Origin of the sequence: Tangfeifania diversioriginum (genome assembly GCF_900141875.1) — a bacterium.
Lineage (GTDB): Bacteria > Bacteroidota > Bacteroidia > Bacteroidales > Prolixibacteraceae > Tangfeifania > Tangfeifania diversioriginum.
The window spans coordinates 57,672-115,342 of sequence record NZ_FQZE01000007.1 but is presented as its reverse complement, the minus strand read 5'-3'; the positions used below and the strand labels follow the sequence as shown (position 1 = coordinate 115,342).

45 protein-coding genes and 2 tRNA genes (2 of these 47 cut by a window edge) are annotated in these 57,671 nt (G+C 42.7%); 24 read left to right on the top strand and 23 right to left on the bottom strand.

The window, feature by feature from the left end; genetic code table 11:
• The 3 genes from BUC07_RS06360 to BUC07_RS06350 form a co-directional block, all read right to left on the bottom strand.
• Nucleotides 1-1,002 carry the 5' portion of a T9SS type A sorting domain-containing protein gene (locus tag BUC07_RS06360; protein ID WP_083578133.1) on the bottom strand. The gene continues 300 nt to the left of window position 1, outside the view, so only the first 1,002 of its 1,302 coding nucleotides appear in the window; its start codon is at nt 1,000-1,002; its stop codon lies beyond the left edge, outside the window.
• Between the two features lie 16 nt (nt 1,003-1,018).
• Nucleotides 1,019-2,056 carry a right-handed parallel beta-helix repeat-containing protein gene (locus BUC07_RS06355; RefSeq protein WP_073167374.1) on the bottom strand — a complete coding sequence of 346 codons (1,038 nt, stop codon included), beginning with the start codon at nt 2,054-2,056 and terminating at the stop codon, nt 1,019-1,021.
• Between the two features lie 847 nt (nt 2,057-2,903).
• Nucleotides 2,904-4,307 carry an NfeD family protein gene (locus BUC07_RS06350; protein ID WP_073167371.1) on the bottom strand — a complete coding sequence of 468 codons (1,404 nt, stop codon included), beginning with the start codon at nt 4,305-4,307 and terminating at the stop codon, nt 2,904-2,906.
• A gap of 164 nt (nt 4,308-4,471) precedes the next feature.
• Between BUC07_RS06350 and purB the strand changes: the two genes are divergently transcribed.
• Both purB and BUC07_RS06340 read left to right on the top strand, forming a co-directional pair.
• A complete protein-coding gene (gene purB, locus BUC07_RS06345) occupies nt 4,472-5,818 on the top strand; it encodes an adenylosuccinate lyase (protein ID WP_073167369.1) in 1,347 nt (448 codons plus the stop codon).
• 9 nt (nt 5,819-5,827) lie between these two features.
• On the top strand, nt 5,828-7,648 hold the full coding sequence (locus BUC07_RS06340; protein ID WP_073167366.1) for an ABC transporter ATP-binding protein: 1,821 nt from the start codon (nt 5,828-5,830) through the stop codon (nt 7,646-7,648).
• Between the two features lie 51 nt (nt 7,649-7,699).
• Here BUC07_RS06340 and BUC07_RS06335 read toward each other — a convergent pair.
• Nucleotides 7,700-7,772, bottom strand: a tRNA-Trp gene (locus BUC07_RS06335).
• A 220-nt stretch (nt 7,773-7,992) separates the two neighbouring features.
• A tRNA-Ser gene (locus BUC07_RS06330) sits at nt 7,993-8,077 on the bottom strand.
• Nucleotides 8,078-8,347: 270 nt separating this feature from the next.
• Between BUC07_RS06330 and BUC07_RS06325 the strand changes: the two genes are divergently transcribed.
• Together BUC07_RS06325 and BUC07_RS06320 are read left to right on the top strand one after the other, a co-directional pair.
• On the top strand, nt 8,348-8,620 hold the full coding sequence (locus BUC07_RS06325; protein WP_073167363.1) for an HU family DNA-binding protein: 273 nt from the start codon (nt 8,348-8,350) through the stop codon (nt 8,618-8,620).
• A 73-nt stretch (nt 8,621-8,693) separates the two neighbouring features.
• Complete coding sequence (locus BUC07_RS06320) at nt 8,694-9,380, top strand: TrmH family RNA methyltransferase (RefSeq protein ID WP_073167359.1); 687 nt, start codon at nt 8,694-8,696, stop codon at nt 9,378-9,380.
• Here BUC07_RS06320 and BUC07_RS06315 read toward each other — a convergent pair whose 3' ends face one another.
• The 4 genes from BUC07_RS06315 to BUC07_RS06300 form a co-directional block, all read right to left on the bottom strand.
• On the bottom strand, nt 9,381-10,016 hold the full coding sequence (locus BUC07_RS06315) for a cysteine hydrolase family protein (RefSeq protein ID WP_073167356.1): 636 nt from the start codon (nt 10,014-10,016) through the stop codon (nt 9,381-9,383).
• A 133-nt stretch (nt 10,017-10,149) separates the two neighbouring features.
• A complete protein-coding gene (locus tag BUC07_RS06310; protein WP_073167542.1) occupies nt 10,150-12,099 on the bottom strand; it encodes a protein-disulfide reductase DsbD family protein in 1,950 nt (649 codons plus the stop codon).
• Nucleotides 12,100-12,248: 149 nt separating this feature from the next.
• Nucleotides 12,249-13,799: an Rne/Rng family ribonuclease gene (locus BUC07_RS06305; protein ID WP_073167353.1), complete on the bottom strand. Its 1,551-nt coding sequence runs from the start codon at nt 13,797-13,799 to the stop codon at nt 12,249-12,251.
• Nucleotides 13,800-14,004: 205 nt separating this feature from the next.
• Complete coding sequence (locus BUC07_RS06300) at nt 14,005-14,292, bottom strand: HU family DNA-binding protein (protein ID WP_073167349.1); 288 nt, start codon at nt 14,290-14,292, stop codon at nt 14,005-14,007.
• Between the two features lie 136 nt (nt 14,293-14,428).
• Here BUC07_RS06300 and mutY point away from each other — a divergent pair, with 136 nt between their 5' ends.
• The 6 genes from mutY (at nt 14,429) to pgl (ending at nt 19,644) form a co-directional block, all read left to right on the top strand.
• Complete coding sequence (gene mutY / locus BUC07_RS06295; RefSeq protein WP_073167345.1) at nt 14,429-15,481, top strand: A/G-specific adenine glycosylase; 1,053 nt, start codon at nt 14,429-14,431, stop codon at nt 15,479-15,481.
• Between the two features lie 73 nt (nt 15,482-15,554).
• Nucleotides 15,555-16,013, top strand: coding sequence for a single-stranded DNA-binding protein (locus BUC07_RS06290; protein WP_073167341.1), 459 nt, complete (start codon nt 15,555-15,557; stop codon nt 16,011-16,013).
• 127 nt (nt 16,014-16,140) lie between these two features.
• Nucleotides 16,141-16,728 (top strand): gliding motility lipoprotein GldD, encoded by a 588-nt coding sequence (gene gldD / locus BUC07_RS06285; RefSeq protein ID WP_073167338.1) that lies wholly within the window; start codon nt 16,141-16,143, stop codon nt 16,726-16,728.
• Entirely contained in the window at nt 16,728-17,375 is a 648-nt protein-coding gene (locus tag BUC07_RS06280; protein WP_073167334.1) for a 4'-phosphopantetheinyl transferase family protein, read from the top strand. The genes gldD and BUC07_RS06280 overlap by 1 nt, the downstream gene beginning before the upstream one ends.
• The gene (gene zwf / locus BUC07_RS06275) at nt 17,372-18,871 is read left to right on the top strand and encodes a glucose-6-phosphate dehydrogenase (protein ID WP_073167331.1); all 1,500 of its coding nucleotides are present in this window, start codon (nt 17,372-17,374) and stop codon (nt 18,869-18,871) included. The genes BUC07_RS06280 and zwf overlap by 4 nt, the downstream gene beginning before the upstream one ends.
• A gap of 41 nt (nt 18,872-18,912) precedes the next feature.
• Complete coding sequence (gene pgl / locus BUC07_RS06270; protein ID WP_073167327.1) at nt 18,913-19,644, top strand: 6-phosphogluconolactonase; 732 nt, start codon at nt 18,913-18,915, stop codon at nt 19,642-19,644.
• A gap of 8 nt (nt 19,645-19,652) precedes the next feature.
• Here pgl and BUC07_RS06265 read toward each other — a convergent pair whose 3' ends face one another.
• The 10 genes from BUC07_RS06265 to BUC07_RS06220 all read right to left on the bottom strand — a co-directional run bounded on the left by BUC07_RS06265 (nt 19,653) and on the right by BUC07_RS06220 (nt 35,171).
• Nucleotides 19,653-20,660, bottom strand: a complete 1,008-nt coding sequence (locus BUC07_RS06265) for an alpha/beta hydrolase (protein ID WP_073167324.1) — start codon at nt 20,658-20,660, stop codon at nt 19,653-19,655.
• A gap of 145 nt (nt 20,661-20,805) precedes the next feature.
• The gene (locus BUC07_RS06260) at nt 20,806-21,303 is read right to left on the bottom strand and encodes a hypothetical protein (RefSeq protein ID WP_073167320.1); all 498 of its coding nucleotides are present in this window, start codon (nt 21,301-21,303) and stop codon (nt 20,806-20,808) included.
• A 33-nt stretch (nt 21,304-21,336) separates the two neighbouring features.
• The gene (gene dinB / locus BUC07_RS06255) at nt 21,337-22,407 is read right to left on the bottom strand and encodes a DNA polymerase IV (RefSeq protein ID WP_073167316.1); all 1,071 of its coding nucleotides are present in this window, start codon (nt 22,405-22,407) and stop codon (nt 21,337-21,339) included.
• A gap of 35 nt (nt 22,408-22,442) precedes the next feature.
• Nucleotides 22,443-23,711 carry an endo-1,4-beta-xylanase gene (locus tag BUC07_RS06250; RefSeq protein WP_073167314.1) on the bottom strand — a complete coding sequence of 423 codons (1,269 nt, stop codon included), beginning with the start codon at nt 23,709-23,711 and terminating at the stop codon, nt 22,443-22,445.
• A gap of 6 nt (nt 23,712-23,717) precedes the next feature.
• Entirely contained in the window at nt 23,718-24,764 is a 1,047-nt protein-coding gene (locus BUC07_RS06245) for a nucleoside hydrolase (protein WP_083578131.1), read from the bottom strand.
• A gap of 159 nt (nt 24,765-24,923) precedes the next feature.
• Nucleotides 24,924-26,495 carry an ADP-ribosylglycohydrolase family protein gene (locus BUC07_RS06240; RefSeq protein WP_073167311.1) on the bottom strand — a complete coding sequence of 524 codons (1,572 nt, stop codon included), beginning with the start codon at nt 26,493-26,495 and terminating at the stop codon, nt 24,924-24,926.
• Nucleotides 26,496-26,522: 27 nt separating this feature from the next.
• Nucleotides 26,523-27,440 (bottom strand): ribokinase, encoded by a 918-nt coding sequence (gene rbsK / locus BUC07_RS06235; RefSeq protein ID WP_073167308.1) that lies wholly within the window; start codon nt 27,438-27,440, stop codon nt 26,523-26,525.
• Between the two features lie 6 nt (nt 27,441-27,446).
• Nucleotides 27,447-28,445, bottom strand: coding sequence for a GRP family sugar transporter (locus BUC07_RS06230; protein ID WP_073167306.1), 999 nt, complete (start codon nt 28,443-28,445; stop codon nt 27,447-27,449).
• Nucleotides 28,439-29,881 (bottom strand): glycoside hydrolase family 140 protein, encoded by a 1,443-nt coding sequence (locus BUC07_RS06225; protein WP_217652654.1) that lies wholly within the window; start codon nt 29,879-29,881, stop codon nt 28,439-28,441. The genes BUC07_RS06230 and BUC07_RS06225 overlap by 7 nt, the downstream gene beginning before the upstream one ends.
• 154 nt (nt 29,882-30,035) lie before the next feature.
• Nucleotides 30,036-35,171 (bottom strand): tetratricopeptide repeat protein, encoded by a 5,136-nt coding sequence (locus tag BUC07_RS06220; RefSeq protein ID WP_073167303.1) that lies wholly within the window; start codon nt 35,169-35,171, stop codon nt 30,036-30,038.
• 162 nt (nt 35,172-35,333) lie between these two features.
• On the opposite strand from BUC07_RS06220, the gene nhaC reads away from it, so the two are divergent.
• Both nhaC and recG read left to right on the top strand, forming a co-directional pair.
• Entirely contained in the window at nt 35,334-36,800 is a 1,467-nt protein-coding gene (gene nhaC / locus BUC07_RS06215) for a Na+/H+ antiporter NhaC (protein WP_073167300.1), read from the top strand.
• Between the two features lie 26 nt (nt 36,801-36,826).
• Nucleotides 36,827-38,926, top strand: coding sequence for an ATP-dependent DNA helicase RecG (recG, locus tag BUC07_RS06210; RefSeq protein ID WP_073167297.1), 2,100 nt, complete (start codon nt 36,827-36,829; stop codon nt 38,924-38,926).
• On the opposite strand, the gene dat is transcribed toward recG, so the two are convergent.
• Nucleotides 38,923-39,765, bottom strand: coding sequence for a D-amino-acid transaminase (dat, locus tag BUC07_RS06205; RefSeq protein WP_073167295.1), 843 nt, complete (start codon nt 39,763-39,765; stop codon nt 38,923-38,925). The genes recG and dat overlap by 4 nt on opposite strands.
• Nucleotides 39,762-40,604: a deoxyribonuclease IV gene (gene nfo, locus BUC07_RS06200; protein ID WP_073167292.1), complete on the bottom strand. Its 843-nt coding sequence runs from the start codon at nt 40,602-40,604 to the stop codon at nt 39,762-39,764. Before nfo ends, dat begins: the two co-directional genes overlap by 4 nt.
• A 115-nt stretch (nt 40,605-40,719) precedes the next feature.
• On the opposite strand from nfo, the gene BUC07_RS06195 reads away from it, so the two are divergent.
• Nucleotides 40,720-41,235: a DUF4251 domain-containing protein gene (locus tag BUC07_RS06195; RefSeq protein ID WP_139279492.1), complete on the top strand. Its 516-nt coding sequence runs from the start codon at nt 40,720-40,722 to the stop codon at nt 41,233-41,235.
• A 20-nt stretch (nt 41,236-41,255) separates the two neighbouring features.
• On the opposite strand, the gene sfsA is transcribed toward BUC07_RS06195, so the two are convergent.
• A complete protein-coding gene (gene sfsA / locus BUC07_RS06190) occupies nt 41,256-41,948 on the bottom strand; it encodes a DNA/RNA nuclease SfsA (protein ID WP_073167286.1) in 693 nt (230 codons plus the stop codon).
• Nucleotides 41,949-41,954: 6 nt separating this feature from the next.
• Entirely contained in the window at nt 41,955-42,992 is a 1,038-nt protein-coding gene (tsaD, locus tag BUC07_RS06185) for a tRNA (adenosine(37)-N6)-threonylcarbamoyltransferase complex transferase subunit TsaD (RefSeq protein ID WP_073167283.1), read from the bottom strand.
• Between the two features lie 187 nt (nt 42,993-43,179).
• On the opposite strand from tsaD, the gene BUC07_RS06180 reads away from it, so the two are divergent.
• From BUC07_RS06180 to gnd, 11 genes are all read left to right on the top strand, one after another.
• Nucleotides 43,180-47,547, top strand: a complete 4,368-nt coding sequence (locus tag BUC07_RS06180; RefSeq protein ID WP_139279491.1) for a translocation/assembly module TamB domain-containing protein — start codon at nt 43,180-43,182, stop codon at nt 47,545-47,547.
• A gap of 247 nt (nt 47,548-47,794) precedes the next feature.
• Nucleotides 47,795-48,613, top strand: coding sequence for a 2-oxo acid dehydrogenase subunit E2 (locus tag BUC07_RS06175; protein ID WP_073167276.1), 819 nt, complete (start codon nt 47,795-47,797; stop codon nt 48,611-48,613).
• A 169-nt stretch (nt 48,614-48,782) separates the two neighbouring features.
• A complete protein-coding gene (locus BUC07_RS06170; protein ID WP_317039645.1) occupies nt 48,783-49,850 on the top strand; it encodes a substrate-binding domain-containing protein in 1,068 nt (355 codons plus the stop codon).
• A gap of 6 nt (nt 49,851-49,856) precedes the next feature.
• Nucleotides 49,857-50,711: an SDR family oxidoreductase gene (locus tag BUC07_RS06165; protein ID WP_073167270.1), complete on the top strand. Its 855-nt coding sequence runs from the start codon at nt 49,857-49,859 to the stop codon at nt 50,709-50,711.
• A 120-nt stretch (nt 50,712-50,831) separates the two neighbouring features.
• Nucleotides 50,832-52,232 (top strand): Gfo/Idh/MocA family oxidoreductase, encoded by a 1,401-nt coding sequence (locus BUC07_RS06160; protein ID WP_073167268.1) that lies wholly within the window; start codon nt 50,832-50,834, stop codon nt 52,230-52,232.
• Between the two features lie 89 nt (nt 52,233-52,321).
• Nucleotides 52,322-53,404 carry a PfkB family carbohydrate kinase gene (locus BUC07_RS06155; RefSeq protein ID WP_073167533.1) on the top strand — a complete coding sequence of 361 codons (1,083 nt, stop codon included), beginning with the start codon at nt 52,322-52,324 and terminating at the stop codon, nt 53,402-53,404.
• A gap of 80 nt (nt 53,405-53,484) precedes the next feature.
• A complete protein-coding gene (locus BUC07_RS06150) occupies nt 53,485-54,771 on the top strand; it encodes a nickel-dependent putative hexonate epimerase (RefSeq protein WP_073167264.1) in 1,287 nt (428 codons plus the stop codon).
• A 79-nt stretch (nt 54,772-54,850) separates the two neighbouring features.
• Nucleotides 54,851-55,858 (top strand): Gfo/Idh/MocA family protein, encoded by a 1,008-nt coding sequence (locus tag BUC07_RS06145; RefSeq protein WP_073167261.1) that lies wholly within the window; start codon nt 54,851-54,853, stop codon nt 55,856-55,858.
• Nucleotides 55,859-55,882: 24 nt separating this feature from the next.
• On the top strand, nt 55,883-56,299 hold the full coding sequence (locus BUC07_RS06140; RefSeq protein WP_073167258.1) for a GxxExxY protein: 417 nt from the start codon (nt 55,883-55,885) through the stop codon (nt 56,297-56,299).
• A gap of 133 nt (nt 56,300-56,432) precedes the next feature.
• Complete coding sequence (pdxB, locus tag BUC07_RS06135) at nt 56,433-57,563, top strand: 4-phosphoerythronate dehydrogenase PdxB (RefSeq protein WP_073167255.1); 1,131 nt, start codon at nt 56,433-56,435, stop codon at nt 57,561-57,563.
• A gap of 83 nt (nt 57,564-57,646) precedes the next feature.
• A protein-coding gene (gnd, locus tag BUC07_RS06130) for a decarboxylating NADP(+)-dependent phosphogluconate dehydrogenase (RefSeq protein ID WP_073167252.1) crosses the window boundary here: on the top strand, nt 57,647-57,671 show its 5' end (the start). The gene runs 1,430 nt beyond the window's last position; 25 of the gene's 1,455 nt are visible here — the first part of the coding sequence; it begins with the start codon at nt 57,647-57,649; the stop codon falls past the right edge of the window.

The following is a 57,671-nucleotide window of genomic DNA, read 5'->3' as shown; positions in this document are numbered from 1 at the left end:
CGATTCGAGTGCCAAGTCATTTGTTTTCAGCCAGAATATGTAGTTTCCGTTTTGCCCGGCAGAAGGGGTAAGCGATAAAATACCCGGGGTGTTCCACGATGAAAAATCAAAAATATCCGGATTATCCATTGCTGAAATCATGTAGGCCAGGCTGTCGCCAAATGCCAAATCGGCATCCTGAAACAGGGAGTCCATTGAAATTTCCAGATTTTGATTTACTGACATCGACAACTCCAGGTTTTCTTTTAACGATTCAGGGGCATTGTTCTGCCGCAGGTTTATATCTTCAAGAAAAACCGAATAGCCCCGCACTCCTTTATTGTTTTCTGCATAAAACTCAATGGAATAATTTTCATCGAGGTTCAACCCGGTTACGGAAGCCATAATTGTTGAATCCACATTTTTACGCGCCGGATCAACAGAAGCGTTCATCCAGATACTTTCAAATTCATCGTTATAAAAGCGATAAAAAATATTTTCAATTTTCGCAGTATCCGATTCGCTGATTACAAACGATTTTGCAACCGGCAGCGACCAGACTCCCAGTTTATTTTTCGCACGCATGTAAATGTTGTGAATTCCAGGTTCGAGATTAGAGATATCAAACTTAAAGGTACTGTCCAACAGGTTAGTACCGTTTTGCAGCGCAATCAGGTTTCCATCGCCTTCTTTTACAGCTTCGTCAATAGAATACTCTACGGCTACAATACCATCTGTAACCGGCTCTTCAGGAATGTAAAACGAGCGCTCGGCAGCAAACGACCAGGCTCCATCTTCGTTCATTGCCCTGAAATGGATGGTATGATTTCCGGATTCCAGTCCTGAAATATCAATATTGAATGCATCATCCAACTCCATTAAATTTCCCGGAATTTCGAGTGTGGTTCCTTTTCCTTCCGCCACAAAACCGTCGATGCTGTATTCGAGCCGGGTAATGTTTTGTGCGGAGACCATAGTGGTAAATGTCCAGAATAAGGACAGGAGAAAAATATATTTATTCATAGTCAAATCCTCCCGCTTATTGTTTAATTTTTATCTGAACAGACATTTCATCCCCGGATACAAACCCACCCGTTGAAAGCTCGTAAATGTTGGGTAGGTTGGGCAGTCCCGATAAGCGATACGGATCCGGGCCGCCAAACGGACCGATGTCGGTTCCGTCTGTTCCTGCACCTTTGGCCGGGCTGTTTTCAGAGAGCTGGTATTGTGCATCAGTATCAGGAACATCACTTCCGGAAATAAACAACGTGCTTTGTGGAGCTGAGAAGTTGTCATTTTCATTTCCAAATGCACCGGTTAAGGAAACATTGTGATGGACGGAAACATCGGGAAGTGGTTGAATCGTAAAATCATCTTCATCTTCATTAAGATAAATGTTGTTGGATATTTCCAGGTTTGAATCTGAACCAAAATAAAGATTATTATCCATAAATAAATTGTGGATAATTACCCCATCAGAACCTCCCGGCACCCGCATTGTTCCTACAACCAAGTTGTTAGAGAAAACCAAGTTGGTGCATATTCCGTTGTCATAGCTACCTGTTCCACTTTGGAGGCCGGCTCTCCAGATATAACATTTTTTTATTTGAATATTATTGTATACCGTCCCGTCATCATCTTCAATATCAATTCGGGGAATAAAACAACTTTCAATGGTAATATTATCAATTCCATCATCAAGGAAAATTCCTTCGTATGAACCACCTGAAGGACATACAATACCTACAATCTTTGAATTGTTGCTACCTGATGCAAGAATAATTCCACCAAAATTTGCAGGCCTCTTATTAATTTGTGTTTCCATTTTTTGATCCAGATAATAGCCAGGACCAATAAGCGTTAAAGGTTTGTCTATCGTCACATCACCATAGTTAATGTTGCTACCCGTTACATAAATCGTATCTCCGTCTGAAACCGCGGCATACGCATCTGACCAGTTAATAAACACGTTTTCACTAATGATGGGAGACTCGAGGTTGTTGTTCAGGTAAACAATTTTTGCGTGCAATGTGGTAATTACAAATGTTGCTGCGAGAAAAGTAAATAGTTTTTTCATTTTGTTTGAATTTAAATTTGAATGTTTTAATTGTATTTGATTGAATCAGATTAATCCGGTTTTATCAGAAGAAAACTCATGGTACTATTTGAAAATTGGAGCATCCCCAAATCCGGAGGCTCCGGCTTAAGGGCAAAATTTGCCAGGTACGCCATTCGTGTCAAGATTTGTTTAGGTTGTGTGTACGTAATCAGAACCATTTAATTCACATTGTTATTTTCAATAAATATTTTGTGTTCTATATGGTATTCAATTTTCGGCTTTATTAGTTTGCCGAAAGTGAATCAATTTTTTAATTCCGCTACCCGGGGTCTGAAAGTAAGGTAGTAATTAAATAAGAAAAGAATATCTCATTCGTTTGTGTTTATCAGTCCAGGAGAATCCATATTCTCAATTGTTGCCTGATTCCACTTTTTGACACTGTTAAAACATGTCTGCATTCTTATAAGCGAATAATTCATTCGTGAAAACCTCAATAGAATCAACTGCACAATCCCCTTATAATGAACATTTTATTCAAATATATGAAATGAAAATTAAAAATAAAAGTTTTTAAGGTATTAATTTCACTTATTTTTAATACTATCCCCACCTGATCGCTCAGTTCGCTGAATGAGAACTTTGTTTTGGTTTTCAATTCATAAAAATAATTCACCAGATGTTTTTAACTTAAATCACTGAGATATGAAGTGTTAACCTATTTGGGAAGCAAGCTGTTTCCGTCATTTTAACCGCAAGCGAACAACAATTTGTGGACTGGACTGCTGCTTACAGGGTCAAAACAAAGATTTATATTAAATTATTCGAAATGCTAAAATTATAATTTTTAAAATTACCTCACCCAAAATTAAGTCGCTGGTCGGTCAACATAAAGCTGGGAGGTTCCCACTTTTACAACAACAATATCTTCTCCGCTGTCAATAAAACCGGTTTCAGCCATCGCATCGTAAACTTCGCCTTCAATTATAACTTTTCCTCCGGGACGTAAAACGGTTTGTGCAGTTCCGGTTTTTCCTTTCAGGTTTAAAAATGATGATTCTACATTCAAATATCCTTCGCTGATATTCTGAACAGTGTTCAGGGAAAGGTTTTTGAAAACACCAGATTGGGCTGTAAACAGCTTATTGCCCAGATAAAGTGCTAATATAAATCCGCCAAACAGACCAAACACAACAGTCATAATAGCCACCCCCATTTTACCGGTATCAACAGGGCTAAAATCAAAATCGACATTTCCTACCAAGCTCAGGACCAAACCAATAAATACCAGCAAAATCCCCGAAATTCCGGCCACGCCAAACCCTGGAATTACAAATATTTCCACTGCGATTAAAATCAGGCCAATCAGGAAAACGATAACTTCCCAGTTAGCGGCAAGCCCCTCGAGGTAAAGCGGGGCAAAATATAGCACGGCAGCCAGAATGGCCACTCCAATCGGGAACCCAATGCCCGGCGATTGCATTTCGAAGTAAATTCCACCAATAATTGCCATAATAAGCAATCCGGAAACTACGGGGTTTACTAAAAAGCCAATAATCCTTTCAATAAACGATGGCGAATATTCCACAATTCTGTATTCTTCAATACCAACTTTTTGCAGCACTTCCGGGATGTTCTCTGCCACACCTTCGCAAAAACCGTATTCGATGGCTTCACCCGGAGTAAAAGTCAACACCTTGCCTGTATCAATAATGCCCTCAATAAAAACAGAAGGATCCACCATTGCCTCAGCAATATTCGGGTCGCGTCGCCATTTATAAATGGTATCATTTCCTGAAATGATAGTATCTTTCCCGTGGGCTTCGGCAGTGGCACGCATGGTAGAACGCATGTAGCTTTGGTATTTGTCGGGCATAGCCTGGCCGGTTTGGTTAACAACCGTTGCAGCGCCAATACTTCCGCCAGGACGCATGTAAATGCTGTCGCAGGCAACAGAAATCAGGGCTCCGGCCGAGGCTGCATTGTTATCGATAAAAACATAAACAGGAATAGTACTTTGCAGAATTTTAGTGCGGATGGAATCGGCATCAAGCACCGTGCCACCATAAGTATTCATGTGAATCAGAAAAACATCGGCGCCCAATGTATCGGCAGCTTCAAACGCCTGTTGTGTTTGTCGCCAAATAGCCGGCGCAATTTCTTCCTTAATATTGAATTTATATACTAACTTTTCATCATTCTCACCGGCTTCCGAATTGTAAACAACCGGTAAAATCAATAAAACAACAAGTAGCGACTGTAATATTCTCATTTATAACTTTCTTTCTGAATTCTTTTGAAAACGCATTATCTGTAATCGGTTCGAACAGCTAAGTTATAAATAAATCCGGCACAATGCGTAAAAAATTATCGCGGACAAAAAAAATCCAAATTCACCTAATTTACTACCTTTGCAGGGTTTTAAAAGGCAAAAGAATGGAATTTAACGCATTAACGGCAATATCGCCGGTTGACGGCCGGTACCACAGTAAAGTTGAAAATCTTTGGAAATACTTTAGCGAGTATGCTCTTATTAAATACAGGGTTTTTGCAGAGATTGAATATTTTATCGCACTTTGCGAATATCCGCTGCCACAGCTCAAAAATATTTCGAAAGAAAAGCTGGAAGAACTCAGGCAAATACACCAACAGTTTTCGGTTGAAAATGCAACCCGTGTAAAAGAAATTGAAAGCGTTACCAACCACGATGTTAAGGCAGTTGAATATTTTTTAAAGGAAAAATTCGAGAAGCTGGGACTGGAAAAATACCGGGAATTTATCCATTTTGGCCTCACCTCGCAGGACGCCAACAATACAGCTTTGCCCAAATCAATTCACGATGCACTGGACGAAGAATATTATCCGCTTTTGCAGCAGGTAACCGAAAAGCTGGAAGAACTGGCTGAAAAGTGGAAAAATATTCCGATGCTTGCCAAAACCCACGGACAGCCGGCATCGCCTACCAAACTCGGAAAGGAAATCAAAGTATTTATTGAACGGATTCAGATTCAGCTCGCGCAGCTGCATGCAGTTCCGTGCCATGCCAAATTTGGCGGTGCCACCGGTAATTTCAATGCACACCATGCGGCATACCCCGAAATTGACTGGCCGCAATTTGCCAATAATTTTTGCAGGGAAAAACTTGGACTGGAACGGTCGCAGTACACCACTCAAATTGCCCATTACGATAATTATGCTTCAATTTTCGACGCGCTGAAACGCATCAATAATATCATTCTCGATCTCGACCGTGATATGTGGAGCTACATTTCGATGAACTATTTCAAGCAAAAAATTAAAAAAGGTGAAGTTGGCTCATCTACCATGCCGCATAAAGTTAACCCTATCGATTTTGAAAATTCCGAAGGCAATATTAGTATTGCCAACGCCGGGTTTGAACAACTCGCTGCCAAACTTCCTGTATCGAGGCTGCAGCGCGACCTCACCGATTCAACCGTTACCCGTTTTATCGGCGTTCCTTTTGGCCATACCATAATTGCCTTAAAATCTACGCTAAAAGGACTAAACAAACTGATGCTCAACGAGCCGGCTATAAAAAAAGATTTGGAAAATAATGTGGCTGTAGTTGCCGAAGCCATTCAAACCATTTTGCGGCGCGAATTTTATCCCAATCCCTACGAAGCGCTCAAAGATTTAACCCGCAAAAATGAAGTTATCGACATGCCAGCTATCCACAATTTCATTGATAATCTGGATGTTGATGAAAAAATAAAAAAAGAATTAAAAAAGATTACTCCACAAAATTACACCGGAGTTTTCTAATAATTAGCCATGAAAGATTTTCTTCAAATACTTCGCCGCTTTATTCCACCCTACAAATGGAAGCTCGTTTGGAATATCATTTTCAATTTTTTGAGCGCCATATTTGGGGCTTTCTCATTTTTATTGTTAATCCCTTCGCTGAAAATTTTGTTTGGTACGCAGGAACTGGTTACCCAAAAACCAGAAGTTGGCCTCAATGTTTCAGCATTTTCCGAGTACAGCAACTACCTGATAAGCAAAGTCATACTTCAATACAGCCACGAAAAGGCACTGGTTTTCATTGGCATTTTCATAATAATTACCGTTTTGCTGAAGGTTGGATTTTATTACCTGGCCAACTACATGATTGTGCTAATTAGAAACGGCGTGGTGCGGGACATCCGCTCAAAAATTTACCGGAAAGTACTGAAACTGCAGCTGGGTTTTTTCTCTGACGAACGCAAAGGTGATATAATGGCCCGCATGACCGGCGATGTTACCGAAGTGGAAAATTCCATCATGAACTCGCTTGAAATGATGATTAAAAACCCAATTCTTATCATCGTTTCGGTGGCGGTAATGATTTATATGAGCTGGAGCCTCACCCTTTTTGTTTTTGTGATGTTCCCAATTGCCGGCTTCATTATAGGGCGCATTGGCAAAAGCCTGAAAAAAGAGAGCCGGAAAGGACAACACAAAATGGGAGAAATACTTTCAATTATTGAAGAAGACCTTTCCGGGCTGCGGATTATTAAAGCTTTTAATGCCGAAAACAGGGCAATAAATCGGTTTGAAACGGAGAACACCAATTATTTCAAAATAATGAACCAGCTGATGTGGCGCAGGTTTTTGGCCCACCCCATGAGTGAATTTTTGGGAACTACCGTTATTATTATTGTACTCTGGTATGGTGGTCAGCTCATCTTAAACCAGGAAGGGGCACTCGGGGCAGCTGCATTTATTGGCTATCTTGTTTTCTTTTATAATATAATTAATCCGGCAAAAGCTTTTTCCACGGCGTTGTACAGTGTTGAAAAAGGACTCGCTTCAATGGAAAGGATCGACAAAGTTTTACACACCCCAACTCAAATAAATGACAGTTCGGATGCGGAAGATATTGATAATTTCCAATCGAAAATCAGCTATGAAAATGTTTCGTTTTCATACAATGAAACGCCAGTTTTAAAAAATATTTTGCTTGATGTAGAAAAAGGAAAAACAGTTGCACTGGTTGGCCAGTCGGGCAGCGGAAAAACAACGCTGGTTGACCTGCTCCCCCGCTTTTGGGATGTCAGCCAGGGACGAATTACCATTGATGGCAAAGACATCCGCCAACTGAAAATAAACTCGCTCCGAAATCTCATCGGGTATGTAAACCAGGAACCTATTTTGTTTAACGACACCTTTTTTAACAACATTGCATTCGGTATGGACAATGCCACAAAAGAAGATGTTATTAATGCTGCAAAAATTGCCAATGCGCACGATTTTATAATGGGTTATGAAAATGATTACGAAACCTCGATTGGAGACCGCGGGGATAAGTTGTCAGGCGGCCAGAAACAGCGCATTTCTATAGCCCGTGCCGTATTGAAAAACCCTCCAATAATGATACTGGACGAAGCTACATCCTCGCTCGATACCGAATCAGAACGCCTGGTACAGGATGCACTCGAAAATCTGATGAAAAACCGGACTTCGCTGATTATTGCCCACCGGCTGTCAACCGTAAAACATTCTGACATGATTTGTGTGATGCACAAAGGGAAAATTGAAGAGCGCGGCACCCACGATGAGTTGATGAAGTTGGGCGGACGCTACAAAAAACTGCATAACATGCAGATGTTTTAATTTTATAATAAAGGGAAACAAAAAAAGCTGCATTTCTGCAGCTTTTTTTTGCACGGGAGGAGAGACTCGAACTCCCGACACCTGGTTTTGGAGACCAGTGCTCTGCCAACTGAGCTACACCCGTGTTTATTTTGCGAGTGCAAATATAGCAATTCAGTTTAAATTACCTAAAATATGTGGCCATTTTCAAATACTGATACCGGTAATATTTTTTCAGAACTATAAAATGCCCGACCAACTGATAAAACAGGGCTGCAGATGCCTATCAGTTGTTTGTGGGCTCAAAAAGTTATCAACAACTTTATTAAATAAAAAAATCCGCCGGTTTCCCAGCGGATTTTTTGCGGAGAGAGAGGGATTCGAACCCCCGGAACCTCTCGGTTCAACGGTTTTCAAGACCGCCGCATTCGACCACTCTGCCATCTCTCCATGGCGCGACAAAAGTAGAATTTTTTTTCAATCAAAAAAAAACTTACCGGTAAAAAATTATCAAAATGCTGAAAAAAAAAGGGATTTAGGGTTGTTTTTTTAAAACTTATTTCAGAATTTAGCTAAAACTTAAAAAGGTTCTCTGAAACTATTGATTTTACTGGTTGTTTAGAGTATAACACCTAAAAATCAATGATTGTATTTTTGATAGTATTGCGATTTAATTTACTATATTTCAACAATTTAATTATTTATTAAAATTATTAACTTATGAACAAAGCACAATTAATTGATGCAATGGCCGAAGGAGCTGGCCTGACAAAAGCAGATGCTAAAAAAGCTCTAGATTCTTTTATTGGTGCAACAACTAACGCTCTTAAAGGCGGTGACAGGGTTGCATTAATCGGTTTTGGTACTTTTTCAGTAACAGAACGTGGTGCCAGAACAGGCAGAAATCCACAAACAGGAAAAGAAATTACTATTCCTGCTAAAAAAGTGGTTAAATTCAAAGCTGGGGCCGACCTGGCAGATTCTGTTTCGTAACAGAACAGTTTTTTGGAAGAACTTACAGAGGGGAGCTAAACGCTTCCCTTTTTTTGTACAAAAATTTTGAAAGATGAATAAAAAACTTATTAATTACCTAACCACTTTTGTTACCCCCGACCGGCTTCAACTGTTTGAAAAAGTACTTCAGTACCGCACCTCCTATTTAACCGTTGTGCTTGAAGATATTTACCAGTCGCAAAATGCAAGCGCTGTTTTACGCAGCTGCGACTGTTTTGGAGTACAACATGTTAATGTTATTGAAAACCGCAACACATTCAATGTAAACAAAGAAGTGGCGTTAGGTTCGTCCAAATGGCTTTCTATCAGAAAATTTGCTGAATCCAACAATAACAGTTTAAACGCCGTGAAAACCCTGAAAAATGAAGGGTACCGAATCATTGCAACATCTCCGCATAAAAATGATAAAACGCTGGAAGATTTTGATTTAACAAAAGGGAAAGCCGCCCTTGTTTTTGGTTCGGAACTGCCCGGAATTTCGGATACAATTATGAAGGAAGCCGATGAGTTTGTTAAAATACCTATGTTCGGATTTACCGAAAGTTTTAATATCTCGGTTTCAGCAGCTATCACTTTACACCACCTCACCGGGAAACTCAGAAATAATGCAACTATTAACTGGCAGCTTACAAGTGTTGAAAAAGAAAATATTATGCTGGAATGGCTTAGGAGCACCATAAAAAGAAGTGCGCTGCTCGAACAACGATTTCTGGAAAATGAGAAGAAAAAACAAAAGTAACTACTTCATCATTTTTTCGAGCTCATCAAGCTTTACCAGCTTTACATTTTTTTTTCTCCAGTCATCAAAAGGAAGCGGGATATTGGGTAATTCTTTAATGGCATCCTGCACCACAATTACATTTTTAACTCTTTTGCCAAGGCCTTTTACCGCAGCATCGACACAAACATTGGTAGTTACACCATAAACAACTACGGTTTCGGGATTCAGGTGTTTTAAAATCACTTCAGTTAAAGGATTCCCCGCAAAGACATCGAAGGCATCTTTCCGAATTACAAAATTGCGGTATTTTTCCCGGTCAAACAGTTCGGGAGTTATCAGGAATTCCCGGTCCCAATCAAAAACTACCGGGTCTTCGGGGTCGGTATCTTTTATGAAATCAGCTCCTCTTGTATCTGCCATACAATGCTCAGGAAACGTTTTTATAAAATCGGGTGAAGCATCCAGTTCAGCGGAGTTGGCATAATGATAATCGGCAGAGTTTACTACCCGAATCGAATTTTTTGCAGCTAATTTTGTAAGTTTTTTCCACTGAGGCCTTATTGTCTCGGCATCCTGAACATAGAGTTTTCCGCGTGGATATACAAAATCAATTTGGGTATCTACATTCCAGAATAGCCAATCTGTTAAATCCATTTTTATCTTCTTTGGTATAAATTACATTTAAAGATATTTATTTCGGATCGGACAACTATTTTAAAAATGTTAAAAATTGATAATAAAAAACCCGGACTAAAATTGCCCGGGTTATATTTTACTGAAAACCAATTCATTCTATTCCTCTTTGCAAAAAGGCTAAAAATTCATCATCTTGGAATGTAACTCCCAGTTTATGCTCAGTTCCGTCAGGCTCAATTATTACATGAAACGGAATACTGTTGGTAGCATACTCAGTAATCTGAAAATCAAGATTTTTCTTACCCATTGTTTTCTTCACTTTGCCATCATTTGAGGAAGTTATCCATTCATCTTCAGGCAGGGTAGTTCTATCGTCGGTGTACAAAGCGATAATTACATACTCTTCTGATAAAAGATTCAGTACCTGCGGATTGGCCCACACTGAATTTTCCATTTTTTTACAGTTGGCACACGCATGTCCTTTAAATACCAGAAAGACTGGTTTGTTTTGCTCTTCGGCACAAGCCATCCCCTGCTCATAATCGAAATAACCGTTCAGCCCATGTGGCAGGTGGAGTTTATCGGCGTATTTGGCAGGGCCGCAAAGTTCATTGGGAGTATTTTGACCACCTGCGGCAGAATGACTTGTAATATAAGTCTGGCTGGCACTCTGAGGTGGCAACAATGCAGAAATTGAACTTAATGGCGAACCTAACAAACCGGTAAAAAGATAAACTACAAAAGTGAAAGTTGCAATAGAAAGAAACAACCTTCCTGTTCCAATATAGGGCAAATCACTGTCGTGCGAAAATTTGATTTTACCCAGGAAATACATCCCAAGCAGGAAGAATAGTACAATCCATATTGCCAGGTAAATTTCGCGACTAATAAAATTCAGTCCATACACCTGGTCGATATTACTAAGGAATTTTAATCCGAATGCCAGTAAAATAAAGGCAAATACAACTTTTATTGAATTGAGCCAACCGCCTGATTTTGGCAATTTTTTGAGTGCTGACGGGAAAATAGCCAGCAAAGTAAACGGCGCGGCAAAAGCCAGTCCGAAGAAAAACATTCCAATCAACGGACGCATTCCGCCATCCTGAACAGCTTCAATAATTAAAGCGCCAATAAACGGCCCGGTACACGAAAATGATACGATAACCGTTGTTAAAGCCATGAAAAAGGCACCTACAAATCCACCTTGTTCTGCTTTCGAATCGGTTTTATTTACCAAACTGTTGGGTAAAACAATTTCGAACGCACCGAAGAACGACACGGCAAATACCAAAAACAACAGGAAAAACAGGAGATTAGGTATCCAGTGGGTGCTTAATACACTTCCTACGTTTGGACCAAATATTCCAATTGAGAACAACGCCCCCAGCACAGTGAATATCATTAATATGGAGAAACCGAAAAAGAGGCCGTTTTTGATAGCTTTTCCCTTGTTGTCGCTTCCCCGCATAAAAAAAGATACTGTCATAGGAATCATTGGAAAAACACAGGGTGTTAAGATTGCTGCCAGCCCTGCCAGGGCAGAAATAAGAATGAACAACCAAAGCGACTGTCCGCTGGATGACCCGGAAGTTGTTCCGGAAACGTCTGAAACCTCCTCCTCGGGTTGAGAAGCCGGTTGTGCTGCTACACCTCCGTTAAATTCAAACGAAAAATCGGCTTCATTTGGGGGGAGGCAGGTTTCATCGTCGCAGGCCATAAAAAGCACATGGCCTGAGATTTCCACCGGATCGTCATTCTTAAGCCTGATTTTTTGTGTCAGGGTTGCTTCTTCCACAAAATACCGTAAATCCATTTGAAAGGTGTTGTCAAACTTTTCAATGGGCTGCGGCTCTTTTTTTAGTTCCCCGGCAAATTCAAATTGCGTGGAATCGTCAAAAACAACCTGTGTGGCAATGGGGCCTCCTTCCGGAAGATAAGTGTCATACAAATGCCATTCATCTTCAATGGTGGCCGTAAAAATCAATTCCACATCTCTCCCGTCCTGTTTCGCATCAAACGACCATTTAATCGGTTCAATAATTTGTGAATTGGCTAAAAATGCAACCAGAAAAAATGATAGTATAAGTGTTATTTTTTTCATATTTCTTAAAAATGTTAAATCTAAAAATACATGCACAAATGTAAATATTTCAATATAACAATCATTAATTTTTAATGTTTGGTTTGTTAATGAAGGGTTAAAATGAATTAAATTTTCAAACAAAAAGCCGGATAAACTTATCCGGCCATTTATAAAATAATTTCCTCTAAATTCTCGTCGAAGAAATGGTATTCGAGAAATGCATACGAAGTGTTGGGTTCAACTTTAACCCACTTCAAATATTTTAAAATCCACTGGTTTCGTCTGCTCTTAAAACCTTTTGTAAGATATGCAGCAATATAGGGGTGTACCTTCAGTTGAAGGCGTTTTTTATTCAAATCTTTAAAAATATATTTCACTTTATTCTCCAGTTCATCGGCGAATAAAATGGTAGGCATAATTTTCCCGCTTCCGTTGCATGTTGGGCATTTTTCGGCCGTTTCAATAATTTCTTCGGGGCGTACCCGCTGGCGGGTAATCTGCATTAAACAAAATTTACTCAGGGGCAAAATGTTATGTTTTGTGCGATCGTTGGCCATAACATCTTTCATATGATCATACACCTTTTGCCTGTTTGTCGCAATGTGCATATCAATAAAATCGATAACAATAATGCCTCCCATATCTCTCAACCGCAATTGTCGCGCTACTTCGTCACATGCTGCCAGATTCACTTCCAGCGCGTTGGATTCCTGATCTCCCCCACCCTTGGCTCTGTTGCCACTGTTAACATCAATTACATGGAAAGCCTCAGTGTGTTCAACAATGAGGTAAGCTCCGTTTTTAAATGAAACCGTTTTACCGAACGAGGCTTTAATTTGTTTTTCAATTCCGTAATGTTCTAAAATCGGGCGGTTTCCTTTATAAAGCTTTACAATTTTTTTCTTGCCGGGCTGAATGCTGTCGATATAATCAGTTATTTCGTTACAAACAGCCTGGTCGTTTACAATAATGCTGTTGAAATTAGGATTATAAATATCGCGTAGCAGAGCAGTTGCTCTGTCAATTTCGCCTATAATCAGCGATGGGGCCGAAGCACGTTTAAGCTTATGAAATGTGGTTTCCCATTTATCTACCAGACGGCGTAATTCCTGGTCAAGATCAGCAACTTTTTTGCCTTCAGCAGCTGTTCTGACAATTATGCCGTATTTTCTGGGCTTGATGCTCTGAACTAATTTCTTCAGCCTATTTTTTTCCTCGTTGGTGCTAATTTTTTGCGAAACCGAAACTTTTTCGCTAAAAGGCATTAAAACCATGTACCTTCCTGCAATTGAAATTTCAGAAGTTAAGCGTGGCCCCTTGGTCGAAATAGGTTCCTTGGCAACCTGCACAAGAACTTTCTGACCTGCTTTAAGTATTTCGGTAATCCTTCCCTCCTTGTTAATGTCGGGGTTGGAATGAATCCTGGAAATCGAAGTTATTTTATTTTTCCTGGAAGAAACAATCCGTAAAAACTTATTAAGTGTGGAGAACTGCGGCCCCATATCGAGGTAATGCAAGAAAGCGTCTTTTTCGTAACCTACATCTATAAAGGCTGCATTTAAACTTGGCATTATTTTTTTTACTTTTCCAAGATAAATATCGCCAACTGCAAATTTCGCCCCGCTCTTCTCCCTGGTAAATTCAACAAGCTTTTTGTTTTCCTGTAATGCTATAACAATTTCGGATGGAGTGACGTCTATTATTAAATCACTACTCACAACCTAAATATTAATATTGTTAAATATATATTATATACTCTTATAACAGTTTAAACCTAAGACAAAATGCCTTAGGTTTAAACTGTTTATTTAACAAATGAACTAAAAATTATTTTCTCTTCTTGTGGCGGTTTTTACGCAATCTTTTTTTGCGCTTATGCGTTGCCATCTTATGTCTTTTTCTTTTTTTTCCGCTTGGCATAATTTACTCTTTTACGTTATTTTTTACTTGTGAAACGAAGGTTTTAGCTGGTTTAAATGATGGAATGTAGTGAGCAGGGATTATAATTGTGGTATTTTTTGAAATATTACGTGCAGTTTTTTCTGCCCGCTTTTTAACCACAAAACTACCAAATCCTCTCAGGTAAACATTTTTACCATCTTCTAACGAATCTTTAACGGTTTCCATAAATGCTTCAACCGTTTTCTGAACAGTTACTTTTTCAATTCCTGTGTTTTTCGAAATTTCATTTACAATATCTGCCTTTGTCATCTCTTAAAATATTTAGTTTTCAATAAATTAATCGGGTTAAACTGGTGTGCAAAAATAAAAATAATTTAAAAACCGGAAAGCTTTTTAATTAATTTATTTTTGCATTTAACGAAAGAATATGAATCAATTAGCATAAATGAATCAATTTGTACCACAAATCCACCTCTGGTATAACAGAAATTTCAGGGATTTACCGTGGCGAAACACGCATGATCCCTACAAAATATGGATTTCTGAAATAATTCTTCAGCAAACCAGAGTTGAGCAGGGGAAAAATTACTATTTAAATTTTATTAATCGGTTTCCATCCCTAAAACACCTTGCCGGAGCCTCCGAAAATGAAGTTTTGAAACTTTGGCAAGGACTTGGTTACTATTCGCGGGCCCGAAATCTGCACCAAACTGCCCGTTTCATTCAAAACGAACTGCAAGGAAAATTTCCGGAAACATATGAAGACATTATCCGGTTAAAAGGAATTGGCCCCTATACAGGTGCTGCAATAGCCTCGATTGCTTTCGGACTGCCCTACCCTGCAATTGATGGAAATGTTTACCGTGTACTTTCCAGGTATTTTGGAATATCAACTCCTATCGATTCAGGAAAAGCCAAAAAAGAATTTCGTGAACTGGCATCCGGGTTACTGCCTCCAAAAAATCCCGGCTTTCACAACCAGGCACTGATGGAGTTCGGGGCGCTTCAATGCACGCCTAAATCGCCCAACTGCAAAAACTGTCCGGTTGCAGACTCCTGTTTTGCCTATTCAGAAAAACAGGTTGAAGAACTGCCTGTAAAAGAGAAACGGACCAAACAACGAAAACGCTATTTCTACTATTTTTATATTGATGACGGGAAATTTACCTGGCTGGAAAAACGCACTGGAAACGACATCTGGAAAAACCTTTACCAGTTTCCGTTGCTTGAATCCGATAAAGAACTTACTGATTCGGAAATTGGAAATTTAAAAAACATACCATTTTTAAACGGACATTCTGCAACCGTGAATAAAATTTCGAAACCAGTCAAACATATTTTAAGTCACCAGGTAATTTTTGCCACACTGATTCATGTTGAAATTCCATCGATAAAATCGCTAACTGATAATCTAATAAAGGTTGAAAAGAATTCAATCTCCGATTTTCCGGTTCCCCGGTTAATTGAAATTTTGATAAAAAACGCAGGGGATTTTTAATTTATTTCAGTATGATTGTGTGAAATAAAATGAGATTTCGTATTTTTAAGTAGTTAACCTAAAATAAGTAAAAATGTCAGTAAACAAAGTAATTTTAATTGGTAACGTAGGAAATGACCCCGAAGTAAAACATCTCGATCAGGATGTTAAAGTTGCTAAATTCAGAATGGCAACATCAGAATCCTACAGAGCAAAAAATGGTGAGCGTGTGACAACAACTGAATGGCATAATATCGTGTTATGGAGAGGGCTTGCGGGAGTCGTGGAGCAATATGTAAAAAAAGGTTCAAGGCTTTTTATTGAAGGTAAATTAACTCACCGCCAATACGAAAAAGACGGTGAAACAAAGTTTTTTACTGAAGTCGTGGCAAATAATATGGTTATGCTAGATACGAAAAACAACTCGCAGGATAACAACCAAGAGTCGCCAGACTCACAGGCCAGCAACAACCAAAGTGGATCCGGTAATTTTGAAGGAGTTTCTGAACCGGAAGCTGATGACCAGGGTGGCGACGACGATTTGCCATTTTAAGTAAAAAAAATAGAAAGCTCCGCCACCACGGGGCTTTTTTCTTTACACAAACCCCTTAATAAAACGTCAGTAAAAAAATTAAGTCGTTATTTTTGCGTTTACTCTGCAAAACGTAGTTACTTGCAACATGAAAAAAATTTTGTTTTTAATTTTTATTCTTACCGCTGTTTTGGCCTGTAATCAAAAACATTCACCCAAGCCACGCGGTTTCTTCCGCATCGATTTTCCCGAAAAACAATACCACACTATAAACCGCGATTTTCCCTATCAGTTTGAAATTCCTGATTATGCCAACATTACTCCCGACAGCAGGAATCCGGGGAAAAAGGACTGGATTAATATTAATGTACCCGAAAACAAAGCTGAAGTACACATTTCGTATTACCAGTTGCAAAACGCTCCCAAACCCAGCCGCCAGCTTTTGGCCGAATTTATTGAAGAAACGCGCGAACTCGCTTATAAACATTCCGTAAAAGCCAATGCCATTGAGGAACAGATTTTCATGAATCCGGGCAGGGAAGTTTACGGAACCATCTACCGGATAAAAGGGAATGCAGCCTCCCCGGTTCAGTTTTTTCTGACCGACAGCACCACCCATTTTTTGCGCGGCGCCCTTTATATACGGGCAACGCCAAATATCGATTCACTAAAACCCGTTGTCGATTTTTTAGAAGAAGATGTAATCCGGCTCATTGAAACAACCTACTGGGATTAATGCCATTTTCAAAAAAAATAGAAACTCCGGAAGGAGTAATCGGAATCTGGAAACTGACCGAAAGTAGTTCCATCCTGGAGGCCGACTTTCAATTTTCGGATGCTGAAAAAACAACTTTTGAAAGCTTTAAACTTGAAAAGCGCAGAAAAGAATTTATGGCCGTACGCTTGCTGCTGAAAGAAATTCTGGATGAAAAAGCAGAAGTTATTTACGATGAATCAGGAAAACCAATACTAAAAAACAGCAGCTACAATTTAAGTATTTCCCACTCCGTTCAGTTGGCAGTTGTCTTTCTTTCCAAAAAAAATATTGGTATCGATGCGGAAAATATCCACCGCAACATTCAACCCGTGGTCAACCGTTTTCTTTCTGAAAAGGAAAAAGAACAAATAAACAATACATCCAACATTCAAACTACACAAATAATATACTGGAGTGCCAAAGAAGCCATATTTAAATGCACTTGCGAAAAAAACATACAATTCAACACCGATATTTTAATTCAGCCGGAAACAAATCCCGGTGAATTATACGGACAGATGTTAAAAAACAATCGCACAGCGCATTTTAAGCTCAGGTATTTTTTTCATCAGAACAATGTGGTTGTATATTGTGTTGAACAAGGAGAAAAAAAATCAACAGAATGAAGAAGACAAAAAACCAGATACTTATTATTTTCGGTGCCTCGGGCGATTTAACCAAACGCAAATTAATACCCGCCCTTTTCGACCTGTTCCAGCAAAAAATGTTACCCGAAAATTTTGCCGTTTTAGGAGCATCACGAACTAAACTTTCTGACAAAGATTTCAGAAAACGAGCCGCTGAATTTCTTCCCGAAAACAAAGAAACCCAAACATTTGCCGAAAAATTGTTTTATCAGCCCGTTTCACCACATGAAACTGAAGACTTCAAAAAACTAAAAAAAAGGCTCGAAAAATTGAGTGCAGACCAAAAAACAGATGCCAATTACATTTTTTATTTGTCCACTCCCCCATCTGTTTACGGAATCATTGCGAAAAACCTTTGCGAAACCGAATTAAGCAAATCGGATGAATTTTTCAGGCGGCTCATTGTTGAAAAACCATTTGGAGCCGACCTCGAATCGGCCCGAAAACTCAACAAACAGCTGCTCAAATATTTTAATGAAAACCAGGTTTACCGCATCGATCACTACCTCGGGAAAGAGAGTGTGCAGAATATGCTGGTCACCCGTTTTTCCAACGGGATTTTTGAACCACTGTGGAACCGCAATTTCATCGAGCGGGTTGAAATCACTTCGGCAGAAAATATTGGTGTTGAAGGCCGGGGCGGTTACTACGACGAGTCCGGCGCACTGCGCGACATGTTGCAAAACCACTTGTTGCAACTGGCCGGTTTCGTGGCCATGGAGCCTCCGGTTGTTATTGAGGCAGATGCTATTCGCAACGAAATTGTAAAAGTTTTTCAGTCGCTGCGCCCCATTCCCGAAGAAAAGGTACCCGAAAATGTTATTCGCGGACAATACATTAATTCAACTATAAAAGGGAAAAAAATAAAAGGCTACCGCGAAGAACCCGGAGTTGATAACAATTCCAGGACCGAAACATTTGTAGCCATGAAATTCTTCATTGACAACTGGCGCTGGGGCGGAGTTCCTTTTTACATCCGGACAGGCAAAAAAATGCCGGCCCGCGTAACCGAAATTGTCATCCATTTTAAACAGGTACCGCATCATCTTTTTAATAATTCAGGCGAACAGGGACCTATTGACAATCAGCTTGTTATTCGCATTCAACCCGATGAAGGCATTTTACTGAAATTCAGAATGAAAACCCCCGGCGCCGGATTTCAGGTGCAAACCGTTAACATGGATTTTCATTATTCCGACTTATCAGAAGTACGGCTCCCCTCGGCCTACGAGCGGTTACTGCTCGACTGCATGCAGGGCGATGCCACACTTTACTCCCGAGGTGATGCGGTGGAAGAAGCCTGGAAATTTGTGCAACCCATTCTGGATGCCTGGAAAAACAACCCGAACATTCCTATTTACGGCTACCCGGCAGGAACATGGGGCCCCGACAGTTCAGACAAGCTCATTCAAAACGGTGACTGGAGGTATCCCTGCAAAAATCTTTCGAACGACGGAACCTACTGTGAACTATAAATAGAATTAATTCTTAAATTTAGGCACTTAAATATTTAATTATGACTGCCTCAACAGAAGTAAAAATATTTGCCAAACCCAAAAAAGTGGCTAAAAGGGTAGCAAAGCAAATATTCAAAATGACTCAACGTTCCTCTCAGCCACGTTTTAATATTGCCTTATCGGGTGGAAGTACGCCGAAAAAACTTTTTAAGATACTGGTGGAAAAGCACAAAGATACTATTCCGTGGGAACGCCTCCATTTCTGGTGGGGCGACGAACGCTGTGTTTCGCCCGATGATGAAGAAAGCAATTTTAAAATGACCAACGACATCCTTTTTTCGCAAATTGATATTCCACAGGAAAATATTCACCGGATAAAGGGGGAAAACAATCCCGAAGAAGAAGCCAAACGATATTCGGAAGAAATTTCGGAAAACCTGAATTTGCGTGATGGCATCCCGGTTTTCGACCTGATAATCCTTGGCATGGGAGACGATGGCCACACCGCATCAATATTCCCCAACCAGTTGAATTTGCTGGAGAAAGAACAAATTTGCGCAGTTGCTGAACACCCTGAAACCGGGCAACAACGAATTACCCTCACAGGCAAAGTAATCAATAACGCCAATCGGATTTTCTTTTTGGTGACAGGTGAAAACAAAGCACAGCGCATTGCTGAAATTATGAATGACGAGGAGGAAGCCAAACTTTTACCGGTCTATTATATTACACCGGAAAACGGCAAACTCATCTGGTACATCGACGAAGCCGCATCTTCAAAAATTGCCTGAGAATAAAGTCAGTTTGCAGGTTCCATGCGAAGAATTTCTTCGCCAAACTTTATGGTTTCCCTGACTACCTCATCGACTGATCCGGAAGTCAATTCACAGGCAATCACATGTTCGCCTGCATTGGGAAACGCCATTTTCACTTTGCGATCTTCGGGGGTTCCCAGCTTTTCAAACATATTCAGCATGGCACTCACTTTCACTACTTCATCCTGGCTATCGTCATCTTTATAATAATATCCCAGAAAAACAGGAGCAGTCACCCGTTCATAAGTTTCATCAACCATGGTTTCCTCAACCAGCTGTTGCAGGTAAACCAACGCTTCCAGCCGGTATTTACAATACCAGTACTGGCATTCTTTTGATGTGGAATCCTGGCTTGTTACCCGGTATTTCCCATCGTAAACCGAACGGGCGATTTGCAGGCCCCAGGGTTTGGAGAGCATAAATGCGGTATTGTTGTTTATCCTGATGTTGGGCGAATAGAGGACCAATCCATCAACGTATTCCGGAAATTCCGCAGCAAGTTCCAGCGCAAGTGTTCCGCCTGTGGAAGTACTCATAATGACCACCTTTTTCCCAAGGCTGCGTGCAATCATCAGTGCTTCTTTTGCCGATTCCCACAGTCGATCGGGAGTCATGTCAATTAAAGGATCTTCGGTGTCCAAACCATGCGAAGCCAGCCGGGGAAAGTAAGCATTGGCTCCAAAGTGCCTGGCAAACTCAACATTTGCCGGAAATCCCTCGTACCAGGATGCCGAAAACCCGTGAAGGTAAAGCACGCTGTAATCAGTGCGTTCTCTAACTGAATCATTCGCCCACACGATGCGCGATTCATTGTCGGGCCGCACAGGCAATTCGGCTTCTTTTTCCGCAATATATTCCTCAATGTTACGTATGCTTGCCGCCACCGATGGCAGGTTTTTGTTCAATTCGGGTTGTGGAGGTTTTGGACCGAGCAAATAACCGGCAATCAGAACAACTACCAGGATCAGCAAAAAACGTTTTAACTTCTTCATTTTCGAACGATTTGTTTTTCAGAATTCAGATTCAAATTTGGGCTGAAAATACAATTTTAATTGCGACAGCACAAAACGGGACCCAATAGATTATCCGGCTTTTTGACGATTACCAGCGCAAAACAAATCCCGCTGGCAAATAATATCAGATAACTACCAGTAATACAATCAAAAGAAAAATTACAGTGGAAATGCTGTACCCGTGTTGTACTAAATAGCTTTTTATTGCCAAACCTGTTAATGCAACTTTTTCATCCTGAAAATTTTCGAATTCAAAACTTCCGTTGGAAATGGTGCTTGTATAATTTACTGATTTGTTATTTCCGGCTACTATCCAGTTCAGGTGAAAAATATTTGTATATGCAAATTCATATTCTTCAGAATCAGAAAAATAAATTTTTGCTCTCAATTTCCAAAAGTCGAATTTTATCTCCCCTATTTTTTCTTTTTCGGAATTGAAAATATTGAGATTACTATTTAAAAAACCTCGTGGATTCAAAAAGATTCTTTTCCCGTTTAACTCACCAGTGAAGTACATTTTAAAAGCAGAATTAACGAGAAAGCCAACTTGTTTTCCATTCTGATAGAGCAAGTATCGCGAATCGAGAAGATTTTTCACCCAGACAATTTGAGATGTGTTCATAGTTGTTGATTTGGGATTAAAAATAATAAAAAATCAGAATTCGATTGTCAGCTGCACCGGTTGTTTTTGCTCTTCATGCTGAAAATTCGAAAGTGTTAACCCCAGCAAACGAATACCTTTGTTAAAATTTCCGGATTTCATGAGTTTTCGGCTTTCGGCCAAAAGTTCTTCTTTCGAAAGCAAATACCCGTTGATGGTTTTACTCCGGGTGTGCTGTTCAAAATCGGCATATTTAAATTTCAGGGTGAATGTTTTGGCTTTTATCATTGCCCGTTGTGCACGTTTCCAAACTTCATCAGCAATGTTCAGCAATTCTTCTTCCAGTTCGTGCTCCAGGTACAGGTCTTTAGAAAAAGTCTGCTCTGCGCCCAGCGATTTCCGTTCACGCGTTGGCTGCACCGGACGGTAATCCTCTCCTCTGCAAATATTGTAATAATAATTACCAGCTTTTCCGAACAAACGAACCAGTTCAAACCGGTCGAGCTTTTTCAGATCGCGGCCAAACCACACCCCAATATTATTAAGTTTTGCCGCGGTTACTTTTCCTATTCCGTGAAACTTTTTAATTTCGAGACTCTCAATAAAATCCCGGGCTTTATCGGGGGTAACCACAAAAATTCCGTTGGGTTTATTCACATCAGAAGCTACTTTTGCCAGGAACTTGTTGTACGAAACACCTGCCGAAGCCGTTAATTTGGTTGCTTCGAAAATACGATTTCTGATTTCCTGAGCGATAAGCGTGGCCGATGGTTTTCCTTTTTTTGCATAGGTAACATCGAGGTAGGCTTCGTCGAGCGAAAGCGGCTCAACCAAATCGGTGTATTCAAAAAAAATCTCGCGGATTTGGTGTGAAATTTCACGGTAACGCGAAAACCGGCCTTTAACAAAAATGAGTTGCGGGCATTTGCGTTTGGCCGTGGTGGATGCCATGGCCGAACGTACCCCAAATTTCCGGGCTTCGTAACTTGCAGCTGCCACCACTCCCCTCTCGCTGGAGCCACCTACCGCAACGGGTTTTCCTTTCAACTCAGGATTATCGAGCTGCTCCACCGACGCATAAAAAGCATCCATATCCACATGGATTATTTTTCGGATTTTTTCCAATTGTCTTGCCCATTAAAACTGAATGGCAAAACTAATCAAAAATTGACTTCCACTTTTCCTTCTGCTTTTTTCAGCTCCACCTCTTTCGTTTCTCCCTCGAATGTAATTTTGTATTTTCCGTAGAACGCCGGAACTGAAATCTCATCTTTATTAGTTGCCCCGTGCGCATTCACATTCGTCCACCACTCGTCAAAAATTAAAAATTGATACGCTTCACCAGCGGGTGTGGGTGTCCAGTCGCGTTTATAGAGCGACGATTGCGGAATCCAGTTGGCGCCTTCCCAGAATCCCCACATCAGAATGCCGTCAACGGCCGGGTGGGCAAAACAAATTTTGTAGTAATCCACCAAATCCTTAGCTTTTTGCTTTTCCTCTTCAGCTGTCATTTTCAAATCGCGGTTTTGGTAATATTTTGAGCGCTGCCCGGGCATGTTGAATTCGGTAATTTTTATAGGCAGGTTGAATTGTGCCAACGAATCGAGCGAACGTTTCAGTTCGCCACGATCAAAGGATTCCGCATGTAGGTGTCCCTGCACGCCAATTCCGGCAATGGGAACGCCCTGCGCCAGCAAACCACGTATGTGTGCCATGTATTCGTCAAGCATGTTTCCGGTAAGAATGTCGTAATCGTTCAGGTAAAGTTTGATATCGGGATCGCCGTTTTGCGCCCAGAGTGCCATTTTTTTGGTGATATCTGTGCCCAGCCGATCTTCGTAATAATTGCCGTGAATCATTTCATTGTTCAGGTCGTATTCGGCGAACCGGCCTTTGTAGCGGGAAGTTACTGTTTCAGCACGTCTTTTCAACGTATTTTCCAGCTCTTCATTCGAAAGTTCTTTTATCCAGGGCTGAATAAACCGTTCGACTCCCCAGAACAGGTTGTGTGCCCGGAGTGGAATATTATTTTCTTCCGTCCATTCCAACATGGCATCTACCAGTGAATAATCCACCTCGCCTCTGCGCCGCTCCATTCCGGGCCATTTCACGGCGTTCTCGGTCACTGCCGAATTGAAATTCTGAAGGAAAATTTGCTTATACATTTTCAGATCATTTTCAGAGGCTCTTCCATTAAAAATACCATCGCTGATGGCGCAACCGAACCAAAACTCATGTTCCTGTTGCTCAACCCGAATTTTGGCACCTGGCTTTGCCTTAATGATAATTTCTCCTTTCCGGTGCTCGGCAATCGACTTTTCAAGATCATCCAACTGGGCGGTTGCCGGCAAAGAAAATGAAATGGACAAGACAATTATCAAAAACAGAAATGTATATTTTCCATTAACTGAATCTACAAATGATTTCATAGTTTTTTATTTTGTTTTCACCAGTTTATAGTCATCCATCGTTACAAAAAAATCATTCACAATTCCGTAAATATCGAACCATTCCCAAAGGGTAATTTTCCGTGGATTGTTGGGCCGTTCCACCCATTTTCCGTTTACATAGACGGGCGCCGGAATCTCGCGGGTTTCGGCCCAATCCGGATTTTTTACCACCGCCACGGCAGCCATATCGAAAAGTGCACGACCGGGAGGATCGCCCCACATTCCGTATTGGCTAAACAAATTTGCTGAATAATCGCCAAAATTGGTAAAATCGCCGCCGTGTCGTCCGGTTACAGGAGTATCAATTTCAGGCCCCTTTCCGGGCATCCTTTGCAATATTTGAGCTTTGGAAACCATTACGGCAGCCGTTCCCGAAGGTTTTCCGCCACGCACCAAAACCATTTCAAACGGTACATCCACATCCAGAATGTAATTCATCGATGCGATGTCCCAATCCTGGTTGTGCTCGCCCGGCTCCGGGTAATTGGAACCCAGCCATACGATTCGCACATTTTCAGCAATGGCCGGCTCTTTCATCAGTGCCAGGGCAATGTTGGTGAGTTTGCCCACCGGCAGCAACACCAGCTTTTGGTTGCGTTTTTTCATGGCCTGCTCAATAATAAAATCCACCGCTTCGTGCCCGTCGAATTCGGGTTCGCCAATATGATTCTTAATTTCTTCGAAAGAACCATCAGCACCGGTTTTAAGCGGAATTTTGCCGTAAAAGCCGCCGCAAAGCTGCATCACCCGTTTGGCCTCTTCGTAATGGTCGCTCACATCCGATTCATCGGAATAACCGCTGGGAGCACTGGTGGCATTCACCGTAACGCCTTCCACGTTAAAATGATCGCCGCTAAACAGCAGGTAAGCCAGCGCGTGCTGGTCGTCCACTTCGTTGTTAGCATCGGTATCGAAAATAACCGGGATTTTGGAACTATCCGTCATGTTACAGGAGCTGAAGAAAATAGCCAGCATCAATAAAGACGGGAAAAATCCGTTCCCGAAAACCTGTTTTAAATTAATTCTTTTCATTTACTATCCAATTTAAAATTTGTTCAACATGAATTATTTGACCGATTATAAAGCCCCTGAGGACATTGCATATGAACGCTGATTTTCAGACTTATTCTGCGCGAATCAGCGCTATCTGCGGGAGCAATATTTCGCATTAGAATTTACATTGATTCACTATTACTCAAAATAACCCCTGGCACCCGGATCGTTAGTTGAATAAACCAGTAAATCTCCGGTTTCAATCCGGTAACCTTCCGAAATGTTTTTGGCTTTCAGCGTTACGGTATGCTTCTCTTCCGACGAGTCGTAATTCCAGGTCAGTTCGTGCCGGCGAATCAGCCATTTTGTTGGAATTTTTGCGGTTTCCAGCAGCTCTCCATCCACATAAACATCCATTTCCAAAACAGCTTCCGGCAGATTGCCTTCTTTGGCAGCCCGTCCGTCAACCACAAATCCACAACCTTCAATTTCAAAAGAAAGTTCGGGATTTTGCCTGGTTAATTGTTTCCCAATTCTTCTCCGTTCAGTCGGGAAAAGACCTTCAAAACCTACTTCAAGCGGAACGGTTTCCGGAGCCTGGTACTGAATCAGAAAATCTTCCCCTTCTTCGCTTCCACCGTATCGCTGAATCATTTCCGATGCATGACGATAGCCTATGTCATACACTTTATTCAGCGACATGTCGGTGTATTGAAAATTCATACCCTCCACCTTGCCAATGCCTTGTTTCCAGTAGTCAGGAATCTGGCTGTAACCAATCATAGTTCCGAGGATTCCGGCAGCATTGGCCGGATTGCAATCGGAGTCATATCCACAGCGCGTGCTGATATCGACGGTGGCTCCAAAATCGCCGTTTCCGTATAGTAATCCGATGACAATGTATGCCGCATTGATTTTGGCATCGATGTTAAACGGCCGGAAAACCCCGTCGGGGCACCCTTTGTCGAAGGTCCATTTTTTCTGGGCTTCAAACCAGGCCGATTTCCAGTCCTCGGGATCCTGTTTGTACCACTGAATGACATCGGCAATGCACTGGTAAAATTCACTCTCGGGAGGAACAGTTTGCAGCGCCTCTTCCACGATAAACTCCATATCGTCGTAAACAAACGCCAGCGAGTACATAGCCGCCACGTAGATTCCACCGTAAACGCCATCGCCGTAATTCATGATGTGGCCAATTCGCCAACCGATGTCAGCCGCTGTGTTGGGCATTCCCGGCGCCATCAATCCGGCAAAATCGGCTTCAATCTGAAAATCGATGTCATCGGCGTGCGGATTGTTTTTCCAGAAACCTGATTCGGGCGGCATGATGCCGTTGAGAATGTTGTACCGCGCCGCCTGATTGGCATGCCAGAGCGGATATTCAGCTTTTGCAAATGCCAGTGCGTGGAGCGAGTCGGGCGCATCCAATCCATGTTTTTCAAATACATCCACAAAGGTCAAATCCATATACACATCATCGTACAAACCCGGTGAATTTTCGTAATACCACAACATTCTGGTTTCATCCCATGGAATGGGGACGTGGTCGCCAATCATGGTGCCGTTCCACTGAAATTCGGTGGGCCCGCCGTACGTGCAACCAATTACCTGCCCGGCCCAGCCGCCTTTGATTTTGTCTTGCAAATCACTTTTGGAAATTGTCAGAATTTCACCTTCGGTATAAGAAATTTTGTCATTTTCATTCTTCTTGTTCTGACAACCAACAAAAAAGAAGAAAAGTGTCAATGGAAATAGCAATGTCTTCATTATTTTGGTTTTAGTTTCAAATCGATTTTAAAATTGAACATGTTGAATTTCTTCCAGCGTTGGCGCCGATGGTTGCGCGCCCATCCGGGTAACTGAGATTGCTGCCGCCCGCTGGGCAAAATCAACGGCTTCTTTCAAATCCATTTCTCCGGCTAATGCCGCAGCAAGTGCGCCGTTAAACACATCGCCGGCAGCAGTGGTATCCACTGCTTTTACTTTGTAGCCAGGAATGATTCCCTCAAAATCAAAAGTTTTAAGATAAACACCTTTTCCTCCCAACGTTAGCAGCACTGTTGTTCCCCCCTTTTCAAAAATTTCTTCAGCCATTATCGGGACGTCTTTTTCAGAAAATTCATTTCGGGACGTGATGATGGCTGCTTCGGTTTCATTGGGTGATATTATGGTTACTTTGCTCAACAAACTTTCAGGGATTGCAGCTCCGGGAGCCGGATTCAGAATAAACGGAATTCCCTTTTCATGCGCCACTTCGGCTGCTGCTTCCACTGTTTCAAGGGGGACTTCCAGTTGTGCAAGCACCATCTTTGCACCTTCAAAAACGTCTTCAAAACCATAAATATCCTCAGGAAACAAATAGCTGTTGGCACCGGGAGCAACGGAAATGCTGTTTTCTCCACCTTCGGCTACATTTATGAGCGCAATGCCCGAATGAATGCCTGGCTGAATTTTTATGCACGAAGTGTCTATTCCTTCATTCCGGTAATTCTCAATCGCCTGCTTCCCAAACGAATCATCGGAAACACAGGCGATAAAAGTGACATCGGTGCCGGCCCGCGCCGCAGCCACTGCCTGGTTAGCCCCTTTTCCACCGGGGATGGTCATAAAATCAGTTCCCAGAATGGTTTCACCGGAAGCTGGAATGTATGGCACTTTTACAACCATGTCGGTATTGGAACTTCCAACGACAACAATTTTCGGTTTTTCCATAACTTTTTAATATAACCGTGCAACAATAATCAGGGCGAGGCCCACAACAAAAAACAGAAACATGGCAGTCAGTAAACCGTTAACACCTTTTGCACCTTTAAATTCTTTCCAAATGAAAACCCCCCAAAGTGCGGAGACAAGAGTTGCTCCCTGTCCAAGACCATAGGAGATGGCGTAACCAGCCTGCTCCGCTGCAATAATGTTCACCACAGTTCCAAGTCCCCAAATCGCTCCACCCAAAATTCCGATTAAATGAAGCCGGGTATCGCCTTTTTTGAAATAGTCGCGATAAGTTACCTTTTCTCCTTCAATTGGTTTATACATAAAAATGGTGTTCCACAGAAAATTCGAAACGAACAGTCCGATGGCCATAATCACCGAAGCCGAGTAGGGAGTTAACTTACCAGCTGCAGGATTAACAAAGTTTTCGGTCATGGAAGCAGCAACAAAGTAATACCAGAATCCCATCAGAACCCCTGCCGCCAGGGAAATAACAATTCCTTTTGTTTTTGTGGTGGTTTGCGATGGAAGTTTCCGGTAAGCCATTGCACTGAGAATGATGGCAAAAACCACAAATGCGACTCCGACAAACAACACTACAGGATTGCCCACAGGCGTTGAAATGTAATTCACGATTACACCCAATGCCAGCGCCAGTCCGATGCCAATAGGAAACGCCACCGACATACCGGCAATGGCAATGGCTGCTACCAGCAGAATGTTGGCAATGTTGAAAACCACACCGCCCAGAAAGGCAAACAACAGCGATTTCCTGTCGGCCTGCGCCAAATCGGCCAGAAAACTTCGGCCTTCAGAACCAATACTGCCGGCAGTAAAAGCCAGAAGTAGTGAAAGAAGCAAAACCCCGATGGCATAGTCCCAGTAGAATAATTGAAACGGCCAGTGTTTCTGTGCCAGTTTTTGGGTGTTGGCCCACGAACCCCAGCATAACATGGTGATAAAAGCCAGAAAAACAGCCACACCGTAAGAATGTATAACTACCATAGCTTTAAGTTTTTAAGTTTCGCTTTCGGATTGTCAAGCACCAGCAGCCAGTCGTTGCCTTTACCCGAACTTGGTGGTACAAACTGGTAACTGCTTTCATTTTTTATTTTACCAATTTTTGTGGCTTTTCCGTTGCGTGGATTATACCACCAGGCAATTACACCGCTTTGCATTTCTGATAAATCAATATTCAGTTTTTGCCCCACACCAGCATACACCAGCATAAACGACTTGTCGGATGCCACGGCCGCCCGAACATGCAGGCTGTCATTCGGATTATTTCCCAAAATAACGGATTGATTGGGGACAAGCAGATGAAAGGGCCGCTTTTCAAAAATTTCTCGCACAAATCGCATTGATTCTGCCCCCGGCCGGTCGAGTGCATCGCGCCAGTCGGTTAAACAGGGAATGGCCATATCGCCACCTTCTTCAAACATCTGCCAAATGGCATTGTTGCCATACGTGTATCCGCAAGCCCCGGCCAAAAAATTCCAGTAGGCATGCACGCGCACATCATGATCATCGAAAAATCCCTGCTCAAAGTGTGCTCTTTTAGCAATAGTGTGGTCATCTTTCAATACATCTTCCGGGACAGGCAAGGAATTACTCCAGTCAAGGTAGTTCCAGAATTCTACCGGGATGTCTTCATAGGCAGGTTCGGCATCCAGAAAAGGCTTGCGGGGCTCCACATTCGACAAAGTTTCAGCAAAATCATAAACACGCATGTAATGATGGGAATGCCCACATTGGTAAGTGTTGAAATCGAGCCAGTCTTCGTGGTGCAATTTTTCGTGAGAAGAGCTGTAGCCTCTCGGGTGGTATGTAATCAGGTGATTTTCCCCATCTCCTTTCTTCAGGCCATTGGCCATTGCCCGCCAAACCAGCTTTTCCTGCTCATTGGCCACATTACGGTCGCCACCCAAAATCCAGACTATGGGTTTATTTTTATAGCGGTTTCCCAGAAATTCACCAAAAATAAATGCATTATGCTCGTTAAAAATCACGGGGCCACCGCCGTGTGCAGGAGTCACTTTATCGCCCCAGGTGGGAAGCATACCCACAACAAGTCCAAGTTTTTCTGCCTCGTTGACAATAAAATCCACATGCTCAAAGTACTTTTCGTTGGGCTGGATGGGATCTTTTTCAATTAACGGAATTTCGCCATAAGCATTGGGTTTGTTAAGCCCGTCCCGTTCAGCGAGAACAACGGCCTGGATCACCGAAAAACCTTTCTCTTCACGATTCTTCAGGTACATCGTTGCATCTTCGCGGTTCAATCTATGAAAAAGCTCCCAGGCGGTGTCGCCAATCCATAAAAAAGGTTCTCCGTCAGATGTTTCAAGATAACTGTTATTTTTACTAACTTCTATGAACTGAGCTTTTAAAAAAAGGGGAAGTAAAAACAGTAAAAGCAGACTAACTGGTTGTTTCATCATTTTATCAGGTTAGGTTTTCAAAATAATTCAGGAAGCCCTGCGAATTATTAACTCATCAAATATATGTAAATCTCCCGGAATTTCAGGAATTTTGATTGTCTGCTATTCATCATAAAAAATAATACCCGCTTCGTACCTCAAAAAAGCTCCGTTACTAATTCAAAATACGTTCAATTTCATTTAATTTTTCATTGGCCTGTTCGTCATCAGGCCTCAGTTCAAGAGCTTTTTTAAACCAGAACCGCGCCACATTGTAATTTTCATTTTCAAATGCTTCGTTCCCTTTTTGCACATGGCTTTCGAAAATTTCTCCGGACTGACCGGCCAACCCTTCTTCCACGCGTTTTTGAATTTCTTTCAACTGCTCTAAGGGATAACTTTCATTTGCTTTTACTGACAGTGCCCGGTTGTACCATCCGCGTGCAACAGCCAGTTGGTTTTCACGCAATGTAGAGTCGGCCAAATTGATAAACTGCTGGTAATCGCGATCGCGCTGACTCATTAGCAAACTGCCTATAATCCGGTTAATTTCATCAATCCGCTGGGATGGATAAGCTTCACCGGGTTTCACATCGAGTGCTTTGTAGTACCAGGCACGGGACACGTTGTAGCGTTCACTGTCAAAATAATCGTCGCCCAAAGCGATATATTCATCATAAAGCTGATTCAAACCGGCTTCGCTCATTATTTCCTGTTCCTCTATTTCAGATTGCCGTTCGGCTAATTGTTCCCTCCTTCTTTCCATATCAGCTTCAGCCTGCTGCTCTGCACTAATTCGCGCCTCTTCCTGTCGCAGCAGATTTTCAATTTTCACAACCTGACTTTTCGGATAACTTTCATCCGGCTTCAGTTCCAGTGCACTTTCATATTCCTGCCTTGCATCCTGGTACGATTCAGATTCGAAAAATCCGTCGGCGGCCAGAATAATTTTGCGATACTTTTCATCAAGCTCCTGTTGCTGAAACATATTATTTATAGTAGTAATTTGCTCTTGAGGATAATTTTCAACAGGTTGAATTTCCAATGCTTCTTCATAAGAAGCTTTGGCCTGATCAAGATTTCGGTTTGTAAAATCTCTGTCGGCACGGGCGATGGCGGCTTCGTAGGCCTCCTGGGCGCTGGCGAGCTGTGTTAGAATATTTTCAATTTCATCGATGCGCTGCTGCGGATAAGTTTCGTCGGGTTTTACTTCCAGCGCCGACTGGTAAGACGTGCGTGATGTTTCATATTCTTCCAGGTTGAAAAGGCTGTCGCCATGGGAAACGGCCCGGTTGTAATTCCGGTCGCGTTCGGCTTCCAAAGCTGCAAGTCGTGCCTGTTCTGCTGCTTCGGCTTCGGCAGCCAGACGGGCACGTTCTGAAACGATGGAATCGATTTGGGCCAGCATTTCATCTGGATAGGTTTCATCGGGTTTGGCCGCTTTCGCTTCGTTGTAACCTGAGCGCGCATCGTCAAACGACTCGTTTTCAAAATCGCGATCGGCTTGGGCGATGGCAGCATCGTAAGCTTCCTGGGCGCTGGCGAGCTGTGTTAGAATATTTTCAATTTCATCGATGCGCTGTTGTGGGTAGGTTTCATCGGGTTTCACTTCCAGCGCCGACTGGTAAGCCATGCGCGAAGGTTCATATTCTTCCAAGTTGAAAAGACTGTCGCCACGTGAAACCGCCTGGTTGAAATCCCGGTCGCGTTCGGCTTCCAAAGCAGCCAATCTTGCCTGCTCGGCGGCTTCGGCCTCTGCAGCCAGACGGGCACGTTCCGAAACAATGGAGTCGATTCGCGCCAGCATTTCATCGGGATACGATTCTTCGGGTTTGGCTGTTTTGGCTTCGTTGTAACCCGAGCGGGCATCATCGAACGACTCGCTTTCAAAATCGCGGTCGGCTTGTGCGATGGCATTATCGTAAGCTTCCTGTGCAGAAGCAAGCTGAGCCAGAATATTTCCAATTTCATCGATGCGTTGCTGCGGGTACGTTTCATCCGGTTTTATTTCCAGCGCCGACTGGTAAGCCGTGCGTGAAGGTTCATATTCTTCCAGGTTGAAAAGACTGTCGCCACGTGAAACGGCCCGGTTGTAATTTAGGTCGCGTTCAGCTTCCAAAGCGGCCAATCTTGCCTGCTCGGCGGCTTCGGCTTCGGCAGCAAGGCGAGCACGTTCCGTTTCTATGGAATCGATACGTGCCAGCATTTCATCGGGATAGGTTTCGTCGGGTTTGGCTTGTTTGGCTTCGTTGTAGCCCGTGCGCGCGTCGTCGAACGACTCGTTTTCAAAATCGCGATCGGCACGGGCGATGGCAGCATCGTAGGCTTCCTGAGCCGCGGCGAGCTGAGTCAGAATATTTTCAATTTCTTCGATGCGCTGCTGCGGGTAAATTTCGTCGGGTTTTACTTCCAGCGCCGACTGGTATGCCATGCGCGAAGGTTCATATTCTTCCAGGTTGAAAAGACTGTCGCCACGGGAAACCGCCTGGTTGAAATTCCGATCGCGTTCAGCTTCCAAAGCTGCAAGTCGTGCCTGTTCTGCTGCTTCGGCTTCGGCAGCCAGACGGGCACGTTCTGAAACAATTGAATCGATTCGCGCCAGCATTTCATCGGGATAGGTCTCTTCGGGCTTGGCTTGTTTGGCGTCGTTGTAACCTGAGCGTGCATCGTCGAATGATTCGTTTTCAAAATCGCGGTCAGCTTGGGTGATGGCGGCGTCGTAGGCTTCCTGTGCTGCGGCGAGCTGTGTCAGAATATTTTCAATTTCATCGATGCGCTGCTGCGGGTAAGTTTCGTCGGGTTTTACTTCCAGCGCCGACTGGTAAGCCATGCGCGAAGGTTCATATTCTTCCAGGTTGAAAAGGCTGTCGCCACGGGAAACCGCCCGATTATAATTTTGGTCACGTTCGGCTTCAAGCGCGGCTAATCTTGCCTGCTCCGCTGCTTCGGCCTCGGCAGCCAGACGGGCACGTTCTGAAACAATTGAATCGATTCGTGCCAGCATTTCATCTGGATACGACTCGTTGGGTTTGGCCTGTTTCGCTTCGTTGTAGCCCGAGCGTGCGTCGTCGAACGATTCATTTTCAAAATCGCGGTCGGCACGGGCGATGGCAGCGTCGTAGGCTTCCTGTGCTTCCTGCTGCCGGGAAATCATTCCCCTGATTTCTTCTATGCGGACAATCGGGTATTGCTCTTCCGGCTTCACATCCAGAGCTTCCCTGAATTTTCCAACAGCTGCCACCAGTTCATTTTCTTCCGTCAAGCGGTCGGCTTCATCAACAATCGCCTGGTATTTTTCGTCCCGCGCCCTGGCTTCAGCTTCCAGTCGCGCTTGCTCAGCTGCGGCTTCGGCAGCTTCTTGTTCAGCCAGTAATCGTTCGCGTTCTGCAACAATCGAATCAATTCGGTCAATCATTTCCGGAGGATAACTCTCGGAAGGTTTAATATTTCGAGCTTCCTGATAGTTTTCTCTGGCCTCCGGATAATTCTCCGCTTCAAAACTTTCATCAGCACGGGCAATCAATTCACTATATTCAGTATTAATGCGTTCCCGTTCAGTAAAAATGGCATCAATCTCCGAAATTTTCTCTTCAGGGTAATCTTCACCGGGTTTGACATTCAATGCCAGCTGGTATTGTGCTTTGGCCTCCTGAAGTTCTTCGGAATTAAAAAGCCGGTCAGCTTCGGATATTAACTCTGCATATTGTTTATCAAGTGCCTGCCCGGCTAGAATTTCATCTATCTCATCAATTCTCGAGAGTGCGTGTTCATCTTCGGGCTGAAGTTCCAGTGCCTGCTCATACAATCTTCTGGAGTTCAAATAATTTTCATCATCAAACGCAACATCAGCCTGGCTTATCAAACGGGCAAAGTTACGTTCAGTTTCCAGAATTTCTTCAATTTTGGAAATCTGTTCGGTGGGCCACTCTTCGTCTGAGAAAAGGTCAACTGCCTGCCTGTAATCAGCCAGTGCTTCAGAATATTCTTCGCGTTTGAAAGCTCTGTCGGCCGATTTAATCAACCGGTCGTAAAGGGTACGATTGGCCAACTCGTACATTAAATCTTTAATTTCCTGAATTTTGGCAGAGGCTACTTCGTCGCCTGGTTTAAAAGTGAGGGCTTTTTCGTAAAAAGAGATGGCCTCCTCGTAGAACTGCTTCTCAAAGTTTAGTTCAGCCTGAAAAATAGCTTCATCGTAACTTTTTTGTTTTTCAGCATTTTGTGCTTGCCGGTTCAAAATAGCATTCACTTCATCAAGTTTTCCCCGGGGGTATTCTTCTTCGGGTTTTAGTGCCAGTGCCTTTTCGTAGGCTGTTTGCGCTTCATTGTAAAGCAATTCGTTCAATGCATTGTCGCCCTGTTTTACGAGTTCATCAAACTGGCGTGACACATCTCGCTGATTAAAAATTTCATCAATTTCAGCCAGACGTGTTTTAGCATGTTCATTTTCTGAATTAATTGACAGGGCCCGTTGGTACGAACTTCTGGCTTCATCGAACTGTTCTCTTTCAAATTGCAGATCGCCCTGTTTTAAAAGAGATTCAAGCCGTTCGGCCAGTGCTTTTTCCATTTCGCCGGCAACCATCAGCAAGCCCAGCAGATCGTTAATTTCAGCTATGCGATCTTTGGGGTATTGTTCGCTGGGAAAAATCTGGCTGGCGGCTTTGTAACCGTCGAGTGCATTTAAAAATTGCTCATTGTTGTATTCAGCCTCAGCCTGTTCAATAAGCTGATCGTATTCCTTTTGCAACTCGGCACGTTCGGCACGGGTGAGCGCGGCAAGATAATCGGACTCATTATCAATCATTTGCGACTGAAGAATGGCTTGTTCAATAAGGTGCTTTATTTGTGCATTGTTATAATACACATCCGAAATAAAATTATCAACATCTTCGCTGTAATAAATTTTCAGCACTGTATTTTCCGAAAAGGTTCGGTCAATCCCTTCAATTTCAGTAAAAAGATTGATATCAACGGGAAAAGGCGGAAACAGCGGATCCGATTGCAAAACACTTCGCGGAACATTAGTATCCACAACAATTTTTTGCGGAAAATTATCTTCGCGGGTAAAAATAAGTGTGAATTCGTGGTCATAATTCAGTTCTACCCGGTAACGGCCATCAGTACCAATCCCATAGTTGTCCATCCGGTTGCCGTCGCGGTACATCTGAATTACAGCACCGTCAACTCGTCCTTCTTCAACACTCACCGTTCCTTCAACTGTTAACCCGTTGCTTCGCTGGGCAGTTAACTGTGATACAGAAAGCAGGAAAATCGCAAACCAAATAATTTTGAGGTATAATTTTGTCATATTTTTTCTATCAGCTGATAAAAAAACGAAAATATAATCAATTAATTATAACATGGCCTTTATTAAATCCGGTATTTTTGAGCCAAATAATTTTATGTTTTTAACCGATTTTAAGGAGAAATGTGTTAGTTTGTTCCGCCGATCGACTAAAGATAATTTTTGATGAAACGCGAAACCAGCCTGTTTGCAGCACTTTTACCAATTCTGGTCCTGATAGCATTGTTAACTTTCAATGTGCTTCTTTTTGAGAATACCCTGTCGGGTGCCAATCAAATTGCATTGTTGCTGGCTGCAGCGCTGGCCGGACTTGTTGCCCACCGCCAGGGGTTAAAATGGAATAAAATCAGGGAAAAAATTGTCTCGACCATCGGATCGGCCATGCCCTCTATTTTAATTCTGCTTCTCATTGGCTCGCTGGCCGGCACCTGGATGATTAGCGGAGTGGTTCCGGCAATGATTTATTACGGGCTCGATATTATCAGCCCCAAAATGTTCCTGTTCACAGCGGTGGTGGTTAGTGCCATAGTGAGCGTTGCCACCGGGAGTTCATGGTCAACCATAGCCACAATTGGCGTGGCTTTACTGGGAATTGGAAAAGCTCTGGGGATGAATGAAGCGGTAGTTGCCGGCGCAATAATCAGTGGTTCGTATTTTGGCGATAAAATGTCGCCATTGAGCGACACCACCAACCTGGCCCCTGCCATGGCCGGAACTGATTTATTCACCCACATTCGGTATATGACTTTCACAACAGTTCCTTCGTTAATTATCACCTTAATCATTTTTCTGTCTATTGGCTTTAGCTCCGATTTTTCGGGTTCAATGAACAACATCAGCACGGTAAAATCGGCCATTGAGGGAACATTTAACACCAACCCCCTACTTTTTCTGGTTCCTGCCATTTTACTGACCATAATAATCCTGAAAGTTCCGCCATTGCCTTCGCTACTTGCGGGTACATTGCTGGGCGGTATTTTTGCTGTTATTTTTCAACCTGAAATAATAACAGAAGTAGCAGGAGCTGTCGAAAATTACACCAAAGCCTCCTACCTTTCGGTAATGCAGGCCATGTTTGGCGATGTATCGCTGATTACTGCCGATGAAAATGTAAACGAATTGCTCAGCACATCGGGAATGCGGGGGATGCTCGACACGGTTTGGCTCATTCTTTCAGCCATGGTATTTGGTGGAGTGATGGAATCGGCCGGCTTGCTGCAACGAATTACACGCCCCATTGTTAAATACGCCAAAAGTACCGGCAGCCTGGTGGCCTCAACTGTGGGCACCTGCCTGTTTTTCAATACAACCGCAAGCGACCAGTACATTGCCATTGTGGTGCCGGGGCGAATGTACCGCAAAACCTACGAAGAAAAAGGACTGAAGCCCGAAGTACTGAGCCGAACGCTGGAGGATAGCGGAACAATGACATCGGTGCTCATCCCCTGGAATACCTGTGGTGCCACACAATCGCGCGTTTTGGGTGTGGCAACCGGCGATTATTTGCCCTACGCCTTTTTCAATCTGATTAGTCCGGTAATGACCATGATTTTTGCTTATTTCAATATAAAAATCAGGCGGATTGAAAAAGACGAAAAAATGACTTCAACAGGTAACGTGAAAGTTGATTGATTCTTGAGATTAAGTATCTTTGTTTCATGCCCGGATTTTTAGATCAGGAAATAAAATTTTTACCCGGAGTTGGGCCCAAACGTGCCGAACTACTGGGGAAAGAGCTGAAAATTAAAACATTCGGCGACCTGCTTTATTATTTCCCCTACAAATATATCGACCGCACCAAATTCTATCACATTTCGGAAATACACGCGCAAATGCCTTACATTCAGATAAAGGGCAAAATCAGGACTATGGAAACCATAGGCGAAGGAAACAAACAAAGGCTCACCGCGCGCTTTTACGATGAAACAGGAAGCCTGGAACTGGTGTGGTTCCGTGCCATCAAGTGGCAAAAAGAAAACCTGAAACTCAACAAAGAATACATTGTTTTTGGGAAACCGTCGGAATTTAACGGCCGGATAAATGTGGTGCACCCCGAAATGGAAACAGAAGAGGAGAAACAGCTTAAACCGTCGGGGCTTTTTCAGGGGTATTACATTACCACCGAAAAAATGAAAAACAAGTACCTCAATTCAAAAACGATTCACAAACTACAGCTCACACTACTTCAACTTGCCACGGGCAAAATTGATGAAACACTTCCACAAACGATACTAAAAAAACTCAAACTCATTTCGCTGGAGAAAGCGCTGACTGCCATTCACAAACCCGAAACTACCACCGAACTCAAAAATGCCCGTTTCAGGCTGAAATTTGAAGAGCTTTTTATTATTCAGCTGAAAATTTTGGCTTTAAAACATCAACGCGAAAACAAATTTAAAGGGTACCGTTTTGAAGAGGTGGGTTACAATTTCAACACGTTTTACAACGATTTTTTACCGTTTGAACTGACGGGTGCCCAAAAAAGGGTGATAAAAGAAATTCGTCGCGATGTAAAACGGAATGTTCAAATGAACCGGCTTTTGCAGGGCGATGTGGGCAGCGGCAAAACGCTGGTGGCATTAATGACCATGCTTTTAGCCATGGATAACGGTTTTCAGAGTTGCCTGATGGCACCCACCGAAATTCTGGCACAACAGCATTATCAATCGCTTTCCGGATTTCTGCAAAATATGCCCTTAAAAGTAGGGCTGCTCACCGGTTCCACAAAAAAAAGCGAACGCCGGCAACTTCATGAAGAACTTGAAAACGGCACCCTGCAAATTTTAATCGGAACTCACGCCCTGATTGAAGATGTAGTCAATTTTAAAAAACTGGGGCTGGTTGTTATTGACGAACAGCACCGTTTTGGCGTGGCCCAGCGAGCAAAACTCTGGAAAAAGAACGATTTAATTCCGCCGCATGTGCTGGTAATGACTGCCACGCCAATACCACGCACACTAGCCATGACCGTGTACGGCGATCTGGATGTTTCGGTAATCGATGAACTTCCGCCCGGACGCAAACCCATTGAAACGCATCACTTTTTTGAAAATAAGAGGAAACAGGTAAACAACTTTTTGAGGATGCAGCTGCAAAAAGGCCGGCAGATATATGTGGTTTACCCGTTGATTACCGAATCGGAAAAAATGGATTTGAAAAACCTGGAGGAAGGTTTTCGGCATATTTCGGAAGCTTTTCCGGATGTAAAAGTGGGCATGGTACATGGCAGGATGAAACCCGATCAGAAAGAAAATGCAATGCAAAAATTTAAAAGCGGTGAATCGAGGATTTTGGTGGCCACCACTGTTATTGAGGTGGGTGTCGATGTACCCAACGCTTCGGTAATGGTCATCGAGAGCGCCGAGCGGTACGGCCTGTCGCAGCTGCACCAGTTGCGCGGACGTGTTGGCCGCGGTGCAGAGCAGTCGTACTGCATTTTAATGTCGTCGTATAAAATAAGTAATGAAAGCCGGAAACGGTTGTCAACCATGGTGCGCACCAACGACGGATTCGACATTGCCGAAGTGGATATGAAACTTCGTGGCCCCGGTGATTTGGAAGGAACACAGCAAAGCGGCATTGGTTTCGACCTGAAAATTGCCAACCTGGGAAAAGATGGCGAAATTCTGAAACTGGCCCGCGATGTAGCAACCGATTTACTTGATAATGATCCGGGGTTGCAACAGTCTGAAAACAGAATTCTGCTAAAAAGCCTGCGCGCCGGCAAAACCGGCTTCGACTGGAGCTCGATCAGTTAAAAGCTTGTCAACTTAAAAAATTCAAACTGAATCAACCGGGTTATTCCACCGGGCTTTTTGTTTCCAACGGGTTTGTCATCAACCTGGATTACAGGAGTGATTTCGCTGCCTGTTCCAGTAATGAACAGCTCATCCAATTCAAACAACTCCTCCTCAGAAACAGCTTTTTCCTGCACCTGAATTTTCAGCCTTTTGCAAATTCCAATGACTGCTTTGCGCGTAATTCCGGGCAGAATTAAATTGGACAGCGGATGTGTGTAAACTGTTCCGTTTTTCACGCCAAAAACACTCGAATGTGTAGCTTCGGTGACAACTCCGTTGCGGATCAAAATACATTCCCCGCCGCCATTTTCAACCGCTTCGTTAAAAAGAAAAGTATTGGGCAGCAACGAAACCGATTTGATATCGCAACGCAACCAGCGAATATCTTCGTGCGTGGTTACTTTAATTCCGTTTTCGATATTTTGAGCCGCTGACGGCAAACTGAAAGCAAAAGCGTAAACGGTGGGTTCATACTTGTCGGGAAAAGAATGAATCCGGCGATGCGCTCCCCGTGTAATCTGAAGATAAATTCCTGCATGGGTTTCTGTCAATTCATTATCTGCCAGCAATTTTTGAAAAACTGATTTCAAACTGCCCGTTTCACGAAAATCAATTCGAATCTCACGGAGACTTCTTTCGAGCCGTTCAATATGATTGGCATAACGAAAAGGTTTGCCATTGTAATATTTTATCACCTCGTAAACGCCATCGGCAAAAAGGAAACCACGATCGTTGGGTGAAATGCGGGCTTCTTCCTCCGGCACAAATTTCCCGTTTAAATAAACCGTATTGCTCATTCCTGCATATTTTTCAGTGTTTTAATCTCTTCTGCCCAACGCTGGTCGTCAGGTGTTTCCAATATCAAAGGGATTCCGTCAAACCGGCTGTCCTTCATAATCATTCGGAAAGGCTCCCAGCCGAGGGATCCTTCGCCCATGCTGTTGTGCCTGTCAACTTTCGATGCCAGTTCCTTTTTTGAATCATTCAGGTGCATTCCTTTCAGGTAGTCAAACCCGATCACTTCTTCAAACTCACGAAAAACATCTTCAAAATTATTCAGAATGTCATAACCTGCCGAATAGGCATGGCAGGTGTCGATGCACACTCCCACCCTGTTTTTATCCTCCACCTGGTCGATAATTTCTTTTATCTGATAAAATGAAAATCCAAGATTGGTGCCCTGACCCGCGGTATTTTCAATTACGGCAGTCACTCCTTTTGTTTGCTCCAATGCCAGGTTGATGGAGTTGGCAATGGTTGCCAGGCACTCTTTTTCGCTGATTTTATTGAGATGGCTGCCCGGATGAAAATTGAGGCGATCGATGCCCAACTGTTCGCAGCGCTGCATTTCGTCCAAAAAAGCATCACGCGATTTTTGCAGTGCCTCTTTTTCGGGGTGCCCCAGGTTAATCAGGTAGCTGTCGTGCGGTAAAATCTGCCCCGCTTTGTAACCGTATTTTTCACAGTTTTCTTTAAACTTTTTAATATTCTCGTCAGTAAGCGGTTTTGCTTTCCATTGCCGCTGGTTTTTGGTAAACAATGCAAAAGCAGTTGCTCCTATTTTATGCGCATTTACCGGTGCATTTTCCACTCCGCCGGCAGCACTCACATGGGCACCTATGTATTTCTTATTCATAACAATTTGCTTTTAAAAACGTAATAATGACACTGGAATAGTTTTTGCAAATTCAGTACTGGTGAACAGTGAAGCGAAATTAATTTTATTGTACCAATTAAAAAACCGGAATACCATGAAAACGATATTTTTTTTGTTGATAGTGTTTTTCACAACAGTAACATTAACCAACGCGCAAACGCAGGAAAAGAAAAGCCGGAAGGAAATCAGGGCCGAACGCCAGACTGAAAAAATGAAAGAAATCAAAAACATCCTGAAAGAGAAAGACTTTGTTTTCAGGCCAACACATGCCATGCCCATGGGCGGCGGAAGCATTTACCTGAATTATTCATTTGACTTGAAAATTAAAGGCGACACAATTGATTCGTACCTGCCATTCTATGGTCGTGCGTACCATGTTGATTACGGTGGCCGCAACTCAGCATTCGATTTTACTGAGCTGGCTGAAGAATATAAAATGGAAAAAGACGAAAACGGTTACGTGGTTGATTTCGATGTAAAAAAAGGAATGGATAACATCAGTTTCACCTTCAAAATTTCTGAACAGGGGTATGCCACACTGAATGTGATCAGCACCAACCGGCAGGCCATTTCGTTTTACGGACGAATTGAAGCACCGGAAGAGGAATAACTCCCTATTCTGTTCAGAAACTAAATTTCGAAAGGTAACTTTTTAACCAGCTCAATTTTTTCGGGCGAAACTTTTGCCTGCATGGGAATTACTTCAACGCCGGCTTCAACGGCTTTTTTCAGCATGTTTGAATAACCCGGATCGATTTCGCGGGCAGGGGCAAAAATCTCCACATCGCTGCGCTGAACGATGTAAAGCATCACGGCACGCATTCCCTGCTTTTTCACCTCAATCAGTGTTTTTAAATGCTTGAGCCCGCGGGCTGTAACCGCATCAGGAAAAAGGGCGTATTTCCCTTCTTTTAGCGTTACATTTTTAACTTCCACAAAACATTTTTCGTGGTCGTTTTCGGCAAAAACATCAAATCGCGAATCGTTAAATTTCACCTCGCGTTTCACGGTGGTATAACCAGTAAGCCCCGGTATTTCACCTGCTGAAACAGCTTCAAAAGCCAGCTTGTTTGGATTTCCGGTATTGATACCCACCCAGTCGCCGTTAATTTTTATCATTTCCCAGGTAAATTTTGTTTTGCGTTTGGGATCGTTTACAGGCGACAAATAAACTTCGGCGCCGTTTTCGAGGCAACTTTTCATGGAGCCGGAGTTGGTGCAGTGGGCAATAACTTCGGAACCATCATCGAGTTTTACATCTGCCAGAAAACGTTTGTAGCGTCTGATTAAAGTTCCGTGTATCAGTTTATTCTGAAAAATCATAATATATCAGAGTTGTGTGCGGGCAAACGGCACAATATTTTGCGCGGCAAATTCATTATTCAGGTATTTGTAGTAACCGGTAATGGCAATCATCGCTGCGTTGTCCATGGTGTATTCAAATTTCGGAATAACCAAATGCCAGCCTCTTTTTTCTGCTTCATTTTTCAGTGCGCTTCTTAACCCCGAGTTAGCCGAAACCCCGCCGGCAAGTGCAATTTCCTTAATGCCTGTTTCTTTGGCAGCCCGTTTTAGTTTATTTAAAAGAATTTCAATAATGGTATGTTGCAGCGAGGCGCAGAGATCATTTTTATTCTCTTCAATAAAATTGTTGTTCTCTTTTATGTTATCGCGCAAAAAATACAGAAAGTTCGTTTTCAATCCGCTGAAACTGTAATCGAGCCCGGAAATCCGGGGTTTTGAGAATTCAAACCTGTGGGGGTTTCCCTCTTTTGCCAGCCTGTCCACATGTGGCCCGCCCGGATAAGGCAGTCCCATCACCTTGGCACATTTGTCGAAAGCTTCGCCGGCAGCATCGTCAATGGTTTGGCCAATCACTTCCATGTGCAGGTAATCGTGCACTTTAATAATTTGTGAATTACCGCCCGAAACCAGCAGACACAAAAACGGGAACCGCGGCGGATTAAACTTTGTATCTTTCTCTTTAATGAAAAGCGCCAGCACGTGACCCCGCAAATGATTTACCTCGATGAGCGGAATTCCGGCAGCCAGCGAAAAACCTTTAGCAAACGAAGTTCCCACCAGCAACGATCCCAGCAACCCGGGGCCACGGGTAAAAGCAACTGCCGAAACTTCCTCTTTGGAAATTCCGGCCCGTTTCAATGCCAGGTCAACTACCGGAATAATATTTTGCTGATGCGCGCGCGAAGCCAGCTCGGGAACTACTCCGCCATACTCCTCGTGGACTTTCTGCCCGGCTACCACATTCGACAAAATTACCCCATCACGAATAATAGCTGCCGAAGTGTCGTCGCACGACGATTCAATCCCCAAAATGGTAATTCCACGCTTTTTAATCTCCGTCATATTGTATTTTTCAAATGAATCGTTATTTTTAGCGAAACCTTACTTTTCCGAAAAAACACATTTATACTATTTATCAAACCATAGTGGTTAATAAATAAAGGAACTATTCCTAATTTTGTTTCCGAAAAAAGCTAAGTTCGTTTACTAATTAAAGGACAAAAATATTAAAAAAGGCTGGAAAATAGGATTGATTGTACTGGCATTCATAATTGGCATGCTGGGCGGGGCATACATGGCGTTGCAAAACAGCAATGTTCAAACTTTTCTTACCCAAAAAGTTACATCGCGGCTGTCAGAAAGGATTGGTGCAAAAATTAGCGTGGGCCGGGTTGACATCTCACTTTTCAGAAATATAATTCTGGAAAATGTGCTGGTAGAAGATCAGCAACAGGATACCCTGATTTTTTCACCCAACGTGTCGGCAAAAATTGACAGTTTTCAATTCAGGAAAAAGAAAATTGTGCTGGGGCAGTTGACTTTTATTGAAAGCAGAATAAACATTAAGCGCGACACTGCGGGCATTTTTAATTTTAATTTCATTATTGATTCGCTTCAAAACAGAAACGAATCACCCGCAGAGTGGCAATTTTATTGCAACAATTTTAATTTTTACAGCCCTGAAACTCACATTCAGAACTATACTCCGGAAGAAGAAAAAAATTTGTTCCGGCTTCAGGATTTCATGCTGAACATTTCGGATTTTTCACTGGTTGAGGATTCCGTGTTTTTTAAAATTAACCAGCTCACATTTAACGACAGCAAAAATTTCAAAATCAACAAGTTACAATCAAGTTTCAGTTCGACTAATAAAAAAATCGAGCTGACCGGCCTCACCGTGAATACTGAACGATCAAACATTCCTGAAAGTGAATTCACGATTGAATTTCCTTCTGCCGAAACGGAAAATGCACCAGCCAGTGCACAATTCGATTTTTCTTTCTCCAACTCAAAAATCAGTTTTTACGACGTGGCCCAACTTATTCCTGCACTGAAAGGAATGAACCAGGTTGTAGATTTTTCGGGCCGGATTTTTGGGAGCCTCGACGATTTAAAAGGACGGAACCTGGTAATGAGTACCGGCCAAAATACATCGGCCGAATTTGAATTTTACGCCAACGATATTTCCGATCCCGAAAACCTGTACCTTTTTGTGGACCTGAAAAATTCGCAAACTTCGTTTCAGGATTTAAGCCGGATTAAACTGCCTGAAAAATGGGGAACCGGGTACCTCAGCTTTTCGGAGTCGCTTTACAAAGCCGGGATTTTCTCCTACCAGGGAAATTTCACCGGATTTTTAAATGATTTTGTGGCATTTGGAACACTTTCCAGCGACATGGGCATTGTGAACACCGACGTGTCGGTTACTCCCGATGAGGAGAGACAGGTTATTTACAGAGGGAAAGTGGCCACCGAAGATTTTATGATTGGTGAACTTTTGGGAATCGACCTGGTGGAAGACATTACTTTTGACGGTACCGTTGACGGATATTTCGACCGTGCCGACCAGTCGGTGGCAGGGGCTTTCAACGGAAAAGTGGACAGTGTAAATATTAACGGATACAACTACAAAAACATTCAGATTGATGGCATTTTGGACAACCGCATGTTCGATGGCTTAGCCATAGTAAATGATCCCAACCTCAAATTTGATTTTCTGGGAACACTGAATTTCAACCCCGAAGTGCCTGTTTTCGATTTCAGGGTGGAAATGGACAAAGCACTGCCAGGCAAACTAAACCTGAGCACAAATTTCCCCGACTCTGAATTATCGTTTACAATGACCGCCAATTTTACCGGCGACAAACTGGATAATATTGCCGGTTCTATTGCCGTTGAAAATGGCATTTACAAAAATCGTAATGGGGAACTGAATCTCGAAGGAATGGAACTTCAGTCGGTTACCGGCGGAGCAATGAAATACCTCTCATTTACCTCCGATTTTTTTGATATTGAAATAAATGGTGATTACCATTTTCAAAACATACTCAATTCGTTTGAAAAAAGTATGAGCCGTTATATTCCCGCCATAAATTACGAAAGACTGGCCACTGCAAAAGATAATAATTTTGGATTTCAGCTCGATGTGAACAACCTCGACAATCTCACTGCCGTTTTTTCACCAGGGCTCAAAATTGAAACTCCATTCCTGCTTTACGGAAGGCTCGACTCAGAACAATCATTTTTTGAAGTTAAAGGAAGTATCCCGGGCTTCAACACCAATAACCTCATGGTAAGAAACATTTTCATAAGTAATACTCCTGAGAACGGCAACTTCTCCTCAAAATTCAGGTTTGGAGAAGTACGCCTGAGAAACGGGATGAGCATGGAAAATTTAACCATCAATTCGGAAATCGAAAACAATACAATCGACAACCTGATAGCATGGGGAAATCCGGACGACATGAGTTACAGCGGAGAGGTAAAAACCAGAACTATTTTTACCGAAAATGAAAATTCAAAACTTCCGTTCATCCGGGTTGAAGGATTTCCTACCCACGTTAACATTGCCGATACGGTTTGGCAAATAAGTCCTTTTACGGCAACAGCCGACAGTAGCCACATCGAAATTAACGATTTCAATTTTTTTAATAAAAATCAGCACCTCAGCTTGAATGGCATTATTTCTGAAGACAAATCGAAAATTTTAACCCTCGTTCTCGAAGATTTGAATTTAAATAATGTGGGCACATACCTTAATAAAGATCTTCCGCTTGGAGGGATTGTTAACGGCTCAGCCGGCCTAAAGGATTTTTACGGTAAACGCATCATTTTTTCTGATATAAACGTCAGCAACTTCAATTTTAAAGACCAAAAAATTGGAGATGTTGAGCTCACCAATGAATGGGATTACATAGAACCAGTTCTTAATTCTAAACTAAGAATTACAAACAACAACCGGTTAAGTCTTTTTGCCGAAGGCTTTTACAACCCCGAAAACAACGAAATAAATTATGAGGCAAATGCAGACAGTCTTTCACTTGTTATTCTTGAAACTGTTATTCAAAAAACTTTTTCAGATATTAGCGGAAGTGCCTCCGGCAAACTGAAAATCCACGGCACTACCGATAAAATTTTGTTCGACGGAGCGCTACAAGGTTCAAATGCTCAATTAACCATCGACTACACGCAGGTAAGCTATCATTTTACCGATTCAGTATATTTTAAAGGCGATACGTTGCTGTTCGAGAAGATTACAATTTACGACAAATCAGGAAACCGCGGAACTTTTGACGGCACCATCGTGCACACCAATTTCCAGGATATGATTTACGACCTCTCGGTAAATACTCCTAAAATTGTAGCCATAAACACTACCATGAGAGACAACAATCAATTTTTCGGGAAGGTAGTAGGCAGCGGCAGAATAACCATTACAGGAAGGGGAAAACAGGTAAGAATGAATGGTAATGCAACAACTTTAAATGGTACCAATGTTAACATTTCGCTTGAAAACGAGGGGGAAATCGAACGCTACGATTTTATCCGGTTTACTTCATCCGAAAATGACGAACCCCAGGAATTTATATTTCCTGAAACTGAGGAAGAAAATTTTAGCCTCAACCTCTCTATCAATGCAACTCCCGAAGCCAGGGCACAACTCATTTACAACTCGCAAATTGGTGATGTGATAAAAGCACAGGGCGAAGGTGTTTTGCTTTTTGGAATGGATAGCGAGGGGAATATTACACTTTCGGGAAACTACACAGTTGAGCAGGGCGATTACCTCTTTACGCTTCAAAACGTAATTAATAAACGTTTTTCAATTGAACAGGGTGGAACCATCGAGTGGTCAGGAAATCCTTATGAAGCTACAATCGACATAAATGCTGTTTACAGGCTGAAAGCCTCATTGTATGATTTACTTGTAGATTCATACTACGAAGATATTTATCAAAGCCAGCGTGTTCCTGTTGAATGTAAAATTTTACTTACCGAAGATTTATCCAACCCTGAAATTGACTTTGCCATTGATTTTCCAACTGTGGAAAGCCGTTTGGTTGAAGAGTTGCGGCAATATTTCAGCACACCGGAGGAAATGAACAAACAAATTCTTTCGCTGGTGGTTCTGGGTAAATTTTACACCCCTGATTACCTTCGCGGAACCTACGAAGCGCAAAACCCCAACCTGATTGGCACTACGGCCAGCGAGCTTTTTTCAAATCAGTTGAGCAACTGGCTTTCGCAAATAAGCAACAATTTAGATATTGGACTTAATTACCGCCCCGGAAACCAGATAACAAATGATGAAATTGAGCTGGCCATGAGCACCCAAATGTTTAACGACAGGGTAACCATTAACGGAAATATTGGAAACAACAATAATCCCAACTCAACCAACAGCAGCCAGCTTGTGGGCGATTTCGACGTAAACGTAAAACTGATACCGAGTGGAAAAATTCAGTTTAAAGCCTACAACCGTTCCAACAACAACCTCATCTACGAAACAGCGCCGTACACGCAAGGAATCGGGTTTACTTTCACTGAAGATTATAACAGTTTTAATGATTTGTTACAAAAAATGAAAAATATATTCACGCGCCGAAAGGAGGAATAAACTGCCATAATTGGAAAATATTTCACTGTGATTTCAACACAATAATTTTAACCTGAACCATTTATAAATTTTAAAAATATGAATAAAGTTCAGGTTAATCCCGACTTAGAGGAAGTTAAACTTTTGAAAAAAAATTTTACCTAATCTTAGTCGCTGTCTGAGACAGGGATTATTTAGGGATAATCCGGGCTAAAAATTCTTTTTTGGTTCAATAAAAACTAATTTTGCCCAAATTTATATACTTACAATGACTGGAACTTCTGAAAATTTCAACACAAACTGGCGCCGGGTAGCCTCTTCAATTTACCAAAAACCAAGGGATTCAAAAATATACGGATCAGTTGAAATCGATGTCACCGAACTGGAAAATTTTATTGCCCAAAAGCGTAAAGAGGGAATTAAAACTACCCTGACCCACATAATGACACTGATAATTGGCAGGGCATTCCTCCAGGAAGTTCCGGAACTCAACGCCTACATAAAAAGAGGAAAAGTTGTTAAACGCAGCCAGGTTGACGGGATGGTAAGCGTGCTACTGAAAAACGGGGAAATGGGCTCGGTTAAAATTGAAAATGCCGACCAGGTTACCATTAAAGAATTGTCCGATCTCATGGCTAAAAAAATAAAGCAGTCGCGCCAGGGCGACGAAAACAAAGCCATGCAGTCAAAACATATGCTTTCATCAATTCCATGGCCATTTCGCACATGGTTATTCAACCTCTATAAAATAGTAACCATCGACTGGGGACTGTCGCTGCCCGGTGTAAATCTTTCTTCCGACAGCTTTGGGTCGTATGTCGTTTCAAATATTGGCAGCCTTGGGCTCGATACAGGATATGCTGCCCTCCTGCCCTCGTCAAATGTTTCAATTGTTTTGATTGTGGGGAAAGTGTACAAAAAACCCATGGTTATTAACGATGAAATACTTCCCCGCAAAGTGTTTACATTATCAGCCACGCTCGACCACCGCGTAGTTGACGGCTCGCATGGCGGCAGGCTTTTCAGGTTTATCAAACACATGGTTAAAAATCCGCAGCTACTCGAAACAAAACCCGACACATTGTAAAATGCCTCTGCTTTTTCAAAATTGAAAATTTAATCACCCCCCAAAGCCGCATAAATTGTTGTATAGCATATTGAATGTTTTCCGTGTACGAACACGAAAACAAAAAAATTTCATTAATTTTGTAACACCTATACAATAACATTTTTATTAACACTTTAAAAATTAACTAATTATAAAAAACAATAAACAAATACGGATTAAAGACATTGCTGAAAAAGCAAAAGTGTCGATAGGGACAGTTGACAGGGTGTTGCACAACCGTGGTGAAGTAGCTGAATCAACCAAAAAGAAAATACTGAAAATAATAAATGAGCTGAACTATCAGCCCAATATTCTGGCCAGCACACTGGCTTCGAAAAAATCAGCCGTTTTTGCCACGCTGTTTCCGCAACCCCCTTCTTCTGACGGGTATTGGAACAAACCTGTAATTGGCGTAAAAAAACGTATTTCAGAACTTCAGCAATACAGCGTGGAGCTGGTACAATTTACTTTTCAGCAAAACAACCCGCAAAGTTTTGTAAAAACTGCTGAAAAAATACTGGAGTTGAAACCCGACGGAGTCATTTTAGCTCCGTTTTTCAAAAAAGAATCCCTGCGATTTATAGGAGAACTAAAAAAACAAAACATTCCATTTGTTTTCATCGACTCAGAAATTAAGAATGCCGATCAACTCGGCTACATCGGCCAAAATTCTTACCAAAGCGGTTTGGTTTCGGGTAAACTACTCGATTTGATGCTCCCCTCAGGAAATATCCTCATCATTCATTTTGCCAAAGAAATGGATAACCAAAACCATTTGGTACAGCGCGAAAAAGGTTTTTACGACTGGTACTCAAAAAACAGTTACGACAATCATCAACTCTTCACCATTGAAGTGCCCGATACTTTGGATGAAAAATGGATGGAACCGGTTGTAAAAATGATTGATAACAAAAACATCAAAGGTATTTTTGTAACCAACTCCAAAGTTTTCAATGTAGGGCACTTAATCGAAAAATACAAATCTGCACACAGGCTGAGAGTTATTGGCCACGACTTGCTGAAAGAAAACATTACCTGCCTGAAAAAAGATATTGTTCAGTTTCTTATTTGTCAGCGCCCCGAAGAACAGGGATACAGCGCCATTAATAAACTGTTCAGGCATGTGGTCCAGAAAAGAGTGGTGCCCAAAGAAAACTATACCTCCATCGATATCGTAACCAAAGAGAATGTTGATTATTACAAAGAATTTAAATAAAGAAGTATGTTAGAAACACTGTCATTTGAAGACCTTCGGGGAAAAGTTTGTGTTATAACCGGTGGTGCCGGTGTGCTCGGAAGCACTATGGTCAGAGCCATGGCATCAACAGGAATGAAAATAGCCATTGCCGATATCAATAAAGAAATTGCCGATGAAGTAGCAGAAGAAATTGCTGCTGAATCAAACGCAGAGGTAATTGGGGTTGCCGCCAATGTTTTAGACAAAGAATCGCTTGAGCAGGCTAAAACCATTATCAATGCCAAGCTGGGCGACATTGACATCCTGATAAACGGTGCCGGAGGAAACAGCCCGCAGGCCACCACAAAAGTGGAGCAAATGAAAGAGGAAGATATTGACAACCTCGAAGATACTTTTTACGGGCTGGAAATGGAAGGCTTCGACAAGGTGTTTGCCCTCAACTTTAAAGGCACACTGCTTCCAACAATGGTTTTCACCAAAGACATGCTTTCGCATAAAAAAGGAGTAGTTCTGAATATTTCATCTATGAACTCCTACCGACCGCTCACAAAGATTCCGGCCTATTCCGCCGCCAAAGCTTCCGTTAACAATTTTACTGAATGGTTGGCAGTACACCTCGCCAAAGTGGGAATTCGGGTAAATGCCATTGCGCCCGGCTTTTTCATTACTAATCAGAACCGCTTTCTGGTTATGGACGAAAAAACGGGAAATTTCTCCCCCCGAGGACAAAAAATTGTGGACAACACACCTATGGGAAAATTTGGAGAACCCGAAGATTTGCAGGGAGCAACACTGTTCCTGATTTCAGATATTTCGAATTTTATTACCGGAGTTGTGCTTCCTGTTGATGGCGGTTACAATGCTTACGGAGGAGTGTAATAAGCCTCCCCTAACCCCTCCAAAGGAGGGGGAATTCAGAAACGGCCAGTATAATTTAGGCATACAAAACCTGAAACCTGGAACTTGGAACTTGGAACTCGAAACTTTAAACTAAATATAATGAAACGAAGAAATTTTTTAACAACAAGCGCCGGTGTAGCAGCCGGGGCAACAGTGCTTTCAAGTCCGGTGGGGGCTGCAGTATCCGCCCAGCGAAAAAAACGGCTGGCACTCGTGGGAACCGGAATCCGCGGAACCGGGTTCTGGGGAAAACGCGTGGTCGAAAATTACAGCGACATTGTTGAATTTGTTGGGTTGTGCGACATCAATCCCGGACGGCTTCAGTTTGCGCTGGATTACATGAATGTGGATTGCCCGGTGTTCACTGATTTCGAAAAAATGATGAATGAGACAAAACCTGAAATGGTAATCGTTACCACCGTGGATGCAACACACCACAAATTCATCATAAAAGCCATGGAAATGGGAGCCGATGTACTCACTGAAAAACCCATGACCACTGACGAAGATAAAAGCCAGGCCATTCTGGATGCCGAAAAACGCACAGGCCAAAAATGCACCGTTGGGTTTAATTACCGCTACGGAACCTTATTTACAGCAATAAAAGAACAGCTGGCTAAAAAACCCGTGGGCGAAATTACGTCTGTCGATTTTCACTGGTACCTGAACACTTACCACGGTGCATCCTATTTCAGGCGCTGGCATGGCGAGCGCGATAAAGGCGGAACACTGCTCGTACATAAAGCAACGCACCATTTCGATTTGCTGAACTGGTTTATCGATTCCGACCCTGTGGAAGTGACTGCCTATGGCGACCTTGAGCACTATGGAATAAACAATAAATTCAGGGGAGTCAACTGCCGGAATTGTGCCTACACCGACAAATGTGACTATTACTGGGACATTACAAAGGATCAGCATTCGATGAATTTGTACGTGAAAAATGAAAAATACGACGGCTACATTCGCGACAACTGCCTGTGGCGCGAGGACATCGATATTTTCGATAAAATGTCTGCACAAATCAAATATGCCAATAATGTAGTGGTAAATTATTCGCTCACAACCTATTCACCTTACGAAGGCTGGCGCATTGCCTTTAACGGCCGCGATGGCCGGATTGAGTCGTGGGAAGACATTCCGTGGCGGCAACAGGAAAAAATCAACCAGGCCGAACTCCATGCCGCCGAGATGAACCAAAATGCCCCGGGCGAAGTACGCTACGACGAGATTTTCAAAATGCATAACTTCGACCGCGACTTTGAAATGATAAAAGTGGAAGCGGCTCGCGGTGGCCATGGTGGCGGCGACTCACGCCTGCAGGATAAAATTTTCCGCGATCCGGATATGGCCGATCCATACAAACACTCGGCCGGCACACGCGACGGTGCCATGTCGTGCCTCATTGGTGTGGCTGCACGCAAATCCATCAACGAAAAACGACCGGTAAAAATTGAAGAACTGACAAGCATTAAACCTCATCCAACAAGAGGAGCTTAAATAATTTAAGCCGGTATTTCATTGCCGGCTCTATTTTAAATATTTTCCGTTTGCGTTACCGGAAAAAATTGAACAAAAAAACAGATAGTATGAATATTGAATTGAAAAAAAACTGCAAATATGCGATGTTGGTGCCTACGAGTATGGGGACACGAATTATACCCGACAATGGACAACCGGTTCATGCGAGCGATAAATTTACGCTGTATGCAACCAGCGCCGAAACAAATGTAGCCAGTATTTCATCGTACCTCGGCCTGCCCGTGAAAGTGCTTACAACTTTTGTAAAGGGCAGTCCCATTGCAAAGTTTATACAAAGCAACCTGAAAGCACGCCACATGGACTACGAAGGTCCGGAGGTTGAACAAGGTTCTCCCTGGGGGTACCGGCACCAAATCAATATTGCCGACAGTGGTTTTGGCTCCCGTGGCCCGCGCGTATTTAACGATCGCGCCGGTGAAGTGGGCCGCACATTGAATGCAAAAGATTTTGATCTCGAACGGATTTTTGGAGAAGAAGGCGTGCAGGTTGTACACATGTCAGGGCTGATTGCAGCTCTTTCTGAAGAAACCAGCAAATTCTGCCTCGAAATTGCACGAGCTGCAAAAAAACATGGCACACGCATTTCATTCGACCTAAACTTTAGGGCATCCTTCTGGAAAGACCGTGATGTGGAACTGCGAAAAAACTTCACTGAAATCGCCAAAGTTTCAGACATCTTAATCGGCAACGAAGAGGATTTCCAGCTCTGTTTTGGCATTGAAGGCCCACCCGCCGGTGGTGAAGGAATCGGTGCTAAAATCGACGGATTTAAAGGCCTCATCAAAAGGGTGAAAGAAACATTTCCCAATGCTTCGGTATTTGCTACCACCCTGCGCGAAGTGGTGAGTGTAAATGAACACATGTGGGGTGCCATTATGCTCGAAGGAGAAAACAACTGGCAGGTAATTGAACCACGCCGCATAAACGTACTCGACCGCATTGGCGGTGGCGACGGATTTGTAGGTGGCCTCCTCTACGGTATTTTAAAAGGCTGGGACCCCGAAAAATGGCCGCAGTTTGGCTGGGCTACCGGCGCTATGGCGGCCACTTTCCTCACCGACTACGCCCAACCCGCCGACGAAGACATGGTGTGGAGCATCTGGTCGGGAAATGCAAGAGTGAAAAGATAACTTATGTGCTCTATGTGCCTATGTGGTTTGCTTTTTAATACCACATAGGCACAATGGGCACAATAGAAATAATTTAAAAAATGATATACTACGAAAACGGATCGACAGAAACAAATCTCACAGCAAAAGATCTGAAACAGGGGTTGTTTGAAGCGCTCGAAAAAATGGGTGCTAAAAACAAAGTGCTGGCTGTGCCCCCGGATTATACCCGGCTGCCATCGCGGTCTGGGGAACTCACCGAGTTTGCCTGGCAATACTACGGCAAAAAACTCACCGATATCCTGCCGGCGCTGGGCACACACTCCCCCATGACCGAGGTGCAAATCAGCCACATGTTTGGAGACACACCTAAAAACCTGTTCCGCGTGCACGACTGGCGAAACGACGTAATTACACTGGGAACCGTTCCTTCGGAATATGTAAGTGAAGTTTCAGAAGGAGCCGTGGATTATGAATGGCCCGTCCAGGTAAACAAACTTTTGGAAGAAGGCGGGTTCGACCTCATTCTTTCCATCGGGCAGGTGGTGCCGCACGAAGTGGTGGGAATGGCTAACTACAACAAAAATATTTTTGTGGGAACCGGCGGATCCGAAGGAATCAACAAAAGCCACTTTATTGGCGCGGCTTATGGCATGGAAAAAATGATGGGACGTGCCGACACGCCTGTCCGACGCATTTTCAACTATGCCTCCGAGAAAGTTGCATCGCACCTGCCAGTTGTTTATGTGCAAACCGTTGTGGGACTGAATGAAAATGGAAAACTACAAACATACGGTCTCTTTATTGGCGACGATTACAGCGTGTTCGATAAAGCAGCCAAACTCTCGCTGGAGGTGAACTTTGAAATGGTTGAAAAACCGCTGAAAAAAGTGATTGTCTGGCTCGACCCTACCGAGTTTAAAAGCACCTGGCTGGGCAACAAAAGTATTTACCGCACCCGCATGGCACTGGCTGATGAAGGCGAACTGATAGTGCTGGCACCTGCGTTGGTGGAATTTGGCGAAGACAAAGAAATCGATCGGCTCATTCGGGAATACGGCTACCACGGAACTCCACATACAATGAAAATGGTAGAAGAAAATGAAGATTTACGGGGCAACCTGGGAGCCGCAGCGCATCTTATTCATGGTTCATCTGAAGGTCGTTTCAGCATAACTTATTGTCCGGGTAACCGACCGGAAAACCTTACCCGGAAGGAGATTGAAAATGCTGGCTATAAATACGCCGATATTGAGGAAATGACAAATAAATACAATCCGGAAAAATTAAAAGACGGATTCAATGTAATGCCCGATGGCGAGGAAATTTTTTATATTTCGAATCCGGCAATCGGGTTGTGGGCATATAAAGACAGGTTTGAGTATTAACAATAACCACATAGACACATAGGGCACAATAGAAACTATATGAGCGATGTGTCTATGTGGTTCAAAAAATAACGCTTTGATGAAAATTAAATGGGGCATAATCGGTATTGGAAACGTAACCGAAAAAAAAAGCGGGCCGGCATTCTACAAAAGCCAAAACTCTGAATTGGTGGCAGTAATGCGTCGCAACGCCGAAAAAGCAGCCGATTACGCCCGCCGACATAACGTTCCCAAATGGTATTCCGATGCATCAGAACTCATTAACGACCCGGAGGTTGATGCCGTTTATGTGGCTACCCCACCCGATTCACACGCAAGTTATGCCATCGAAGCAATGCGTGCCGGCAAACCTGTTTACGTGGAGAAACCCATGGCGCGGAATTATGCCGAATGCCAGAAAATGCTGAAAGCTGCTGAAGAAACCGGAATGCCGCTTTGGGTGGCGTATTACCGGAGAAGTTTACCCGCGTTTTTGAAAGTGAAAGAGCTGGTTGAAACCGGCGCAATTGGAAAGCCGCTCTCAGTACATGTTACTTTGCATAAAGCTCCGCGCAAAACGGACAGCAACCAACCACCAACCGACTGGCATGTTCGTCCTGAAATAAGCGGTGGCGGTTACTTTTTCGATTTGGGGTCCCACGAACTGGATTACCTTGATTTTGTTTTCGGGCCGATAAAAAATGTTACAGGACTGGCAGCAAACAGGGCTGGTTTGTACCAGGCAGAGGACACTGTTATTGGTACCTGGGAACACGAATCGGGAGTTACCGGCAGCGGAACCTGGTGCTTTGTTACAGATAAATCGGCCGAAAAAGATGAAATCGAAATCATTGGCGACAAAGGAAAAATCATCATTCCCTGTTTCACCCACGGAAAAGTACAGATTATGAGGCCGGAAGGAATCACCGAAATGGGATTTGAAAACCCGGAGCATATTCAGCAGAACCTCGTTCAGCAGGTGATTAATGAGTTACGAGGTGAAGAAAAATGTGTGAGCACTGGTGAGTCTGCTGCACGAACTGCAAAAGTAATGGATAAAATGGTGAAGAATTATTATAAAGATTACAAACCACAACAGGCACATTAGGGCACAGAAGATTTTGATTTAAAGATGATAACACAGAAGTACATAAACGAATTAACTTATAAGATTACCGGGTTTGCTATAGAAGTTCACAAGGAACTTGGCCCTGGACTTCTGGAAAGTATTTACGAAAAATGTCTGGCCCATCTTTTAAAACAAAACGGTTTTGAAGTAAGCCAACAGCAAATTGTTCCTATAAATTTCCGGGGACTTAAATTGAATGCTGATCTCAAGCTTGATTTGCTTGTTAATAATTTAATTATTGTAGAATTAAAAACAGTGGAAACTATTTTGCCGATTCACGAAGCGCAACTGTTAACTTATCTAAAGCTGCTTGATAAACCCAAAGGATTGCTTGTAAACTTTTATTGTACAAATATTTGGCGAGAAGGTCAAAAAACTTTTGTAACAGAAAAATTCAGGGAATTACCTAAAGGATATTAATTTGATAATTTTAAGAAAGAATATCTTTTTCAAAATTTAATTATTGTGACCTAATGTGCCTTATGTGGTTCAAAATATTATACCATAAAACAAGCCATGATAATGTTATTCACACAATTAAAATTATAATGAGATGAAAATAGTAATCGACGATAAAATACCATACATCCGCGGAGCATTTGAGCCATTTGCCGAAGTAGTTTATTTGCCCGGAAGCAAAACAACACCTGAAGTAGTAAAAGATGCCGATGCCCTGATTACCCGCACCCGGACCAAATGCAACCGGGAACTGCTTGAAGGTTCCAAAGTAAAATTTATTGCCACGGCAACAATTGGCTTCGATCACATCGACACAGAATACTGCAAACAGGCCGGAATTGAATGGACCAACGCGCCCGGCTGTAACGCCGAAAGTGTCAACCAATACATTGCATCTGCCCTCTTTTCGTGGTCGATGAGAAAACGTACCGACCTGACAGCTAAAACCATCGGGATTATTGGAGTGGGCCATGTAGGCTCAAGAGTGGCACATTTTTGCAAAACCATCGGAATGAAAGTTCTCCTGAACGACCCGCCACGCGAAAGAGTGGAAGGCCCGGAAAATTTTGTTTCCCTTAAAAAAATCCAGGAAGAAGCGGATATTATCACCTTTCATGTGCCACTCAATATGACCGGACAAGACACTACCTACCACATGGCAGATGAACCTTTTCTTCAGAATCTGAAAAAAAAGCCATTGCTCATCAATTCCTGTCGTGGAGAAATTTTTGATTCCGAAGCGCTATACAACGCTTATGAAGCCGGCGACATTTCTGAATTCATCCTCGATTGCTGGGAGAATGAGCCGGACATTGACCTGGATTTATTGAATATCTCAGAATTTGGCACCCCCCACATTGCCGGTTATTCAAAAGACGGAAAAGCCAACGGCACCAAAATGAGCGTGCAGGCAATCAGCCGTTTTTTTAATTTGGGAATTGACAACTGGGAACCAACAAATATTGAACCTCCTGCAAAACCAATTATTGAAATCGACGGCAACCAGCGGCGTGAATATTCTGTGTTGGCAGAAGCGGTGCTTTCAACCTACGACATTGAAAACGATGACGAAGCACTGCGTGAAGCGCCCCATCAGTTTGAACAACTCCGCGGCGATTACCCGGTGCGAAGAGAATTTGATGCACACACAGTTGAAACAAAAAATGTGGAAGAAGAAACGTTGAAAAAGATAAAAAATTTAGGATTTGAAATAAAACCACAATAGGCACACAGGACACAGTAGATTCTTATGTGACCTTATGTGCCTATTGTGGTTCAAAAAAATAACATCAATTAAAAATAAAGAATATGAAAAAATTAGCTGACATTGGAT

Coding starts and splice junctions, on each gene's coding strand:
- BUC07_RS06355 (WP_073167374.1), bottom strand. CDS start 2,056: ATGAAAAAACTATTTACTTTTCTCGCAGCAACATTTGTAATTACCACA.
- BUC07_RS06350 (WP_073167371.1), bottom strand. CDS start 4,307: ATGAGAATATTACAGTCGCTACTTGTTGTTTTATTGATTTTACCGGTT.
- purB (WP_073167369.1), top strand. CDS start 4,472: ATGGAATTTAACGCATTAACGGCAATATCGCCGGTTGACGGCCGGTAC.
- BUC07_RS06340 (WP_073167366.1), top strand. CDS start 5,828: ATGAAAGATTTTCTTCAAATACTTCGCCGCTTTATTCCACCCTACAAA.
- BUC07_RS06325 (WP_073167363.1), top strand. CDS start 8,348: ATGAACAAAGCACAATTAATTGATGCAATGGCCGAAGGAGCTGGCCTG.
- BUC07_RS06320 (WP_073167359.1), top strand. CDS start 8,694: ATGAATAAAAAACTTATTAATTACCTAACCACTTTTGTTACCCCCGAC.
- BUC07_RS06315 (WP_073167356.1), bottom strand. CDS start 10,016: ATGGATTTAACAGATTGGCTATTCTGGAATGTAGATACCCAAATTGAT.
- BUC07_RS06310 (WP_073167542.1), bottom strand. CDS start 12,099: ATGAAAAAAATAACACTTATACTATCATTTTTTCTGGTTGCATTTTTA.
- BUC07_RS06300 (WP_073167349.1), bottom strand. CDS start 14,292: ATGACAAAGGCAGATATTGTAAATGAAATTTCGAAAAACACAGGAATT.
- mutY (WP_073167345.1), top strand. CDS start 14,429: ATGAATCAATTTGTACCACAAATCCACCTCTGGTATAACAGAAATTTC.
- BUC07_RS06290 (WP_073167341.1), top strand. CDS start 15,555: ATGTCAGTAAACAAAGTAATTTTAATTGGTAACGTAGGAAATGACCCC.
- gldD (WP_073167338.1), top strand. CDS start 16,141: ATGAAAAAAATTTTGTTTTTAATTTTTATTCTTACCGCTGTTTTGGCC.
- BUC07_RS06280 (WP_073167334.1), top strand. CDS start 16,728: ATGCCATTTTCAAAAAAAATAGAAACTCCGGAAGGAGTAATCGGAATC.
- zwf (WP_073167331.1), top strand. CDS start 17,372: ATGAAGAAGACAAAAAACCAGATACTTATTATTTTCGGTGCCTCGGGC.
- pgl (WP_073167327.1), top strand. CDS start 18,913: ATGACTGCCTCAACAGAAGTAAAAATATTTGCCAAACCCAAAAAAGTG.
- BUC07_RS06265 (WP_073167324.1), bottom strand. CDS start 20,660: ATGAAGAAGTTAAAACGTTTTTTGCTGATCCTGGTAGTTGTTCTGATT.
- BUC07_RS06260 (WP_073167320.1), bottom strand. CDS start 21,303: ATGAACACATCTCAAATTGTCTGGGTGAAAAATCTTCTCGATTCGCGA.
- BUC07_RS06250 (WP_073167314.1), bottom strand. CDS start 23,711: ATGAAATCATTTGTAGATTCAGTTAATGGAAAATATACATTTCTGTTT.
- BUC07_RS06245 (WP_083578131.1), bottom strand. CDS start 24,764: ATGAAAAGAATTAATTTAAAACAGGTTTTCGGGAACGGATTTTTCCCG.
- BUC07_RS06240 (WP_073167311.1), bottom strand. CDS start 26,495: ATGAAGACATTGCTATTTCCATTGACACTTTTCTTCTTTTTTGTTGGT.
- rbsK (WP_073167308.1), bottom strand. CDS start 27,440: ATGGAAAAACCGAAAATTGTTGTCGTTGGAAGTTCCAATACCGACATG.
- BUC07_RS06230 (WP_073167306.1), bottom strand. CDS start 28,445: ATGGTAGTTATACATTCTTACGGTGTGGCTGTTTTTCTGGCTTTTATC.
- BUC07_RS06225 (WP_217652654.1), bottom strand. CDS start 29,881: ATGATGAAACAACCAGTTAGTCTGCTTTTACTGTTTTTACTTCCCCTT.
- BUC07_RS06220 (WP_073167303.1), bottom strand. CDS start 35,171: ATGACAAAATTATACCTCAAAATTATTTGGTTTGCGATTTTCCTGCTT.
- nhaC (WP_073167300.1), top strand. CDS start 35,334: ATGAAACGCGAAACCAGCCTGTTTGCAGCACTTTTACCAATTCTGGTC.
- recG (WP_073167297.1), top strand. CDS start 36,827: ATGCCCGGATTTTTAGATCAGGAAATAAAATTTTTACCCGGAGTTGGG.
- dat (WP_073167295.1), bottom strand. CDS start 39,765: ATGAGCAATACGGTTTATTTAAACGGGAAATTTGTGCCGGAGGAAGAA.
- nfo (WP_073167292.1), bottom strand. CDS start 40,604: ATGAATAAGAAATACATAGGTGCCCATGTGAGTGCTGCCGGCGGAGTG.
- BUC07_RS06195 (WP_139279492.1), top strand. CDS start 40,720: ATGAAAACGATATTTTTTTTGTTGATAGTGTTTTTCACAACAGTAACA.
- sfsA (WP_073167286.1), bottom strand. CDS start 41,948: ATGATTTTTCAGAATAAACTGATACACGGAACTTTAATCAGACGCTAC.
- tsaD (WP_073167283.1), bottom strand. CDS start 42,992: ATGACGGAGATTAAAAAGCGTGGAATTACCATTTTGGGGATTGAATCG.
- BUC07_RS06175 (WP_073167276.1), top strand. CDS start 47,795: ATGACTGGAACTTCTGAAAATTTCAACACAAACTGGCGCCGGGTAGCC.
- BUC07_RS06165 (WP_073167270.1), top strand. CDS start 49,857: ATGTTAGAAACACTGTCATTTGAAGACCTTCGGGGAAAAGTTTGTGTT.
- BUC07_RS06160 (WP_073167268.1), top strand. CDS start 50,832: ATGAAACGAAGAAATTTTTTAACAACAAGCGCCGGTGTAGCAGCCGGG.
- BUC07_RS06155 (WP_073167533.1), top strand. CDS start 52,322: ATGAATATTGAATTGAAAAAAAACTGCAAATATGCGATGTTGGTGCCT.
- BUC07_RS06150 (WP_073167264.1), top strand. CDS start 53,485: ATGATATACTACGAAAACGGATCGACAGAAACAAATCTCACAGCAAAA.
- BUC07_RS06145 (WP_073167261.1), top strand. CDS start 54,851: ATGAAAATTAAATGGGGCATAATCGGTATTGGAAACGTAACCGAAAAA.
- BUC07_RS06140 (WP_073167258.1), top strand. CDS start 55,883: ATGATAACACAGAAGTACATAAACGAATTAACTTATAAGATTACCGGG.
- pdxB (WP_073167255.1), top strand. CDS start 56,433: ATGAAAATAGTAATCGACGATAAAATACCATACATCCGCGGAGCATTT.